Origin of the sequence: Mycobacterium sp. DBP42 (assembly GCF_005924235.1) — a bacterium.
In the GTDB taxonomy this organism is placed as follows: domain Bacteria; phylum Actinomycetota; class Actinomycetes; order Mycobacteriales; family Mycobacteriaceae; genus Mycobacterium; species Mycobacterium syngnathidarum.
On sequence record NZ_VCMY01000048.1, the window covers coordinates 1 to 41,575 of the forward strand.

Below are 41,575 nucleotides of genomic sequence, written 5' to 3' on the forward strand. Positions count from 1 at the left end.
AAACGCCTGTGGAGCCTCGGTAAGTCCTCCCAACACACGGGATGCGCGAGGCGATGAAGCAGGAAGCACCCCAACCGCGGCATAGCCGCACGGGAATCCCCGCCATTCATGGCGGGGAGCACGTCAAACCCGCAGGCGTCCATGTGCGCGCGCGCGGACATGCAATGCTGTCGCCCATGTCGAGAATCGCGATAATCGGCGGCGGAAGCATGGGCGAGGCGCTGCTGTCGGGACTGTTACGGGCTGGCAGGCAGGTCAAGGACATGGTGGTCGCGGAGAAGTTTCCGGACCGGGCCAAGTACTTGTCGGAGAAGTATTCGGTGCAGGTGGCCTCGGTGGCTGCGGCCGCCGAGAACGCCACCTACGTGGTCGTCGCGGTGAAACCGGGTGACGTCGAGAAGGTGATCGACGAGATCGCGGAGGCGGCCGCACGCGCCGACAGCGACACCGCCGAGCAGGTGTTCGTCTCCATCGCCGCGGGCGTGGCCACGTCGTACTACGAGAACAAGCTGCCGGCCGGATCGCCGGTGATCCGGGTCATGCCCAACGCGCCGATCGTGGTCGGCGGCGGCGTGAGTGCCCTGGCGCCGGGCCGGTTCGCCACCGCGGACCAGCTCAAGGAGGTCTCGTCGATCTTCGACGCGGTCGGCGGTGTGATCACGGTCGCCGAGTCACAGCTGGATGCGGTGACGGCAGTGTCCGGTTCGGGTCCGGCGTACTTCTTCCTGATGGTCGAGGCCCTGGTGGATGCGGCCGTGGAATCGGGTCTGTCGCGTGCGGTGGGGACCGATCTGGCGGTCCAGACGATGGCCGGCTCGGCGGCAATGCTGCTGGAACGTCTCGACGAGGTGAATGCGACCGGAGGCGCTGCGCTGGACACCACACCGGCCCAGTTGCGGGCGATGGTGACCTCGCCGGCCGGGACCACCGCCGCTGGGCTGCGCGAACTCGAGCGCGGGGGACTGCGGGCGGCGGTCTCCAGCGCCGTTCAGGCCGCGAAAACGCGCTCTGAGCAGCTCGGAATTACATCTGAGTAATTAGATTAATTCCAACTGATTAGCCCACACCCGTCGCAGTAACCCCACCCGCCACGCTATTCTCCCTTTGTATGCGCGGGTCGGTGCCAGCGGTGGGGAAGCCGCTGGAACTGCCTGTGCCTGATTGATTGGGTTGCGATGACGTCTATGAACGGGCCATCGGCGCGGGATGCTGGCGACGGTCAGCCTCGGGCTCAATTTCTGACGGTCGCCGAGGTGGCGAGCTTGATGAGGGTCTCGAAGATGACGGTGTACCGGTTGGTGCACAACGGCGAACTGCCTGCGGTTCGAGTGGGCCGATCGTTTCGGGTTCACGCCAAGGCGGTCCACGATCTGCTGGAGTCTTCGTACTTCGACGCCGGCTAGGCGGGCGCCGCAGCGGGCTGAGCCGCCCGAGCAGGCTGGCGTTTTCCGTTTCGGTGGTCGGCCCGGGTAAAGTAACCGGGTCAACCATCAGCTAAGTAGCGGAGACACCGGGGTTTATGGGCTCAGTCATCAAGAAGCGGCGTAAGCGTATGTCGAAGAAGAAGCACCGCAAGCTGCTTCGCCGTACTCGGGTGCAGCGTAGAAAACTCGGCAAGTAGTCGACTGCTGCGGCCGCTAGGCTGGGCCGATGGATTCTGATGGTCGGTCGGGGGGACGCCCGACGGGAGTCCCCGGGTCGTCTGGTGCGGACTCTTCGGATGGAACGCAGTCCGCAAGCGCGGCGCCCGCTCCGAAAGTGGTTCTGGTCACGGGTGCGTGCCGGTTCCTCGGTGGTTATCTGACCGCCAGGCTGGCGCAGAACCCGTCGATCGAGCATGTGATCGCGGTGGATGCGGTGGTGCCGAGCAAGGACCTCATGCGTCGGATGGGGCGGGCCGAATTCGTTCGGGCCGACATCCGCAACCCGTTCATCGCCAAGGTGATCCGAAACGGGAACGTGGACACTGTCGTGCATGCCGCGGCGGCCTCCTACGCGCCGCGGTCCGGCGGCCGGGCCACGTTGAAGGAACTCAACGTGATGGGTGCGATCCAACTGTTCGCCGCCTGCCAGAAGGCGCCGTCGGTGCGCCGGGTGGTGCTCAAGTCAACCTCTGAGGTGTACGGCTCGAGCTCACGTGACCCGGTGATGTTCAGCGAGGAGAGCAGTGCTCGCCGTCCACCGGGCGACGGGTTCGCCCGCGACAGCATCGACATCGAGGGCTATGCCCGCGGGCTGGCCCGGCGCCGTCCGGATATCGACGTGACCATCCTTCGGCTGGCCAACATGATCGGGCCGGCGATGGACACCGCGTTGTCGCGGTATCTGGCGGGGCCGGTGGTTCCGTCGGTGGTCGGTCACGACGCGCGGTTGCAGTTGTTGCACGAACAGGACGCCCTGGGTGCCCTGGAGCGCGCAACCATGGCCGGCCGGTCGGGCACGTTCAACATCGGGGCTTCGGGCATCATCATGATGAGCCAGGCGATCCGGCGGTCGGGACGGGTCCGGCTTCCGGTTCCGAGCGGGGCGTTGTCGGCGATCAATTCGCTCAGTCGCGCAACGCGTTACACCGAACTCGACCGCGACCAGATGAACTATCTGAGCTACGGCCGGGTCATGGACACTACGCGAATGCACAGGGTTCTGGGCTACAGTCCCAAGTGGACGACCGCCGAAGCATTCGACGACTACGTCCGCGGTCGCGGATTGACTCCGATACTCGATCCGCGATGGGTACGCTCAATGGAGAGTCGCGCCGTGGGGGTGGCGCAGCGTTTGGGATATTAAAGACTGGCTCTATCCGGGGTGGGAGAAGGTATCGACGTGGCGGGTGAATCCAAGGCGAAAGTTATTCCGCTACATGGGAACTCGAGCCGTTCCTCAGCTGCGCGCCGGGCTGCGGCCCGGTCTGACAGCGCCCGCAGGCATCCGTCTGTTCTGGCCGATCCGGGTAGCCGGGCCTCGGCGGAGCAGATCGCCGCGGTAGTGCGGGAGATCGATCAGCGGCGCAGCGGCGCTTCGGGTCAATCGGCGGCCGACGAAGGCCCCAGCGAACTCGTCAAGGGCATCGCGGCAGTCTCGGAATTCATTCGCACCCGCATGACCGGTGCCTACTCGGTGGACGAGTTCGGGTTCGACCCGCACATCACCAACGCAATCTTCTTGCCTTTGCTGCGAACGTTTTTCCGGTCCTGGTTCCGGGTTGAGGTGTCCGGCATCGAGAACCTGCCCGCCGAGGGCGCGGCGCTCGTGGTGGCCAACCACGCCGGGGTGCTGCCCTTCGACGGGCTGATGACTCAGGTGGCCGTGCACGATCACCACCCCGGGAATCGGGATCTGCGTCTGCTGGCCGCTGATCTGGTTTTCGACCTGCCGATGGTCGGCCAGGCCGCGCGCAAGGCCGGGCACACCATGGCCTGCACCGCCGACGCGCACCGACTGCTCGCCAACGGTGAGCTCACGGCGGTGTTCCCCGAGGGCTTCAAGGGGCTGGGCAAGAACTTCAAGGACCGCTACAAGCTGCAGCGGTTCGGCCGCGGTGGCTTCGTTTCCGCAGCTCTGCGTGCGCAGGCGCCGATCGTGCCGTGCTCGATCGTCGGGTCCGAGGAGATCTACCCGATGATGGCCGACGTCAAGTTGCTGGCCCGGTTGCTCGGTCTGCCGTACTTCCCGGTGACCCCGCTGTTCCCGTTGGCGGGCCCGCTCGGATTGGTGCCGTTGCCGTCGAAGTGGCACATCCAATTCGGCGAGCCGATCGAGACGACCGATTACGACGAGAGCGCCGCCGACGACCCGATGATCACGTTCGAGCTCACCGACCAGGTCCGCGAGACCATTCAGCACACGCTGTATCAGCTCCTGGCGGGGCGCCGAAACATGTTCTTCGGCTGACGTTTTCACCGCGAGCGCAAGGGCTCGCGGAGAGAAAAATCAGGCGCCGGACTTTTGCCCAGCAACCATCTTGGCGATCGCGGCATCACGTGCCGCGGCGATCTGTGAACTGATCTCGTCGGCCTCGTCGATGGCGGCCTCGCCCAGCATGGTCACGATGCTCGTGGCAACCGGATTGCCGTCGTCGTCGGAGACCTCGGCGCGCACCTCGGCGATCACGGTGCCGTGCGACTCGATGACCGAATCGAGGTACGAGTCGAACCACAGCTTGTCGCCGACCATGATCGGCCGGTGGAAGATCAGCTTCTGGTCGCGGTGCAGCACCCGCTCCAGATTGATCGGAATGTCGAACTTGTCGAACAGCTCCAGCTGGACACGTCGACCGGCCACCGCCAGGAACGTCACCGACGCCACCACCGAGTCATGGCCGTACTCCTTGGCGGCCTCGGCGTCATAGAGCGCCGGATGCTCGTCCTTGACCGCGCGGGCGAACTCGCGGACCTTCTCCCGGCCGACCTCGAAGTAGTCGGGGTACCGGTAGTGGGTCCCGATGATGTTTGCGGCGATGCTCATGTTCCCTGCGCTGTTCGGTATGCGTGCGCGCTGCGCACAAACGTGCATGGCTGCGGGGCCCGCTGACGTGGCCCGCCGCGGCAGCTTACCAGCGCACCTCGCCCACTCAGCGAATGTCGTGGCGGCGAGAGGCGGCGGCGGCCAGCGCGCCGCCGAGTGCGCCGAGCGCCAAGGCCGACGGGACACCGATCCGCGCCGCCTTGCGTGCGGTGCGGAAATCGCGGATCTCCCAGCCCCGCTCCCTGGCCACATCGCGCAGTGCGGCGTCGGGGTTGATCGCCACCGCGGTACCGACCAGCGACAGCATCGGCACATCGTTGAAGCTGTCCGAATAGGCGGTGCACCGGCGCAGGTTGAGGCCTTCGCGGATGGCCAGCGACCGTACCGCGTGGGCTTTCCCGGTGCCGTGCAGGATGTCGCCGACCAGTCGGCCGGTGAACACCCCGTCGACCGACTCGGCGACGGTGCCCAGCGCACCCGTCAGGCCCAGCCGCCGGGCGATGGTGGCGGCCAGCTCATATGGGGTCGCCGTGACCAGCCACACCTGCTGGCCGGCGTCCAGGTGCATCTGGGCCAGTGCCCGGGTTCCGGCCCAGATCTTGTCGGCGATGATCTCGTCGTAGATCTCCTCACCCAGTTCGACGAGTTCGGCGGTGGAGCGGCCCTCGATGAAGGCCAGGGCTTTCTGCTTGCCCTCGGCGACGTCGTCGCTGTTCTCCTTGCCGGTGAACTGGAACTTGGCCTGCGCATAGACGATGCCCAGGATGTCGCGGTAGGTGAAGTACTTGCGGGCGGCCAGGCCACGGGCGAAGTGCACCAGTGACGATCCGTGGACCAGGGTGTTGTCGACGTCGAAGAACGCGGCGGCCGTGAGATCCGGTGGCGGTGCGGGCGTCCCGACGGGGTCGATGTCGGACTCGAGCTCGGTGACAGCGAGTTCGGCGCTGGCCTCGGCGGCAAGCTCCTGTTCGAGCGCATCGGCACTACCGGATTCGGGCACGTTGTCACCCTAAGTCACACAGCCCGGATACTGGCGGTGTGGAGCGTGAGCAGGCGGGTGGCGGCAGTCGGGCCGGCGGGGGGAACACTGTGACGTTGCTGACCAGGGCGGGTTGCAGCATGTGTGAGCGGGCGGCCCGGCAGTTGGCCGTGTTGCGCGAGGAGCTCGATTTCGAGCTGGTGAACACGGACGTGGACGAGGCCGCCGCGGCCGGTGACGCCTCCCTGCGGGCTCGGTACGGCGACCTGTTGCCGGTGATTTTGCTGAACGGCACCGAACACAGCTACTGGGATGTCGACGAACAGCAGCTTCGGGCGGACCTCACCGCCAGGTGAAATTTGGTGGGCGGGCGGGAAACGATTACCTTGGTGACGTGGTGATGAAGCCGTGAGTGTGCTGCTATTCGGGGTTTCGCACCGCAGCGCGCCGGTGTCAGTTCTCGAGCAGTTGAGCACTGACGAGTCGGATCAGACCAAGATCATCGACGAGGTGCTTCGCTCCTCGCTGGTCACCGAGGCCATGGTCCTGTCCACCTGCAACCGCGTCGAGATATACGCCGTGGTAGAGGCATTCCACGGCGGTCTGTCGATCATCGGGCAGGTGCTCTCCGAGCATTCGGGCATGTCGCTCAACGACCTCACCAAATATGCCTACGTGCGTTACGCCGAGGCCGCCGTCGAGCACCTGTTCGCGGTGACCAGCGGCCTGGATTCGGCCGTCATCGGTGAGGCCCAGGTTTTGGGACAGGTGCGTCGCGCCTACGCCTCGGCCGAGGAACACCAGACCGTCGGCCGCACGCTACACGAGCTGGCCCAGCGGGCGCTGAACGTCGGCAAGCGGGTGCATTCGGAGACCGGCATCGACGCCGCGGGCGCGTCCGTCGTCTCGGTGGCCCTCGGAATGGCCGAGACCAAACTCAGCGGCGGGCTCGCCGGGCGTACCGCCGCAGTGATCGGCGCGGGCTCGATGGGCGCGCTGGCCGGCGCGCACCTGGTGCGGGCCGGGATCGACCGGGTTCACGTGGTGAACCGCTCGCTGCCGCGGGCCGAGCGCCTCGCCGAGAATCTCACCGAGCAGGGCGTGCGGGCGCAGGCCTGGTCCCTGGACCATCTGGACGAAGCCCTGGCCGATGCCGATGTCGTGGTCAGCAGCACCGGCGCGGTGCGTCCGGTGGTGTCCCTGGCCGACGTGCACCATGCCCTGGCTCAGCGCAACGCCGTCGACTGCGACCGGCAGCTGGTGATCTGTGACCTCGGGATGCCGCGCGACGTGGATCCGGCGGTGTCCGGACTGCCCGGGGTCTGGGTCGTCGACATGGACCGGATCCAGCGCGAACCGTCGGCCCGGGCGGCGGCCACCGACGCCGATGCGGCCCGCACGATCGTTGCCACCGAGGTTGCCAACTACCTGTCCGGCCAGCGGATGGCCGAGGTCACCCCGACCGTCACCGCGCTGCGGCAGCGCGCCGCCGACGTGGTCGAGGCCGAGCTGTTGCGGCTGGACAACCGGCTGCCGGGGCTGGACGCGACGCACCGCGACGAGGTGGCCAAGACGGTCCGCCGTGTCGTCGACAAGCTTTTGCACGCACCCACGGTGCGGGTGAAACAACTCGCCAGCGCGCCTGGCGGGGACAGCTACGCAGAGGCCCTGCGGGAGCTGTTCGAACTCGATCCGCAGGCCGTCGAAGCTGTGGCGGCCAGCGAATTGCCTTTCATGACAACAGATCTCGATAAGTCTGAGTAGAGCTTGGTAGACACGCGCGATACGGTAATCCGGATCGGCACCCGGGGTAGCCTGCTGGCGACCACGCAGGCCGGCACCATCAGGGACGCTTTGTTGGCGGCTGGACACGCCTGCGAGCTGGTGATCATCTCGACCGAGGGTGACCGCAACCAGGGGCCCATCGCCGAGATCGGAGTGGGCGTCTTCACCGCCGCGCTGCGCGAGGCGATCCACGACGGCCGGGTGGACATGGCCGTGCACTCCTACAAAGATTTGCCCACCGCGCGCGACGAACGGTTCGTGATCGCCGCCGTCCCGCGCCGCGAGGATCCCCGTGACGCGCTGGTGGCACGCGACGGATTGGTGCTCGGCGAGTTGCCTTCGGGGTCCGTGATCGGCACGTCGAGCCCGCGACGGGCCGCGCAGCTTAGAGCACTGGGTCTCGGTTTGGAAATCCGCCCCCTACGAGGCAACCTAGATACCAGGTTGAACAGGGTTACGAGCGGTGATCTCGACGCCATCGTGGTCGCCCGCGCGGGTCTGGCCCGTATCGGACGACTCGATGAGGTCACCGAGTCGCTCGAGCCGGTGCAGATGTTGCCAGCTCCGGCTCAGGGTGCGCTCGCGGTGGAATGCCGTGCCGGCGACACCGAGCTGATTTCGGTGCTGGCGGAGTTGGATGACACCGACACGCGCGCCGCGGTCACCGCCGAACGGATCCTGCTCGCCGAACTGGAGGCGGGCTGTTCCGCACCGGTTGGCGCGATCGCAGAAGTGGTCGAGTCGATCGATGAGGACGGCAATGTCTTCGAGGAGCTGTCGTTGCGCGGCTGCGTAGCGACGCTGGACGGATCCGACGTGATCCGTGCGTCCGGTATCGGAACTCCCGATCGGGCCGCCGACTTGGGTGTCTCGGTGGCCGCGGAGCTTTTCGAGCTGGGTGCACGCGAGCTGTTGGTAGAGCGCGGGAGTGAAGAATGACCATGCGAGGTCGCAAGGCGAAGCCCGGCCGCATCACATTTGTGGGCTCGGGCCCGGGAGATCCGGGGCTGCTGACGGCACGGGCGCAAGCCGTGCTGGCGCACGCCGAGTTGGTGTTCACCGATCCCGACGTCCCAGAAGCCGTGTTGGCGCTGATCGGCACCGAGTTGCCGCCCGCGTCCGGCCCGGCCCCGGCTACGCCGGGCAAGGCCGACGCCGCCGCTGACGCATCGGCCGCCGATGCGGCCGGAAGTCCCGACGCGGCCCAGGCCGCCGTCATCTCCGGTGGGCCCGAGGTCCGCCCGGCCCTCGGTGATCCTGCCGAGGTGGCCAAGACGCTGGTCGCCGAGGCCCGTCACGGCTACGACGTGGTGCGCCTGGTCGCCGGTGACCCGTTGTCGGTCGACGCCGTCATCACCGAAATCGGTGCGCTGGCCAAGTCCCACGTGAACTTCGAGATCGTCCCCGGACTGCCCGCCACCAGCGCGGTGCCGACCTACGCGGGCCTGCCGCTGGGTTCGGCGCACACGGTGGCCGATGTCCGCGGGGACGTCGACTGGGCGGCGCTGGCCGCCGCACCCGGGCCGCTGATCTTGCACGCGACGGCGTCGCACCTGCCGGATGCCGCCCGCACGCTGATCGAGCAGGGGCTGGTCGACAGCACCCCGGCGGTGGTGACCGCGAGCGGCACCACCTGCCAGCAGCGATCGGTGGAGACCACGCTCGGTGGGCTGACCGACAAGGCCGTGCTGGAGAAGCCGGCGGGCAGCGAGCTGGCCGGGCCGTTGGTCGGCCAGCTGGTCGTCACCATCGGCAAGACCGTGGCCAACCGGGCCAAGCTGAACTGGTGGGAGAGCCGCGCCCTGTACGGCTGGACCGTGCTGGTGCCGCGCACCAAGGATCAGGCCGGCGAGATGAGCGACAAGCTGGTGGGCCACGGTGCCCTGCCGATCGAGGTACCGACCATCGCCGTCGAGCCGCCGCGCAGCCCCGCGCAGATGGAGCGCGCGGTCAAGGGTCTGGTCGACGGCCGGTTCCAATGGGTGGTGTTCACCTCGACCAATGCCGTGCGTGCGGTGTGGGAGAAGTTCAACGAGTTCGGTCTCGACGCGCGGGCGTTCTCGGGTGTGAAGATCGCGTGCGTCGGACAGGCCACCGCCGACAAGGTGCGCGCGTTCGGTATCAACCCTGAGCTGGTGCCGTCGGGGGAGCAGTCCTCGCTGGGCCTGCTGGAGGAGTTCCCGCCGTTCGACGAGGTTTTCGACCCGGTGAACCGGGTGCTGCTGCCGCGTGCCGACATCGCCACCGAGACGCTGGCCGAGGGCCTGCGTGAGCGCGGCTGGGAGATCGAGGACGTCACCGCCTACCGCACCGTGCGGGCGGCTCCGCCGCCGGCGCAGACGCGCGAGATGATCAAGACCGGCGGGTTCGACGCGGTCTGCTTCACCTCCAGCTCGACGGTGCGCAACCTGGTCGGTATCGCCGGCAAGCCGCACGCCCGAACCATCGTGGCCTGCATCGGCCCCAAGACCGCTGAAACCGCAGCGGAATTCGGCCTGCGGGTGGATGTTCAGCCCGAGTCGGCCGCGGTGGGACCGCTGGTCGACGCGCTGGCCGAGCACGCTGCCCGGCTCCGTGCCGAGGGCGCGTTGCCTCCGCCGCGTAAGAAGAGCCGCCGCAGGTAGACACCGCCGAAACAGCATTCCGGCGGGTCCTTACTCGAACTTTTCCTGCTGGAAAGCCGATTCGAGGATGGGACAGGAGGAGGGATAGCTGTGGCCTTTCCGAGACACCGGCCCCGCCGGTTGCGGTCCACCCCGGCGATGCGCCGCCTGGTGGCCCAAACCTCTTTGGAGCCACGCCATCTGGTTCTGCCGATGTTCGTCGCCGACGGAATCGATGAACCGCGACCGATCTCCTCGATGCCCGGCGTGGTGCAGCACACCAGGGATTCGTTGCGCCGGGCGGCCGCGGACGCGGTGGCCGCCGGGGTCGGCGGGTTGATGCTGTTCGGTGTGCCCTGCGACGAGGACAAGGATCCGACCGGTGCCGTGGGCGTCGATCCGGACGGCATCCTCAATGTGGCACTGCGTGATCTGGCCAAGGACCTCGGTGATTCGACCGTGCTGATGGCCGACACCTGCCTCGATGAGTTCACCGACCACGGGCACTGCGGCGTGTTGGACGACGCCGGCCGGGTCGACAATGACGCGACCAATCTGCGCTATGTGGAACTTGCTGTGGCACAAGCGGAATCGGGTGCCCACGTGGTCGGGCCCAGCGGCATGATGGACGGCCAGGTGGCTGCCATCCGGGACGGGCTGGACGCGGCCGGGCACGCGCACGTCGCCATCCTGGCCTATGCGGCCAAGTTCGCCTCGGCGTTCTACGGCCCGTTCCGCGAGGCGGTGTCGTCCAGCCTGGTGGGGGATCGTCGTACCTACCAACAGGATCCGGGCAACATCCGCGAAGCCGTGCACGAGATCGAGCTCGATATCGACGAGGGCGCCGACATGGTGATGGTCAAGCCCGCGATGAGCTACCTGGACGTGGTGCGCGCCGCGGCCGATATTTCACCGGTACCTGTTGCCGCATACCAGATTTCGGGTGAGTACTCGATGATCTGTGCGGCCGCGGCCAACGGCTGGATCGACCTGCAGGCGGCGGCCTTGGAGTCGTTGACCGGGATCCGGCGGGCCGGCGCCGACATCGTGCTGACCTATTGGGCGGCCGATGTGGCCGGTTGGCTCGCGTGAGGGCGCCGGTGACCGAACCGCAGCAGAGCCCGAACGACCGTCCCGAGGACGTCGACACCGGCTTCTGGCTGTGGACGGCCGCGCTGGTGCTCATGGCGGTGGGGTTCTTGATCGACGCGTTCACCGGATCGGGCACCGGTGTGCAGCGGTCGATGACCGCCGTCTTCTCGGTGATGTTCGTGGTGGCGCTGTCGTCGATCGTGGTGGCGTTCCTGTGGTTGATGCGCCAGGGGTATCGCTGGGCCCGCACGCTGCTGACCAGCGGCGGGATCGTCTCGGCGCTGCATGCGGTCAGCAGCCTGCTGACCGGCGAACGCCAGGATGCGGCCGCGGTGGGCTACGCGGTCACCGCGATCGTCGGAACGGTGTTGATCGCGGGCGGGCTGTACCTGCTGCACCGCAAGGACGCCGACGGTTTCTTCACCCGGTAGTTTCGCTACGCTTTGGCGACAATGCCTTCATCACCAACGTCGCGCCGCACGACCATCGTGTTCGGTTGCTGGCTGGTCGGCGCGGTGTTGTTGATGGCCGGCGGGATGCTGGCGGTCTCGGCGAGCCCGCCCGGCGTCAATGCGATGTTGTACCGGGGGATCGGAGCGCTCGTGGCGCTCGGCGGCCTCGGGATGGCATTTCTGGCGGGTCGCAGCCGCTCCGACGATCCACGTTACCGCCGCGCGGCGGTGGCGTTGTCGCTGGCTATCGTGGTCCTGGTGCTGTTGACCGGCCTCAATGTTCTCGTGCTGGTCGCGCTGCTCCCGCTCATCGTGGGTACCGGCCTGAACGCGCTGCCACTGCGGAAGGGTGACGATGGAGAGTGAACCGGTGAACAAAGTCGGCTCCGAGGTGCTGTTCTACGAGCAGGGGGCCAGCTGGGCGTGGCTGCTGTTGGGCCCGTTCGCCGGGGCCGGCATGGCGATCCTGCAGATGACCGGTGGATACGGTCACGACCTGTGGATCCCGATCGTGTTCCTGCTACTGGTGTCGGTGTTCGTGGCCATCCAGATCAAGGCTGCGCGTATCCACACCTCGGTCGAGTTGACCGCCGAGACCCTGCGGCAGGGTGCCGAGACGCTGCGGGTCGACGAGATCGTGCTGATCTATCCCGAGGCATCGGGCTCAGAGGTGCCCAAATGGCAATCTGCCCGGGCACTCGGTGAGCTGACCGGGGTGCCGAAGGGCCGCACCGGCATCGGGCTCAAACTCACCGGCGCGCGTACCGCCCAGGCCTGGGCCCGCAAGCACCGCAAACTGCGGGAAGTGCTCACGCCGCTGGTCGAGGAGCGCACGCCGTGAGACGGCGTGCCCTGCTGGAGTTGCTGGTGGCCGCCGTTGCGGCAGTGGGTTGTGTGCTGAGCTGGCTCGCGGCGTCCTCAACGATCGAGGTGGCGCCCGTGCTCGACGGTGAGCCGCCCACCACCGCGATCAGCTATTCGGCGCCGTTGCTGGTGCTGGCGTTGGTGCTCGCCGGTTTGGCGGGTGTGCTGATCGTGTTGGGCATCGCCCGGTTGCGTCGCTGAGCGGTGATCGATTGGGAGCCCGTCACCCGCGGTGAATCCGGCACCGGGGTGTTCCGGAACGCGGAGGGGTCCAGGTACGCGAAAGTGGTCGGCGCCGCGGCCGTGGCTGATCTGGCTGCGGAGCGGGACCGGGCGTCGTGGGCGCACGGTCGCGGTCTGCCGGTGCCTGCCGTCATCGACTGGGGTACCACCGAGGACGGTGGTGCCGTCCTGATCACGAGCGCAGTCGGGGGCGTCGGTGCGGATCGGGTCGCGGAACCGGCACTGCGGACGGCCTGGCCAGCGATCGTGGCGGCGGTCCGCGCCCTGCACGCCATCCCGGCCGGCGAGTGTCCTCACCGGCGCGATCTGGACGACATGTTGACCCGGGCCCGCTCGGTGGTTGCCGCGGGCGCGGTCAACCCGGAGTTCCTGCGCGACGAGGACCGGGACGTCCCGGCCGGCGACCTGCTGGCCCGCGTCGAACGCGAGGCTAGCCTGCGTCGCCGGCAGGAGGCTGACGATCGGGTGGTGTGCCATGGAGACCTGTGTCTGCCGAACATCCTGATCGACCCCGACCGGCTCACTGTCGAGGGTTTTGTCGACCTGGGTCGTCTGGGTTCCGCGGATCGTCATGCGGATCTGGCGTTGTTGTTGGCCAACACTGCCGACACCTTCCCCGGTTTCGCCGAGGATGCCGCGGCGGGTCTGGCTACGGGCTATCCGGCCGAACTGGATCCCGGGCGTCTGCGGTTCTATCTCGCGCTCGATCCCCTCACTTGGGGGTGACGGTTCGAGGCTGCGATCAGGAATCGAGCCAGGTGAGCTCATCGGACAAGTGTGCGCGCCAGAAGTTCTCGTCATGGCCGCCGGGGTAGAAGCCGACCGCCGGGGTCCTTGGCAGTTGGTTGACGAACATTCGGGTCGCCGCGTAGAAGCGGTCTGCGGTGCCGCAGTCGACGCGGAGCGGGATCGACCCCAGCGCAGGCAGCAGCCTCATCGCTGAGTTCTGCTGCCAGTCGTCGAGGCTGTCGAAGGCGTCGGGCGGCGCGCCCCAGTACGTCAGGTACAGCGCCGGGCTGATTGCGCAGACCGCAGCGGTACGTGCGGCGCCCAGTCTGGCGCCCAACAGCATGGCGCCGTAGCCGCCCATCGACCAGCCCATGAAGGCCACGCGGGAGGTGTCGATGCCCTTGGTGGCCAGCATCGGGATCAGCTCGTCGAGCACCATCGCCCCGGCATCCTCCCCGGAGGCGCGACGGCGCCAGAACGAGTTGCCGCCGTCGACACTGACCACCGCGAACGGTGGCCGGCCGGCCGCGGTCAGCTGGGCCAGCGCCTCCGGGATGCCCAGGTCCATCACCCCGGCGGCGTCGTTGTCCATCCCGTGCAGGGCGATCACCGGGCGCAGGGGGCCGTGCTGGCCTGGCGGACGGGCGATGATCCAGTTGGTTTCGACGCCGCCGCGGGCCGCGGAGGTGAACGACCCCGATTCGCGGGTCGGTAGAACAGCACCCCCGGAGGCGGTTTGGTTGGGGCTCGCCGAGGCGCGGGGAATCGGCCTACCGAGCAGGCTGCCCAGTGTCATCAGTCCTGCGGCGCCCGCTCCGGTGACGCCCAAACGCAGCGCATCTCGGCGGGTCAGCGGGGGCACTTGCGCATCATTCCAACCATGGGTCTCAGCCCGCGACACGGTCCGGCAACAGCCCGATAACGCCGCCCATCCACCTCGGTGAACCTGATCACACCCATCTTGGTACAAAGTGCGAAATCTGTAACACTGTGTCCATGACCGAACTGGCCGAGCAGCCTCAGCAGACCGACGCCCTGCCTCTCGGGCCCCAATCGCTGGTCTGGAAGTACTTCGGCGACAACCGGATGTTCCTGATCGGCCCGCGGCCCGCCGTCCTGCAGAACATGCTGGCCGAGCTCGGCCAGGGGGTGCTCGATCACTCGACGTTCTTCTCCGACACCGCCGAGCGGCTCAAGCGGACCATCCCGCCGATCTTCCGGACCGTCTACGGCACCGAGGCCGACAACGCCGGCACCCAGGTGCGCGACTTCCACCACCACGTCAAGGGCGACATGCCCGACGGTTCGCGCTACCACGCGCTGGACCCCGAGACCTACTTCTGGGCGCATGCAACGTTCGTCGAGCAGGTGCTCTACTTCGCCGACACCTTCGTCAAACGGCTCAGCGATGCCGAGAAGGAACAGATCTACCTGGAATCCAAGACGTGGTACCGGCGCTACGGGGTCAGCGACCGGCCGATGCCGGCCACCTACGCCGAGTTCGAGCAGTACTGGGACCGGATGATGAACGAGGTGGCGGTCCCGCACAAGTCCGCCCGCTACGGCGTCGGCTACGTCACCAAGGGTTTCCCATGCCCCAAGGCGGTACACCCGGCGGTGTGGCGCGTCGTCGCCGCGGTGTTCAACCCGGTGGCGGCCTTCCTGACCGCAGGCGGTCTGCCGCCGCGCGCCCGCTACCTGCTCGACCTGCCGTGGAGTGACCGTCAGGAGCGCAACTACCAGCGGTTCGCGGCGTTCTGCCGGTCCCGTCCGGTGAATTGGGTGTGGGATCATCTACCGATGAGCGTGCGCTACAGCAAGTTTGCGCAAAAGGGCTATGCCCAAAGCTGATCCGACGCTGCCTGATTCGTCGCCCGCGACGGTGGCGATCCTGGACGCGGCGCTCCTCGAGTTCGAGCGGCACGGCCTGCGCCGGGTCGCGCTCGATGACGTCGCGCGTCGGGCCGGGGTCAGTCGCACCACGATCTACCGCCGGTTCGCCAACCGCGACGAGTTGGTCGCGGCGGTCATCGAGCGGGAGAACGTCGCGCTGTTCTCCGATATCGCCAATGAGCTGAAAAATGCTGGGCCGCAATCGAATTACTACGTCGAAGCGTTCACGCTGTCGATCCTGGAGTTCCGGCGCCGCCACGTCCTCAACCAGTTGATCGCCGATGAGCCGGCGCTGGTGATGGAGCTGCTGCACACCCACTACGGCGCGGCGATCGAACGGATGGCCGCGGCGCTCAAGGTGATCCTTCCGGCCGGGTTTGCCGAGCGGATTGGAGAGCAGGCCGTCAACGACCTGGCCGACACCATTCTGCGCTACGCCGGAATGGTGCTGTTGCTGCCCAGCGTCGAGCCCCTGGACACTCCCGAGGACCTACGGGCATTCGCCACCCGGCATTTCCTGCCCAGCCTGCCGGCCTCGCTTCGTACCGTGTCGGCCTGATCTTGTCCGGCCCGCCGAAGTGTTTGGCAGCTCACACTTTCGGGCAGCCCGATAGGTATGACCACCGAACAACCGCCACCAGTCAGCGAAGAGAACCGCAAAGAAGCCGAGCGCATCATGCAGTCATATGACGACTCCCGTCCCACCGTCACCTTGCCGGGCAGCAATGGCACGGTATCCGGCACGGCGGTCAACGATTGGGTCGATGACGACGGCAAGCCGATCTACGGCGACACCGACAGCCCGCAGTAACCCCGAACCCACGCCGTTGCAGGCCAGTCCTTGCCTACTGTGGCTGGTGTGACTGCGATCCCGCTCGAACGTATTGCCCCCGCTTTCGTGACGATGGCTCACGAGATCGTCTGGGCCTCGGTGGCCACCGTCGACGCCGACGGCCAACCCCGCAGCCGGATCCTGCACCCCATCTGGGAGTGGGACGGTACCGATCTGTTCGGCTGGGTTGCCACGGTGCCCAGCCCGGTCAAGCGCGCACATCTGGCGGTACATCCGCACGTCTCGGTCAGCTACTGGACCACCAACCACGACACCTGCGCGGCCGACTGCCTGGTGGAGTGGTACACCGACGACGAGACCTGCACTCAGGTGTGGGACCGGTTCGCCAACGGACCTGCGCCGGTGGGCTACGACCCGCGCATCATCCCGCAGTGGAGCGACGGACCGACCTCGGACCAGTTCGCGGCCCTGCGGTTGACCCCGTACCGGCTACGGGTGATGCCGGGCACCGTCATGACCGCGGGATCCGGTGAGGTGTTGAGCTGGCGGGCCGATTGACGGCTACGCCGGCCGGTGCCTGACCTTCGGGGCGCGATGATCGTGGCCGGGGTGTAGTCCTGGGGCCAGCATCGCGACCCGATGCCGGTAGTTGCGGTACTCATCACCCAGGCTGTCCACCAGGTCGCGTTCCTCGAGCTGGATCGCCACCAGGATGTAGGCGGTGCTGACGGCTGCGAACAGCAGATGGCCGGCAGTCATCGTCGGGATGGCCCAGAACGCCACGATGAATCCGGCCATGATGGGATGCCGGATCACCCGGTAGAGCATCACCGTCTGGAAACCCAGTTCGCGGTACGGCTGCCCGCGCCAGTTGAGCCACACCTGCCGCAACCCGAACAGGTCGAAGTGGTTGATCATGAACGTCGAGGCGAATACCGTGGCCCAGCCCAGCCAGAACAACGCCCACAGAATTGCCCGTCCCGCAGTGGATTCCACGTTCCACACGATCGCGGGCATGGTGCGCCACTGCCAGTACAAGAGCAACAGCGCCAGGCTGGACAGCAGCACGTAGGTGCTGCGTTCGATGACTTGCGGGACGATCCGTGTCCACCGTGCTTTGAACCACGGGCGCGCCATCACGCTGTGCTGGATGGCGAACACCGACAGCAGCAGCAGGTTGACGAGCACCGCCTCGGCCACGGGTGCGGTGATGCCGTGGTCGACCGTGCGAGGCACCACGAAGTTGCCGACGAAGGCGATGGCGTAGAGGAAGGCCACAACGAACAACAGATAGCTCGCGGTGCCGTAGCCGATGACGAGTAGGCGCTTCATGGTGACCTCCTGCCACCGATTGGACAGATACCGCGCCCTGCTGCCGACTGCAGTAGTGACTTATCTACTGTAGACGCTGAATTCCCAGGTGAACAGGGGTTTGCCGGTTTGCTGAATCTGCCGGTCCGCTGACGGTTCAGCGTCATGTGCCTGCGGGTCGAGGCGCGGTCACGGATCCGTAAGGATTCGAGCGGCCGCCGTCAAGAAACCGTTGAGATGGTCGCCGAGTGCCCCGCGGCCCGGGTAGACCGGCAGGTATGCGAGACGAAACGCCGATTCTGCCCGGGTGCCACGATGAGTGAGATGGTCCAGATCATCGTGCTGATGGCGGTGCCCGCCGCGGTATTGCTCGGTCTACGCCGCGTGGTGATCCGTCAGAACCGTCGACTGGATGCGGCCGGCGCCAGAGCAACTTCGCCGTGAGGCTCATCCCCCGTCCTTGGGGCCTCTTTGCGCGGCGATGGCGATGTTGTTGAGCATGCCGGTGAAGATGATGCCGTGGAAGGGCAGGAGTGCGTTCCAATAGATCCTTCCGGCAAGACCTTTCGGGAAGAAGATGGCACGCTGGTGCAGCCGGGTCTGGTCTGTGCCGCGCGATTCGAGCCGCCACTCGAGCCAGGCGTCGCCGGGGGTGCGCATCTCGGCCCGCAGCCTCAGCAGGAGCGGTCGCCGGATTCTCTCGACTCGCCAGAAGTCCAGGGCGTCTCCGGTGTGCAGGACGTGGGGGTGGCGGCGGCCACGCGTCAGGCCAACCCCGCCAGTAAGGCGGTCCAGCCAGCCGCGGATTGTCCAGGCAAGCGGAAACGAGTACCACCCGTTCTCGCCGCCGACACCTTCGACCACCTGCCACACCTGCTCAACCGATACCGCGCAGTCGATGCTGCGGTCGTCGGTGTAGATGGCGTCGCCGGCCCAACTGGGATCAGAGGGCAGCGGATCGGACGGTGCACCAGTGGAAGATGCATTGGCCCAGGTGGTTTCGACTTCACCGTTCTTGATGCGCCGTAGTGCGAGTGCGACGGCCTCCCGATATCGGGTCGTGCCTCCGGGCGGCCTCGCGATGATCGAGTCGATGTCGTACTCGGCGGCGACAGCGTCGATGCTCAGGGATTCGATCAGGGCGCGACCGATCCGCGGCGGGACGGGGGTCACCAATCCGATCCACAGCCCGGCGAGTTTTGGTGTGAGAACAGGGAGTACGAGAATCCGGCGACGAGCCAAGCCGGCGACGTCGGCGTAGATCTGCATCATCTCGCCGTAGCGCAAGATATCGGGGCCACCGATGTCGTAGGTGCGGCTGTGCGGGATCTCAGCGGTGGCGGCCTCGAGTAGATAGTGGAGCACGTCGCGTACCGCGATCGGCTGGATTCGATTGTTGACCCAGCGCGGTGTGGTCATCACCGGCAGCCGATTGGTCAGGTGCCGGATCATCTCGAACGACGCTGACCCGGAACCGATCACAACCCCGGCTTGCAGGACGAGAGTCGGGACACCGGATTTCACCAGGATCTCTCCGACCTGGCTGCGGGATCGCAAATGCGTCGAGAGCCGGTCCGATTCCGGATGCAGGCCGCCGAGGTAGACGATGCGTCGCACGCCGGCTCGCCGTGCGGCGCCAACAAGGTTTTCTGCGCTGCGGCGCTCGGATTCGATGAAGTCTTTGCGGGCGGTCATCGAGTGCACGAGGTAGTAGACGACGTCGATGTCGCGACAGGCGGCAGTCAGCGTTTCCGGGTCGGTGAGGTCGCCGCGAACGACTTCCACATCTTGTGCCCACGGCACATCGCTGATCTTGTCGGGATTGCGGGCCATCGCCCGTACCCGGTGCCCGGCTTCGACCAGCCGAGGGGCCAGGCGGCCGCCGATGTATCCGGTGGCGCCGGTGACCAGCACCCGCAACGACGTACCGGCAGGTGGGAGCTCGGTCATGGGGTCTCCTCAGTCAGGCGTCCAAGCTGATGGCGCCTCGGCCCCGGTGCGCCCGTGCCAGGCGAGTACCCGTTTGCCGTAACGCTGGAACGCGGCCTGACGCGATACGCCGAGCACCTCGCCGACGCCACCGTGGGTCAGACCCGCCGCAACAGCACCGCCTGTTCGACCGGCACCCGCTCGAAGACACGACGCACCCGACCCTTCACATGAACGGCCGCCTCGGCTTTGGACACCACCCGCGGGTCGGTGAGCTGGATGGTTCTGCCGCGCCTGCGCATCTGGGCCCCGCCGGCTGCGGTGATGTTCTTGAGCCAGTCCCGGTTCGGGCCGTAGGTGAGCAGAATCGCGACGCCCTCGTCGGTGCTGAACACCGACAGCGGCGTGCGGTAGCGGCCGCCGGACTTGCGGCCGACGTGTTCGAGGATGCCGTACAGGGGCGCCCATCCGGCCCAGAGTTTCTGGATGGGGTTGGTGACATACCTGTTGAGCCGAGCCAGCCATTGTGGGAGTTGCATGCCCAATGATGCGACGTTGGGCTGGCGCGGTGGGTGATATGTGCCGAGACTGGGGCCATGGCCTACCTCAAGCCCCCGTGGTTCGTTCAGAAGGTGTTCAACCGGATCGCGATGGCCACGGGCATCGGGCACAGCCAGACGCTGACCGTCACCACGCGGGTCAGCAAACAGCCCCAGCAGATTCCTGTCGTGGTCCCCGAGGTCGACGGGGTCAAGTACCTGGTGTCCACCCGGGGCGAATCGGAATGGGTGCGCAACATCCGGGCCAACCCGAGGGTCACGTTGGGCAAATCGAGCTACCTGGCGGCCGAGGTTCCGGTGGCGCAACGGGCACCGATCATCGCCGCCTACCGTCCGCTGGCCGGCAAGGTGGTGGAGGGTTACTTCCGTGACCTGCCCGACGACGCCGACCATCCGGTGTTCGAGCTGACGCCCGCTGAGTGACCGCGCCCACTACACCCTGTAGTTGATTGATTTGCACCGGCTGGGACACTGGTGGCCATGCCTGTGGACAAAACGCAGACTCCGCGATCGGCCGAACTGTTCGCCGACGCCTGCGCAGTCATCCCCGGTGGGGTGAACTCTCCGGTGCGTGCCTTCAACTCTGTCGGCGGCACCCCCAGGTTCATCACCTCGGCCAACGGTTACTGGCTCACCGACGCTGATGGCAACCGGTATGTCGACCTGGTCTGCTCGTGGGGTCCGATGCTGCTGGGTCACGCGCACCCGGCGGTGGTGGAGGCCGTGCAGAAGGTGGCAGCCGACGGGCTGAGCTTCGGCGCCCCGACCCCCTCGGAGACCGAGTTGGCCGCCGAGATCATCGACCGCGTCGCCCCCGTCGAGCGGCTGCGTCTGGTGAACTCCGGCACCGAGGCCACCATGAGCGCCATCCGGCTGGCCCGCGGTTACACCGGCCGCGCCAAGATCATCAAGTTCTCCGGCTGCTACCACGGGCACAGCGACGCGCTGTTGGCCGACGCCGGTTCGGGGGTGGCCACACTGGGTCTGCCGTCCTCGCCCGGTGTCACCGGCGCCGCCGCGGCCGACACCATCGTGCTGCCGTACAACAACGCCGAAGCACTCGAAGAGGTCTTCGGCCGGTTCGGTGACGAGATTGCTTGTGTCATCAGCGAAGCCAGCCCGGGAAACATGGGCACGGTGGCGCCGCTGCCCGGTTTCAACGCGGCGCTGCGCCGGATCACCGCGGCCCACGGCGCGCTGCTGATTCTCGACGAGGTGATGACGGGCTTCCGGGTGAGCCGGGCCGGTTGGTACGGCCTGGATCCCGTCGACGCCGACATCTTCACGTTCGGCAAGGTGATGAGCGGTGGCCTGCCCGCCGCGGCGTTCGGCGGCAGTGCCGAGGTGATGGGGCGGCTGGCCCCGTTGGGGCCCGTCTACCAGGCCGGCACCTTGTCGGGTAATCCGGTGGCGATGGCCGCCGGGCTGGCCACGTTGCGCCACGCCGACGACGCCGCGTACGCCCGGTTGGATGCCAACGCCGACCGCTTGGCGGGCCTGCTCACCGGCGCGCTCACCGACGCCGGGGTGGCCCACCGCGTGCAGCGCGCGGGCAACATGCTCAGCGTGTTCTTCACCGACGAGCAGGTCGACGATTTCGCCGCGGCCAAGGCGACCGAAACCTGGCGATTCCCGCCGTTTTTCCATGCGCTGTTGGAGGCGGGGGTTTATCCGCCGTGCAGCGCCTTCGAAACCTGGTTTGTCTCAGCGGCTTTGGATGACGAGGCGTTCTCCCGTATCGCCGATGCGCTGCCCGGCGCGGCCCGGGCGGCCGCGGAGGCCCGGCCATGACCGAACGCGGGTCGACCGTCCGGACAACGGTCCACGTGATGCGCCACGGCGAGGTCCACAATCCCGAAAAGGTGCTCTACGGCCGGTTGCCCGGTTATCACCTGTCCGAGCGTGGCCAGGCTCAGGCGCGGGCCGCCGCCGATTGGCTGGCCGACCGTGACGTCGTCCACGTGGTGGCCTCACCGTTGGAGCGGGCGCAGGAAACCGCCGCGCCGATCGCCGAAAGCCATGGGCTGCCGATCTTTACCGATGACGGTCTCATCGAGTCGTGGAACATGTTCGAGGGGGAGCGGGTGGCACCCGGCGACGGTGCCCTGCGCGACCCGAGGAACTGGTCGCGGCTGCGCAACCCCGCCAAGCCGTCTTGGGGTGAGCCCTACGACGAGATCGCTCCCCGGATGATGGCGGCCATGCACCGGGCCCGGGAGAAGGCGGCCGGGCACGAGGCGGTGTGCGTCAGCCACCAGCTTCCGGTCGAGACGCTGCGCCGGGCGATGACGGGGCGCAAGCTCGCCCATCTGCCGTTGCCGCACAGCCGGTTGTGCAATCTGTCCTCGATCACGTCGTTCACCTTCGAAGGCGACAACCTGATCCGATGGGGCTACACGGAGCCCTGGGGAATCTGAATGAGGTCGTCCCTCGCCCGGGTGAGCGCGGCGGTGCTGGCAGGGCTGGTACTGCTCACCGCATGCTCAACGGGTGACGACGCGGTCGCCCAGGGGGGCACCTTCGAGTTCGTCGCTCCCGGCGGCAAGACCGACATCTTCTATGATCCACCCGAAAAGCGCAGCACCCCAGGCGAACTGAGCGGACCTGAACTCACCGACCCGAACAAGACGCTCTCGCTGGAGGATTTCGCCGGCAAGGTCGTGGTGATCAATGTGTGGGGCCAGTGGTGCGGGCCGTGCCGGGCCGAGATCGGTCAGCTGCAGCAGGTGTACGACGCGACGCGTGACAAGGGCGTGGCGTTTCTGGGTATCGATGTGCGGGACAACAATCGTGATGCCGCAGTCGATTTCGTCACCGACCGCAAGGTGTCGTTCCCGTCCATCTACGACCCGGCGATGCGGACCATGATCGCGTTCGGCGGCAAGTACCCGACCACGGTGATCCCGTCGACGGTGGTGCTGGACCGGCAGCACCGGGTGGCCGCGGTGTTCCTGCGGGAGCTGCTGGCCGAGGATCTGCAGCCGGTGGTGGAGCGCCTGGCGGCCGAGTCGGGTGTCGTGCCGGGGGCACCCAAACCATGACCGGGTTTTCTGAGATCGCCGCTGCCGGGCCGGTGCTGCTGGCGCTGGGGGTCAGCGTGCTGGCCGGTTTGGTGTCGTTCGCCTCGCCGTGCGTGGTGCCGCTGGTGCCCGGTTACCTGTCCTATCTGGCCGCGGTGGTCGGGGTCGATGAGTCCGACGCCGCCTCGGGGGTGATCGGCGTCAAGACCGCGCGCCTGCGCGTGGCCGGGGCGGCCGCGTTGTTCGTCGCAGGGTTCACCGTGGTGTTCCTGCTCGGCGCGGTGGCAGTGCTGGGGATGACCACCACGCTGATCGTCAATCAGGTTCTGCTGCAACGCATCGGCGGTGTGGTCACGATCGTGATGGGCCTGGTGTTCGTGGGCTTCATCCCGGCGCTGCAACGTCAGGCCCGGTTCGCGCCGCGGCAGTGGTCGACGATGGCGGGGGCGCCGCTGCTGGGCGGGGTGTTCGCGCTGGGCTGGACGCCGTGCCTGGGCCCGACGCTGACCGGGGTGATCGCCGTGGCCTCGGCCACCGACGGTGCCACCGTGGCGCGCGGGGTGGTGCTGGTGCTGGCGTACTGCTTCGGTCTGGGCATCCCGTTCGTGCTGCTGGCCCTGGGGTCGGCGCGGGCGGTGACGGGTCTGGGCTGGTTGCGCAGGCACACCCGGACCATCCAGATCTTCGGCGGGGTGCTGCTGATCCTGGTGGGTGCCGCACTCGTCACCGGGCTGTGGAACGACTTCGTGTCGTGGGTGCGCGACGCGTTCGTCAGTGATGTGAGGCTGCCGATCTGATGGTCACTTCCGACTCGCGAGCAGACCCAAAACTGCCCAAAAAGCGGCGTTTTGGGGCAGTTTTGGGTCTGCTCGCGGTAATGCGCAACACCTGGCGCACCCTGACATCGATGGGCACCGCGCTGGTGCTGCTGTTCCTGCTCGCGCTCGGTGCGATCCCGGGCGCGTTGTTGCCGCAGCGCAGCCTCAACGAATCCAAGGTCGACGAGTACCTGGCGGCCCATCCCACGCTGGGACCGTGGCTGGACCGGGTGCAGGCGTTCGACGTGTTCTCCAGCTTCTGGTTCACCGCGATCTACGTGCTGCTGTTCATTTCCCTGGTGGGCTGCCTGACACCGCGGATGATCGAGCATTTCCGCAGCCTGCGGGCGGTACCCGTGCCGGCGCCGCGCAACCTGGGCCGGCTGCCGAAACAACATGCCGAGCGGGTGAGTGCCGACGCCGGCGAGATCGCCGAGACCGTGGCCCGTCGGCTCAAGGGCTGGCGCACGGTCACCAGGCAGACCGACGCCGGCACCGAGATCTCGGCGGAGAAGGGCTATCTGCGGGAGTTCGGCAACATCGTTTTCCACTTCTCGCTGCTGGGCCTGCTGGTGGCGGTGGCCGCCGGCAAGTTGTTCGGCTACGAGGGCAACGTCATCGTCATCGCCGACGGCGGCCCCGGGTTCTGTACCGCGTCCCCGGCCGCCTTCGACTCGTTCCGGGCCGGCAACACGGTCGACGGCACCTCGCTGAGTCCGATCTGTCTGCGCGTCAACGACTTCGATGCGCACTATCTGCCCACCGGGCAGGCGTTGTCGTTCGCCGCCGACATCGACTACCAGTCCGGCGAAGATCTGGCCGCCAACACCTGGCGGTCCTACCGCCTGGAGGTCAACCATCCGCTGCGGATCGGCGGGGACCGGGTGTATCTGCAGGGACACGGCTATGCGCCGTCGTTCACCGTGACATTCCCCGATGGCCAGCAGCGCAGTCAGACCATCCAATGGCGCCCCGAGGAGCAGATGACCTTGCTGTCCTCCGGTGTCGTGCGCATTGACCCGCCGGCGGGCACGTATCCCGACGCCGACGAGCGTCGCAAGCACCAGATCGCGATCCAGGGCCTGTTCGCGCCGACGAAGGAGCTCGAGGGCACGCTGTTGTCGTCGAGGTTCCCGGCGCTCGACGACCCGGCTGTGGCGGTCGACATCTACCGCGGTGACACCGGCCTGGACACCGGCCGACCGCAGTCGCTGTTCTCTCTCGATCCCCGGTTGATCGATCGCAAGCAGCTGAACAAGGTGGCCCGGGTGAACCTGGTGGCCGGTGAAGAGACGAGGCTCGACCCCGGTCCTGGGCCTGGCACCAAAGTCCGGTTCGACGGTGCCGTCCCGTTCGTCAACCTGCAGGTCTCGCACGACCCGGCCCAGGTGTGGGTGCTGGTGTTCGCGATGTCGATGATGGCCGGGTTGCTGGTGTCGCTGGTGGTGCGCAGGCGCCGGATCTGGGTTCGGATCCAGCCTGGGGCTGCAGGTACGGTGAACGTCGAGCTGGGCGGGCTGGCCCGTACCGACAACTCCGGTTGGGGCGATGAGTTCGAGAAGCTGACCGCGCGGGTGTTGCAGGGGTACGACAACGCGCCGGCGGTAGAAGAGAAGGCGGAGCAGTGAATACCGAGCACATCGACATCGGACTGGCCAGGTACTCCGACTGGGCGTTCACGTCGTCGGTGGTCGTCCTGGTCGGGGCGCTGATCCTGCTGGCCGTCGAACTGGCGTACAGCCGCGGCCGACGGGTCGATGAGCGCTCGCGCGAAGAGCAAATGGCTGGAGCATCCGTCCTCATCGGCGCCACCGTCGGCGCCGACAGCGCCACCCCCGGCGTCGTCGCCGAGGCGCCCCGACGGTCGTTCGACGAGCGCGTCGGCAAGACCGGCCTGGCGCTGACCTATGTCGGTATCGGCATGTTGTTGCTGTGCATCGTGCTGCGCGGTTTGGCCACCTCGCGGGTGCCGTGGGGCAACATGTACGAGTTCATCAACCTGACCAGCTTCTGCGGCCTGGTCGCGGCGGCGGTGGTGCTGCGCAAGCCGCAGTACCGCGCGCTGTGGGTGTTCGTCCTGGTTCCGGTGTTGATCCTGCTGACCGTGTCCGGACGCTGGCTGTACTCCAACGCCGCCCCGGTGATGCCCGCGCTGCAGTCCTACTGGCTGCCCATCCACGTGTCGGTGGTGAGCCTCGGTTCCGGGGTGTTCCTGGTGGCCGGGGTGGCCAGCATCCTGTTCCTGCTCAAGATGTCGCCGCTGGCCGAGCGTGACAACGGCTTCGGACGCGTCCTTCAGCGCCTGCCCGACGCGCAGACGCTGGACCGGATCGCGTACCGCACCACGATCTTCGCGTTCCCGATCTTCGGTTTCGGCGTGATCTTCGGCGCGATCTGGGCCGAGGAGGCCTGGGGCCGGTACTGGGGCTGGGACCCCAAGGAGACGGTGTCGTTCATCGCGTGGGTGGTGTATGCGGCGTATCTGCATGCTCGCTCGACCGCGGGTTGGCGGGACCGCAAGTCGGCTTGGATCAACGTCGTGGGTTTTGTCGCGATGGTCTTCAACTTGTTCTTCATCAACCTGGTGACGGTTGGCCTGCACTCGTACGCGGGGGTTGGCTAGGTACCGTCAGCTTGGTGAGATAGCCGTGTGTCGCGAGGTGGCGGCGCGGTGGTGGTCCGGCCGGAAGTGTGTGGAAAAGAGGGGATTTCGTGTCCGAGCCAGTATCTGAGCCAATGTCTGAGCCGTCCGGCACGCAGGAGGCTGTCTCGCCGGACAGTGGTGAGCCGTCGACGGACGCTCCCGTCGCCGAGCCGACGGTGACCCATCAGGCTGCCCCGCCCGCGGTCGATCTGCCTCCCGTGCCGTCGGTTTTCGCCCCGGTGCCCGGGTTCCGCAGTCAGCAGCGGTTCAGCAATCCCGCCGAGCCGGGGGTCTCCACACCGCTGCCTGCGGAATGGACCGCTCCGACGCCGCCGCAAGGTGTCCCGGTGATCACCGCCCCGTCGGTGCCGGGGAACTTCCCGGCACCGGTCGCCGCGAACTTTCCCGGGCCGGTCGCGGGATCCTTCGCCCCGCCCGCTCCTGGGGTTCATGCCGAGGCCTACCGCGACCTGTCCACCGACGCGCTGCTCGGCCAACGCAAGAACCCGCCCACCTCGGGCTGGCGCAAGGCGCTGTATGTGGCGTCTTTCAAACAGGTCAACGTGGGTGAGAGCCCCAAGATCACGCATCGCAACAACTTGATCGCCGAGGTCAGCCAGCCCTTGCAGGGCTGTTACCGGATCGCGTTGATGTCGCTCAAGGGCGGCGTGGGCAAGACCACGATCACCGCGACACTGGGAGCCACGTTCGCCTCGATCCGTGGTGACCGGGTGGTTGCGGTGGACGCCAACCCCGATCGGGGCACGCTGAGCCAGAAGGTGCCACTGGAGACGGCTGCGACGGTGCGCCACCTGTTGCGCGACGCCGAAGGCATCGAGCGCTACAGCGACGTGCGGGCGTACACCTCCCAGGGGCCGAGCCGGCTGGAGGTGCTGGCTTCCGAGAGCGACCCGGCGGTGTCGGAGGCGTTCAGCTCGGACGACTATCTGCGCGCACTCGAGGTGCTCGAGCGGTTCTACAGCCTGGTCCTCACCGACTGCGGGACGGGGTTGATGCACTCGGCGATGTCGGCGGTGCTGTCCAAGGCCGATGTGCTGGTCGTGATCAGCTCGGGTTCGGTGGACGGGGCGCGGAGTGCGTCGGCCACGCTGGACTGGCTGGACGCGCACGGGCATCAGGATCTGGTGCGTAATTCCATCGCCGTGATCAACGCGGTACGGCCACGGTCGGGCAAGGTGGATCTGTCCAAAGTGGTGGATCACTTCTCCCGGCGCTGCCGGGCGGTGCGGCTGGTGCCGTTCGATCCGCATCTGGAGGAGGGGGCAGAGATCAGCCTGGATCGCCTCAAGCCGGGCACCCGCGAGGCTCTGATCGAGCTGGCCGCGGTGGTGGCGTCAGACTTCGCCGGAGCGCGCCGGTCTACCGACTCGCGCACCTGAGCCAGGCTAGCCGCGCGGGTTGTCGCCGTGCCCGAGCCGACGCAGGAATTCGGGATCGTCGTCAGGACCGATCACACGGGTCTTGGGTCGACCGCCAGAAACCCGCGCCAGCCGCCAGCCGATATACACCAGGCTTGCTGCGGCAATGAGCAGGAGTAGATACGCCACTCGAAACCTCCTTGACCCGAATATACGCGCCGTCGGTAGGCTCGGAGCGTGTCAGGAAGTGGTTCGACCTCCCGGATGGTCGTCGATGTCGTGGTCTATCTCATCGCCCGGCTCGTGCTGGTCGCTGTGCTGACTGCGGCGATCTACGGCGTGGGGAGTCTGGTCGTGGCGGATTTCCCGGTCGTGGTGGCGTTGTTGTTCGCCATCGTGATCGCGCTGCCGGTGGGTATCTGGTTGTTCCGTCCGCTGCGTGAGCGGGCGACGGCCTCGATTGCCGTGGTCGACGAGCGGCGACGCAAGGACCGCGAGCAACTGCAGGCGCGGTTGCGCGGCGACCAGCCCCCGGCCGAGCACTGACGGGAAAATCCTTAGAGCGCAGCGAATTTCACGGTTGTGCTACCGGACGAAGGCTGAGCCCTTCTCCTGGTCCAGGTAGGTTTCGGCCTTGTTCCTGAGGAAGAACACGTACACCGCGAGTGACAGTGCGATGCACACTGTGACGTAGACGATGAACCACGGCACGAGGTCGCGGTCTTTGAGGGCCTGGTAGATCACCGGAGCGGTGCCACCGAACATCGAATTTGCCATTGCGTAGCCGACTCCTACGCCGAGGGCGCGCACGTGCGAGGGGAACAACTCGGATTTCACCAGGGCGTTGATCGAGGTGTATCCGGTCAGGATCACGTATGCGACGGCAACCAGCAGGAACGACAAGATCGGTGAATGTGTCTGGGGCAGATAGGTGAACAGGAAAAAGGTGTAGATCACCCCGCCGATGCCGAACCACACCAGCAGCGGTTTACGGCCCACCTTGTCACTGATCATCCCGCCCACGGGCTGGATCGCCATCAAGAAGATCAGCCCGATCAGGTTGACCCAGGTGGCCGTCATCGCCTGGTCTTTGTAGGTGGTCTTGACGATGGCCGGGGCGTTGACGCTGTAGGCGTAGAACGCCAGGGTGCCGCCCATCGTGATCAGGAAGCACAGCAGCAGCGGCCGCCAATAGCGGGTGAGCAGTTCGGCCACCGACCCCGAGCTGGTGTCCTTGCCCAGCTTGATCGCTTCGAGTTGTTCGGGGGACAGCGATTCGTCCATGGTGCGGCGCAACCAGAACACCACGATCGCGGCCACACCGCCGATGGCGAAGCCGATGCGCCAACCGAATTCATGTACCTGCTCGGTGCTGAACGTGGTGAGGATGATCAACAGGGTGAACTGCGCGAGTACGTGACCACCGACGAGCGTCACGTACTGGAATGAGGAGAAGAAGCCGCGCCGTTCCCGGGTGGCGGCCTCGGACATGTAGGTGGCCGAGGTGCCGTACTCGCCGCCGGTCGCGAAGCCCTGCACCAGCCGGCACAGGATCAGGATGACCGGCGCTGCGACACCGATGGTTTCGCGCGAGGGCACCACCGCGATCACCAGGGAGCACAGCGCCATCAGCGAGACGCTGACGGTCAGCGCGGCGCGGCGTCCGCGCCGGTCGGCGAAGCGGCCGAAGAACCACGAGCCGATCGGGCGGGTGAGGAAGGTGACCGCGAAGATCGCGTACACGTAGACAGTGGCGTTCTTGTCGGCCTTGTCGAAGAACTGCGCTTCGAAGTAGGTGGCGAACACCGTGTAGACGTAGACGTCGTACCACTCGACGAGATTGCCCGACGACCCCCTGATGGTGTTCCAGATGGCGCGGCGGGTTTGGGCGCGGCCCGACGGCGCGGGCTGATGCGCCTCGGCGGTGGTCGTCATGCGCATCCCCCAGGTGGTCGGCGTTGCAGGCCGACGGCCACGTTAATGCAATACCCCGGATGCCGGGGGCGGGATGAGAGGCGTGGTCGCCGTGGGATGTCAACTCTCCTTGACAGCTCTCGGCTGTCAACTTACCTTGACAACATGAGCGATCTCGATGTGCTGATCACCGATGGGGTCACCAGCTCGGACCCCGCCGCCGGCCTGCGGGCGGTGCGGGCGTTGCAGCGGTTGCAGGAGCGGCTGGAGGCGATTCACGTGGCCAATGCTCGCGAGCAGGGCTGGAGCTGGCAGGCGATCGCCGATGCCCTGGAGGTCAGCCGTCAGGCCGTGCATCAGAAGCACAATCGAAGGGGATGACATGTTCGAACGGTTCAGTCGTCACGCGCGTGTTGCGGTGGTTCTGGCCCAGGAGGAGGCACGCGAACTGGCGGCCAACGACATCCGGCCCGAACACATCTTGGTCGGGGTGTTGCAGAGTTCCGGCCGCGAATTGTCGGCCCTGCTGGCGGGTTTCGGCCTGACATCTGATGCGGTGCGGGCCGAGTTGGTGTCTGCCGACGCCCCCGTGGACGAAGCGTTCGACGACGACGCGGAGGCCTTGCAGTCGATCGGAATCGACCTGCGGGCCGTCCGGGCCAACATCGACCGCACCTTCGGCGCAGGCGCATTCGACAACGCGCTGCGCAGCACCGGCCGGCGCCGCCGGCGCCGCGGGCACCTCCCGTTCACCAAACCCGCCAAGAAGGTGTTGGAGTTGGCGCTGCGGGAGTCTGTGGCGCACAAGGACGGTTACATCGGATGCGAGCACATCCTGCTGGGAATCCTGCGCGGTGCCGACGAGCGGGCAGTCGGCCTGATCACCGAGCACGTCGGTGCCGGTGAGTTGCGCAACGGCGTCGTCGGACTCCTCGACAACGCCGCGTAGGCGCAAGCCCGACGCGGCGATTTCTGCGTCCGGGTCGTGGATGTCGAACGGCGGCGACCCAGCGGCAAGTCAGGCCAGGAACAACGCCAGCGAGACCGTAACCGCCCACACCAGCATGGTCAGGCCGGTGTCGCGCAGCACCGGGATCAGCTGGGCGCCGGTGCTGCCGTTGCGCACCGGTCGCAGCGCCCGCACCGCCGGTGCGACTGCGAGCAGGCCGACCGCACACCACGGGGTGGCCGCCATCAGTACCAGGGGCAGCACCAGGGCCACGCCGACCAGCAGTTGATACAGCCGCCGGGTGCGGGCGTCACCGAGGCGCACCGCGAGGGTGATCTTCCCGGATTCGGTGTCGGTGGGGATGTCGCGCAGGTTGTTGGCCACCAGCACGGCCGAGGACAGCGAGCCCATCGCCACCGCGGCGACCAGCCCGACCCAGTCGATGCGCAGGGCCTGGGTGTATTGCGTGCCCAACACCGCGACGAGGCCGAAGAAAATGAAGACGGCGACTTCTCCCAGGCCCAGGTAGCCGTAGGGCTTCTTGCCGCCGGTGTACAGCCAGGCCCCGGCGATGCACACGGCACCGACTGCGATCAGCCACGGCGCGCTCACCGCCGCCAACGCCAGCCCGGCCACCGCGCCCACCGCCAGGCTCACCACTGCCGCGGTCAGCACCGCCCGCGGCGAGGCCAGTTTGGAACCCACCAGGCGCAATGGGCCGGATCGCACGTCGTCGGTGCCGCGGATGCCGTCGGAGTAGTCGTTGGCGTAGTTCACCCCGATGATCAATGCGAGCGATACGGCCAGCGCCAGCAACGCTTTCCACCACACGGCCGAGCCCAGCCAGGCCGCGGCGCCGGTACCGGCGAGCACCGGGGCGACGGCATTGGGCAGGGTGCGGGGACGGGCGCCCTCGATCCATTGCGCGAAACTGGCCACGATCGTCATCGTATGAGCTGACCCGGTGCCGCCTCGCGCGGACTCTTACACTGAGCCTCATGAAGGAGCAGCTCAGCAAGACCGAGATCGGCAAGGACGTGCTGCAGGAATCCGTCGAGGCCGTGGCCTCCACGGTCGGGCAGGTCACCTCGATCATCACCACGGCCGTCAAGGAGGTCGCGACCGCGATCGGTGGCCTGGCCACCGATGTCTTCGAGATCGCCGACGGCGCTCGCAAGGCCAACGAGGATTTCGAGGACTTCGACGACGACCTCGACGTAGCCGCGGACAAGGTGCCTGCGGATCCCGTCAAGCCCCACGACGAGGACGAATAGCACTGCATGCTCGGCGTCATCGGCGGTAGTGGTTTCTATTCGTTCTTCGGGCCGGAGGCCCGCACCGTCGCCGTGGACACCCCTTATGGTGCGCCCAGCGCACCGGTGACGGTGGGCACGGTGGGCGGGCATGAGGTGGCCTTCCTGCCCCGCCACGGGGCGGGCCACGAGTACTCGCCGCACACGGTCCCGTACCGGGCCAACCTGTGGGCGCTGCGCACGCTGGGGGTGCGACGGATCTTCGCCCCGTGTGCGGTCGGCAGTCTGACCACCGACCTGGGGCCGGGTTCGATCGTGGTGCCGGATCAGTTGGTGGACCGCACCCGTGGTCGCGCCGACACCTACTTCGATTCGGGCGGCATCCACGTCAGCTTCGCCGATCCGTACTGTCCGGCACTGCGGTCGGTGGCCGCCGGGCTGCCCGGTGTGGTCGACGGGGCCACCATGGTGGTGATCCAGGGTCCGCGGTTTTCCACCCGCGCGGAGAGCCGGTGGTTCGCCGAGCAGGGTTTCACACTGGTGAACATGACCGGCTATCCCGAGGCCGTGTTGGCACGTGAGCTTGAGATGTGTTACGCGGCAATCGCTTTGGTCACCGATCTGGATGCCGGGATCGAGGCCGGTTCCGGGGTGACGACGGTGGACGTCTTCGCCGAGTTCGAGCGGAACCTGGTGCCGTTCAAGAAGCTCGTGCATGAGGCCGTGGAAGCGGTCGATGCCGAGCGCGCCTGCACGCACTGCCTGGCCCACGACGGTGTGAAGTTGCCGTTCGAGCTGCCGTGAGGGTTCTGCTCACCGGTGCGGCCGGTTTCATCGGCACCCGGGTCGCCACCGCGCTGCGGCAAGCCGGCCACGACGTCGTGGGTGTCGACACCATGTTGGCCGCCGCGCACGGCGAAGGTGCTCAACCGCCGTCCGACTGCCGTCGCGTCGACATCCGTGACCGTGACGCCCTGGCACCCCTGCTCAGGGGTGTCGACGTGGTGTGCCATCAGGCCGCAGTGGTCGGGGCCGGTGTCGACGCCGCCGACGCGCCTGCCTACGGCAGCCACAACGATTACGGCACCACGGTGCTGCTGGCCGAGATGTTCGCGGCAGGCTGTTCGCGGCTGGTGTTGGCCTCGTCGATGGTCGTCTACGGGCAGGGCTCCTACCGGTGCCCGCAGCACGGCCCAGTCGATCCGCTGCCGCGCTCGCGTGCCGATCTGGACGTGGGAGTGTTCGATCACCGGTGCCCGCTCGGTGGCGGGCCGCTGCAATGGGCCTTGGTGGACGAGGCCGCGCCGCTGCGCCCGCGCAGCCTGTACGCGGCGAGCAAGACCGCGCAGGAGCACTACGCCCTGGCTTGGAGCGACGCGGCCGCGGCCTCCGTCGTCGCACTGCGCTACCACAACGTGTACGGGCCGCACATGCCCCGCGACACGCCCTATTCCGGGGTGGCCGCGATTTTCCGGTCCCAGTTGGAATCCGGCAGTGTGCCAAAGGTTTACGAGGATGGTGCGCAGATGCGCGATTTCGTCCACGTCGACGATGTGGCCGCGGCCAACGTCGCGGCGGTGGAGGCCGAGGCTGGGGGTTTCGACGCCTTCAACGTGTGCTCGGGCCGGCCCGTCTCGATCCGCGAGGTGGCCGCGCTGCTCTGTGCGGCCCGGGGCGCCGAGGGCCCGGCCGTCACCGGGCGGTACCGCAGCGGCGATGTCCGCCACATCGTGGCATCTCCCGCGCGGGCTGCCGAGGTGCTGGGTTTCGAGGCCGCGATCGCGCCACGCGAGGGGCTGGCCGAGTTCGCGTTCGCGCCGTTGCGGGACTGATCGGCCGGGGACTGTTGACACCCGTCAAGTTGGCATGCCAATACTGACGGGGTGAAACCCGCCATCTGTGAACAGTTCGGTATCGACTTCCCGCTCTTCGCGTTCAGCCACTGCCGCGACGTGGTCGCCGCCGTCACCAATGCCGGGGGATTCGGCGTGCTCGGTGCCACCGCCTACACCCCTGAACAACTGGACCGGGAGATGTCCTGGATCGACGAGCAGGTCGGCGGAAAACCCTACGGCGCCGACATCATCGTGCCGGCGAAGTTCGAGGGCAAGGGAGAGAACCTGTCCCGCGGTCAACTCACCGACCGCATCCCGGCCGAATACCGTGAGTTCGTTTCGCAGCTGCTCAAAGACCACGGCATCGAGCCGGAGCCCGAACAACGCCTGGGTGGGTCCTCGTTGTCGGGAGACACCGGCCGCGACCTGCTCGACGTGGCCCTGAGCCACCCGATCAAGCTGATCGCCAACGCGCTCGGGGTGCCGCCGGACTACATGATCGACGCGGGCCGCGAACGCGGTGTTCCCGTCGCGGCGTTGGTGGGCGCCCGCGAGCATGCCCTCAAACAGGTGCAGGCCGGAGTGGACCTCATCGTCGCGCAGGGCACCGAGGCCGGCGGACACTGCGGCGAGGTGACGACCATGGTGCTCATTCCCGAGGTTCTCGACGCGCTCCATGACGCAGGCAGCCGGGTTCCGGTGCTGGCCGCGGGCGGCATCGTCACCGGGCGGCAGATGGCGGCCTCGGTGGCGTTGGGCGCCGACGGAGCCTGGACCGGCTCGGTGTGGCTGACCACCGAGGAAGCCGAGACCGCACCGCACACCGTGCAGAAGATGCTCGCGGCGACCTCCAGAGACACCGTGCGCTCCACCGGGCGCACCGGGAAACCGGCGCGCCAGTTGGTCTCCGAGTGGACCGACGCGTGGCAGCCCAACGCCGCGGGACACCAGACCCTGCCGCTGCCGCTGCAGAACATGCTCGCCGAACCGGTCATCCGGCGTATCGATGTGCTTGCCGCGCAGGGGCATCCGGGAGCACAGGCGCTGGCCACCTACTTCGTCGGTCAGGGTGTCGGATTGATGAACAAGGTCAAGCCGGCCCGCGAGGTGGTGCGCGAATTCATCGAGGACTACCTGGCTGCCACCGAACGGCTGAGCACCTCGCTGCCTGACTGAATCGTCGCGCCGCACTAGTCCGCGAGCGGCAACCGCACCTCGAATCGGGCCCCGGTCTCCAGGTTGTGCGCGAAAAGCGATCCGCCGTGGGCGGCCACCAGGCCCGCGGCGATCGCCAGACCCAGGCCCGACCCGCTGGGCAGAGATGAATCCGACCGCGGCACACGGCCATTGGATCCGCGGTAGGCCACGTCGAACACCCGGGGAAGGTCGGCCTGGTCGATGCCGACCCCGGTGTCGTCGACCCGCGCCCACGCGCCGGTGCCGTCGGATCCGACGGTGAGAGTGACGACACCGTCGACGGGTGTGTGCGCGATGGCGTTGGCCACCAGGTTCGACAACACCCGGACCAGGGCGCGATCGCTGCCGACGACCGGTACCGGATTCTCGGGCAGGGTGGCGGTCAGCGTCACACCGGAGCGCTCGGCGGTGATCCGGTGCGCCGCGAGCACGTCGTCGACCACCTCGTCCAGCGCCACCTGTTCCTGCGCGGGCTGCACCGCCCCGGCGTTGATCTTCGACATCTCGAACAGGTCGTCGACCATCTCGGACAGCCGGACCGATTCTTGTTCGATGTGTTTGGCGTGCAACCGGACTTCGTCGTCGGCCACCACGCCGTCGGCGATCGCCTCGGAGACCGCGCGAATTCCGGCCAGCGGGGTGCGCAGGTCGTGGCTGACAAAGGCCACCAACTGTCTGCGTGAACGCTCGGCGGCGCGTTCGGAGTCGCGGATCTCCTGTTCCCACACCATTCGTCGGGCCTGGTAGCGCGCCAGCATCACCGCGGCGGGCAGCGTCACGATCGCCACGATCACCAGCACCACGGCCGTGCGCTCGAACGTCTCGGTGATCATGAAGCCGCTCGCGCCGAGCACTCCGGTGAAGGTGGCCAGTGTCGGGATCAGGATCAGGGCCACCATGCTCACCGCCAGCGACCACGACCGGGCCATCCGGATGACGAGAGCCCCGGCCAGCACCACCGGGATGGAACACGCCAGTGCCCAGCCGATGATCTCCCACAGGTCATGACTCGGCATGAGGCCTTCCGTCCCACAGATAGCCACGGCCCCAGACGGTTTGGACCCGGTGCTGGTCCCCGAGCTTGGCGCGCAGTCGCTTGACGTGCACGGTGACAGTCGACAGGTCACCGAAGTCCCAGCGCCACACCAGCTTCAGCAGGTCCTGGCGGGAGTGGACGGTGTCGGTGTGGGTCAGGAAGAACACCAGCAGGTCGAACTCGCGGTTGGTCAGGCTCACCGGCTGGTCGTGCACCATGACCGAGCGGGACGCGGTAGACACGGTCAGCGCACCGGAGGTGATGGTGGCCGGAGCGGTCGGGTGCGTGCTGTGCGTGCGTCGCAGGATGGAGCGGACCCGCAGGGCGAGTTCGCGGGGGCTGAACGGTTTGGTCAGGTAGTCGTCGGCGCCGGCTTCCAGCCCGGTGATCCGATCGTCTTCCTCGCCGAGGGCGGTCAGCAGGATCACCGGCAGGCGGTAGTCACCGTCGCTGCGCAGATCGCGGCACAGCGACAAGCCGTCGGTGCCGGGCATCATCACGTCGAGCACCGCGGCGTCGATCTGCTCGGTGCGCAGCATTCGCATGGCTTCCGCGCCGTCCCGGGCCACCGACACCTTCATTCCGTCGCGCTCCAGGTAACGGCGCACCACATCGCGCACGACGATGTCGTCGTCGGCGACCAGCACCCGCGTCACAATGCTCGAGGTTAGCCCCGAACGGTCAGCACCAGCGCCTATGTCATGGTTTCGTCACGATTGCCCCATGGCCACCGGCGCCGCGGCGGCCTACCGTCAAGTGGCATGGCTATCGATACCGCTCAGGTCACGGTGGTGCTGCCGTGCCTGAACGAGGCCGAATCGCTGCCGGCGGTGTTGGCCGCGATCCCGGCCGGGTATCAGACCCTGGTGGTCGACAACAACAGCACCGACGGCACCGCCGAGGTGGCGCGCAGGCACGGAGCCGACGTGGTGACCCAAACCCGGCGGGGTTACGGCGCGGCAGTGCACGCCGGCGTCCTGGCGGCCGGCACACCCGTGGTGGCGGTGCTCGATGCCGACGGATCACTGGATCCCGGTGAGCTGCCCGCACTGGTCGGCGAGTTGGACCGGGGCGCCGACATGGCGACCGGTCGGCGCAGGCCGGCGCGGGGCCTACGGTGGCCATGGCACGCCCGGCTCGGTACCGCGGCGGTCTGCTGGCGACTGCGCCGACGCCACGGTCTGCCGGTGCATGACATCGCGCCGATGCGCGTGGCCCGCCGTGACGCGTTGCTTGCCCTCGAGGTCGCCGACCGGCGGTCAGGGTATCCGCTGGAGCTGCTGCTACGTGCGGCTCAGTCGAATTGGCGGGTGGTCGAGCGCGACGTGGCGTACGGACCGCGTACCGGTGGCAAGTCCAAGGTGAGCGGGTCGTTGCGCGGCAGTGTCATTGCGGCGCTGGACTTTTGGAAGGCCATCTCATGACGATCCCGGTCTCGGTCCTGGTGGTGGCCAAGGCGCCGGTGCCGGGGCTGGCCAAGACCAGGCTCGCCGCGGCGATCGGAGTCGAGGCGGCAGCGTCGATCGCGGCGGCCGCCCTGCTGGATACTCTCGATGCTGTCGCCGCGGCACCCGTGCAGGCCAGGGTGGTCGCTCTCACCGGTGACCTCGGGTGCGCCCATGCCGGGGACGAGATACGGGAGGCATTGCGGGTTTTCACCGTCATCGGGCAGCGCGGCCGTGACTTCGCCGAGCGGCTGGCCAACGCGCACGTCGATGCCGCGGCCGAGACCGGTCTACCGGTGCTGCAGATCGGCATGGACACCCCCGAGGTCACCGGCCGGCTCATCGAGGATTGTGCGGCCGCGTTGGTCGGTTCCGATGCCGTCCTCGGCATGGCTGCTGACGGTGGCTGGTGGCTTCTGGGCGTGCGGGATCCGGCAACAGCGCGCTGCTTGGTGGACGTGCCGATGTCGCGACCCGATACCGGCGCGATCACTCTGGCGGCGTTGCGCGACACCGGTGTGGCGGTCCGGCAGGTGTGCGTGATGCCCGACGTCGACACGATCGACGATGTCGAGACCGTGCGGCGGATGTGCGCGCCCGACAGCAGGTTCACCGAGGCGACTTTGGCGGCGGGGGTTTGAGGTGCTCGGACATCTCTACGACCGGGCCCTCGGTGGTGAGCGCTGCTGGCTGCGGCACGACGACGGCCGGGTGCATCCCCTGCCGGTCGGCACCTGGCTCGGGGACAGCGACGCGGACCGCGAATTCGACCGGGCGATCGTGATGCTGTGCAACGGACCGACGATCGATCTGGGCTGTGGCCCTGGACGTTTGGTTGCCGATCTGATGCGGCGCGGAGTGCCCGCCCTCGGCATCGATCAGTCTGCCGCTGCGGTCGCACTGGCACGCCGCACCGGAGCGCCCGTGTTGCGCCGCGATGTCTTCGGGCCGCTGCCGGGCACCGGGCGTTGGCAGACGGTGTTGTTGGCCGACGGCAACGTGGGACTGGGCGGTGATCCGTGGCGGGTGCTGCAGCGCGCGGGGGAACTCCTTCGGCGCGGTGGCCATTGCGTTGCCGAATTCGACGCCACTGCACGGGGCGTCAAGGCCTGCTGGGTACGGCTGGAGTCGTCGGGCTCGGTGGGTCCGTGGTTCCGCTGGGCGATCGTCGGCATCGACCATGTCGCGCGGTTGGCCGGCGACGTCGGTCTGATCGTCACCGACATTCATCTGATCGGAGGCCGTGTGGTGGCCACTCTGGTGACGCGGTGAACACGTCCGAGTCGAACGGGCTACGCAGCACGGGGGTTACGGCGCGCGTGGGCTCGGTGCTCGGTCTCGCGGTCGCGACCTGCTTTGTCAGCGGCTTGTGCAGCCATTTCATCCAGCATCCGCAGCCATGGTTTTTCTGGCCGGCCGATCCGGTGTGGCTGTACCGGTTCACTCAAGGCCTGCATGTCATTTCGGGTATCGCGGCGATCCCGTTGGTGGTGGTCAAGCTCTGGTCGGTCTGGCCGAAACTTTTCGAACGACCGCTACTCGGCGGCCCGGTGCGCGCAATGGAACGGTTGTCGATCCTGGTGTTGGTCGGTGCGGTGCTGTTCGAATTGTCCACCGGGTTGTTGAACATTGCCCAGTGGTACGCGTTCCGGTTCTTCTTCACCACCGCGCATTATGCGGTGGCCTATCTGGCGGCCGGCGCGGTACTGGTGCACCTCGCGGTGAAATTGCCGGTGATCCGTCGGGCGCTCGGTGAGCCGATCGACGAGCCGACCGGTGACGTCGCGGTGGGCCAGAGTCGGCGCACGGTGCTGCGCGGCACCTGGCTCGCAGTCGCGGTGGCAACCGTCGCGACCGCCGGCCAGACGGTTCCGCTGTTGCGAGGGGTTTCGGTGTTGGCACCGCGTTCCGGGCGAGGCCCGCAGGGCGTCCCCGTCAATCGGTCGGCCGTCGCGGCTGGGGTGCTGCGCAGTGCTCGCGCACCGGACTACCGGTTGACCGTGACCAACGGCCCGGCGGTCCGCCATTACAGCCTGGCTGAACTTCAGGCGTTGCCGCAGACCACATGTCGCCTGCCGATCGCCTGCGTGGAGGGCTGGAGCGTCGATGCGGAATGGACCGGTGTGATGCTCTCGGAGTTGACCTCCGCGGTCGGTGGTGGACCGGACTCCGACGTGCGGATGGTCTCGCTGGAACCGCCGGGACCGTATTCCCGCACGGTGCTGCCCGCCCGGCATGCCCGCGACAGCGCGACCCTGATCGCGTTGCGGCTCAACGGTGAAACGCTCGACCTCGACCATGGCTATCCATGCCGACTGATCGCCCCGTCGAGACCCGGGGTATTGCAGACGAAGTGGTTGTCGCGAATCGAGGTGGCCGGATGAGCTTGCTGCGGTGGGGAATCGGTCTGGCCGGGCTGACCCTGGTGGGCTACGGTGCGCTGTTGCTTGCCGACAATCCTCCGGTGATCATCGTGCGCATTGCGACCTGGGCGGTGGTCGCGGTCATCGTGCACGACTTCGTCTTCGCCCCGCTCTGCGCTGCTGCGGGTGTCGGCGGCCGCCGGCTGATACCTGCGACGTACCGCGCACCGATCAGTGTGGGAGCCCTGTGCAGCGTGGTGCTGGCATTGCTGGCCGTCCCGGTCTACGACAGACCGGGTATGCGACCCGACAACATGACGGTGCTGGACCGCGACTACCCGCTGGGGCTGGCGATTTCGTTGGGCGCGGTGTGGTTGAGCGTGCTGGTGTACAGTCTGGCGGTGCGGCTGCTACCAGTTCGTCAGGATCGCATGGTTGAGCGCCAGCGCGCCGATCACGTTGAGCGCCAACCACCAGCGGTGCGAGCGTGCCGGCAGCAGTGCCCCTGCCGCTGTCAGCCATACTGTGAACGGCAGCCAGATGCGTTCTGTTTCAGCCTTGCTGAGCATGCTGAGGTCGGCGAAGACGATGGCCAGCAGCGCCGCTGCCAGTAGCAGGTGGACACCGGAACGCTGCCTGAAGGCCTGGCGGTCGAAGACCCGGCCGATGCCCGCTACGCTGCCGATCCCGATGGCACACACCACCGATGCCAGATTCGCCCATGACCAGTATTGGAACGGGCGGTTGTTGGCGATGCCCTGCCAGTAGCGTTCCTGGACCAGGGTGTAGCCGTCGAACCACCAGAACCCGGTGGACCAGAACACCGCGACGACCGCGAGCGCGGCGACCACCGCGCAGGACAGGGCCCGCAGCGCGGTCCGGCGGTCGGCGGCACCGAGCAATACCGCCAGGGCCGGCAACGCCATGAGCGCCAGGCCGTAATTGAGGAAGATGCCCCAGCCCAAGAGCAATCCCGCGGCGGCCGCGACCAACTCAGGCCGGCGCACGCCACCGCGTACGGACAATGCCAGCAGTGCGACACCCCAGGCGGCGACACCTGCGTAGTACCCGTCAGCCGACACCGCGATCCAGATGGCTGTCGGGGCGACCGCGACGAATGGGGCCGCGGACCGGGCAGTGGATTCGTCGGCCAGGGCACGCACCGCCACGATGATTGCGGCGGCCGCGCTCGAACCGACCAGCAGACACAACAGGCCGGCCCAGGCGCCGCCGCCCAGTCCGATTCGGTCCAGCCACACAAACGTCAACAGCGCGCCGGGCGGGTGCCCCGACACGTGGGTGATCCACGAATCGGGCTGGTAGTCGAGGATTCTCGACGAGAAGGTGCGCAGCGCCTCGGGAATGTCGGTGATCGTCGGTACTTGACGTAGGTATTCGTGGCGCGCAGTCAGCCGGCCGGCGAAACCGCGCTGCCAGCCGTCGATCATGGCCAGCGAGAACCCCCACAGACCCGCGGTGGCCCAGGTGAGCAGGGTCAACGCCCGCCACCCGAGTCGCTGCGCCGCCGCCGGGCCCCACCACACCGCGCCGGCGCCGATGAGGATCGCCGGAACGGTGCCCCAGCCGACATGGGCGTTCCACCAGCCGAATATCGGTGCGGTGTCGGCGAAGCTGTGAATCTGCTCCGATGTGCTGTTGATCAGTGGCGTGACGATGCCGAGGTGCAGGTGCGGCACGACGAAGGCCGCCACCACCAGAACGAGGCCGATGGTGACCGCGACAATCTCCCGGCGCCCGATCTGCATGGACCCAAGCCTAGGCGGACCGCATGCCGGCATCGCTGACGTTTCGGTGACGGCGGGCGGTGGACCGCCGAACTTGCGCGGTCCGCGCGGCGCCGTTGGGTCCAACGGCTATCCGTGGACAGAGGCTCCGGCTCGGACTAGTGCCAGTTCCAGACGGACATGTCGTTGGGCGGGTAGTTCTGGCAGACGTCGGTGGTGTTGGCCGCGACGCCTTTGTTGTTGAAGAACAGCTTGGCCCAGTTCGGCCAGCGCCAGGACA

Annotated in this window: 52 protein-coding genes; 39 read left to right on the plus strand and 13 right to left on the minus strand. The window is 67.5% G+C overall.

Features of this window, described 5'->3' with window-relative positions:
- Positions 1–176 precede the first annotated feature (176 nt).
- The 5 genes from proC (at position 177) to E0T84_RS27425 (ending at position 3,891) form a co-directional block, all read left to right on the plus strand.
- Positions 177–1,037 (plus strand): pyrroline-5-carboxylate reductase, encoded by an 861-nt coding sequence (proC, locus tag E0T84_RS27405; protein WP_138746054.1) that lies wholly within the window; start codon positions 177–179, stop codon positions 1,035–1,037.
- A gap of 138 nt (positions 1,038–1,175) precedes the next feature.
- Complete coding sequence (locus E0T84_RS27410; protein ID WP_003882954.1) at positions 1,176–1,403, plus strand: cell division/environmental response transcriptional regulator; 228 nt, start codon at positions 1,176–1,178, stop codon at positions 1,401–1,403.
- A gap of 116 nt (positions 1,404–1,519) precedes the next feature.
- Positions 1,520–1,621, plus strand: a complete 102-nt coding sequence (locus tag E0T84_RS27415; protein WP_003402602.1) for a 30S ribosomal protein bS22 — start codon at positions 1,520–1,522, stop codon at positions 1,619–1,621.
- 29 nt (positions 1,622–1,650) lie between these two features.
- Positions 1,651–2,787, plus strand: coding sequence for an SDR family oxidoreductase (locus tag E0T84_RS27420; RefSeq protein WP_075910289.1), 1,137 nt, complete (start codon positions 1,651–1,653; stop codon positions 2,785–2,787).
- Positions 2,788–2,817: 30 nt separating this feature from the next.
- Positions 2,818–3,891 (plus strand): lysophospholipid acyltransferase family protein, encoded by a 1,074-nt coding sequence (locus E0T84_RS27425; RefSeq protein ID WP_371726382.1) that lies wholly within the window; start codon positions 2,818–2,820, stop codon positions 3,889–3,891.
- A gap of 39 nt (positions 3,892–3,930) precedes the next feature.
- Here E0T84_RS27425 and E0T84_RS27430 read toward each other — a convergent pair whose 3' ends face one another.
- Positions 3,931–4,464: a MaoC family dehydratase N-terminal domain-containing protein gene (locus E0T84_RS27430; protein ID WP_019343970.1), complete on the minus strand. Its 534-nt coding sequence runs from the start codon at positions 4,462–4,464 to the stop codon at positions 3,931–3,933.
- A gap of 106 nt (positions 4,465–4,570) precedes the next feature.
- Positions 4,571–5,464 carry an HAD family phosphatase gene (locus E0T84_RS27435; RefSeq protein WP_070185193.1) on the minus strand — a complete coding sequence of 298 codons (894 nt, stop codon included), beginning with the start codon at positions 5,462–5,464 and terminating at the stop codon, positions 4,571–4,573.
- 38 nt (positions 5,465–5,502) lie between these two features.
- On the opposite strand from E0T84_RS27435, the gene E0T84_RS27440 reads away from it, so the two are divergent.
- The 10 genes from E0T84_RS27440 (at position 5,503) to E0T84_RS27485 (ending at position 13,208) form a co-directional block, all read left to right on the plus strand.
- Positions 5,503–5,799, plus strand: a complete 297-nt coding sequence (locus E0T84_RS27440) for a glutaredoxin family protein (RefSeq protein WP_256366566.1) — start codon at positions 5,503–5,505, stop codon at positions 5,797–5,799.
- A 52-nt stretch (positions 5,800–5,851) separates the two neighbouring features.
- The gene (locus E0T84_RS27445) at positions 5,852–7,207 is read left to right on the plus strand and encodes a glutamyl-tRNA reductase (RefSeq protein WP_070945898.1); all 1,356 of its coding nucleotides are present in this window, start codon (positions 5,852–5,854) and stop codon (positions 7,205–7,207) included.
- Positions 7,208–7,210: 3 nt separating this feature from the next.
- Positions 7,211–8,167, plus strand: coding sequence for a hydroxymethylbilane synthase (gene hemC / locus E0T84_RS27450; RefSeq protein WP_070945899.1), 957 nt, complete (start codon positions 7,211–7,213; stop codon positions 8,165–8,167).
- Complete coding sequence (locus tag E0T84_RS27455) at positions 8,164–9,852, plus strand: bifunctional uroporphyrinogen-III C-methyltransferase/uroporphyrinogen-III synthase (protein WP_070186766.1); 1,689 nt, start codon at positions 8,164–8,166, stop codon at positions 9,850–9,852. Before hemC ends, E0T84_RS27455 begins: the two co-directional genes overlap by 4 nt.
- 138 nt (positions 9,853–9,990) lie before the next feature.
- Positions 9,991–10,923, plus strand: a complete 933-nt coding sequence (gene hemB, locus E0T84_RS27460; protein WP_070945901.1) for a porphobilinogen synthase — start codon at positions 9,991–9,993, stop codon at positions 10,921–10,923.
- A gap of 8 nt (positions 10,924–10,931) precedes the next feature.
- Complete coding sequence (locus E0T84_RS27465) at positions 10,932–11,354, plus strand: hypothetical protein (protein WP_070186768.1); 423 nt, start codon at positions 10,932–10,934, stop codon at positions 11,352–11,354.
- A 21-nt stretch (positions 11,355–11,375) separates the two neighbouring features.
- Entirely contained in the window at positions 11,376–11,741 is a 366-nt protein-coding gene (locus E0T84_RS27470; RefSeq protein ID WP_070186769.1) for a hypothetical protein, read from the plus strand.
- Complete coding sequence (locus E0T84_RS27475) at positions 11,731–12,216, plus strand: DUF3093 domain-containing protein (protein WP_070186770.1); 486 nt, start codon at positions 11,731–11,733, stop codon at positions 12,214–12,216. Before E0T84_RS27470 ends, E0T84_RS27475 begins: the two co-directional genes overlap by 11 nt.
- A complete protein-coding gene (locus E0T84_RS27480; protein WP_138746055.1) occupies positions 12,213–12,440 on the plus strand; it encodes a hypothetical protein in 228 nt (75 codons plus the stop codon). Before E0T84_RS27475 ends, E0T84_RS27480 begins: the two co-directional genes overlap by 4 nt.
- A 3-nt stretch (positions 12,441–12,443) precedes the next feature.
- A complete protein-coding gene (locus E0T84_RS27485) occupies positions 12,444–13,208 on the plus strand; it encodes an APH(3'') family aminoglycoside O-phosphotransferase (protein ID WP_138746056.1) in 765 nt (254 codons plus the stop codon).
- Between the two features lie 16 nt (positions 13,209–13,224).
- On the opposite strand, the gene E0T84_RS27490 is transcribed toward E0T84_RS27485, so the two are convergent.
- The gene (locus E0T84_RS27490; RefSeq protein ID WP_138746057.1) at positions 13,225–14,073 is read right to left on the minus strand and encodes an alpha/beta hydrolase family protein; all 849 of its coding nucleotides are present in this window, start codon (positions 14,071–14,073) and stop codon (positions 13,225–13,227) included.
- Between the two features lie 134 nt (positions 14,074–14,207).
- Between E0T84_RS27490 and E0T84_RS27495 the strand changes: the two genes are divergently transcribed.
- From E0T84_RS27495 to E0T84_RS27510, 4 genes are all read left to right on the plus strand, one after another.
- Positions 14,208–15,062 (plus strand): oxygenase MpaB family protein, encoded by an 855-nt coding sequence (locus E0T84_RS27495; protein ID WP_138746058.1) that lies wholly within the window; start codon positions 14,208–14,210, stop codon positions 15,060–15,062.
- Positions 15,049–15,663: a TetR/AcrR family transcriptional regulator gene (locus tag E0T84_RS27500; RefSeq protein ID WP_138746059.1), complete on the plus strand. Its 615-nt coding sequence runs from the start codon at positions 15,049–15,051 to the stop codon at positions 15,661–15,663. The genes E0T84_RS27495 and E0T84_RS27500 overlap by 14 nt, the downstream gene beginning before the upstream one ends.
- A 57-nt stretch (positions 15,664–15,720) precedes the next feature.
- Positions 15,721–15,915, plus strand: coding sequence for a hypothetical protein (locus tag E0T84_RS27505; RefSeq protein ID WP_075910279.1), 195 nt, complete (start codon positions 15,721–15,723; stop codon positions 15,913–15,915).
- A gap of 93 nt (positions 15,916–16,008) precedes the next feature.
- Complete coding sequence (locus E0T84_RS27510) at positions 16,009–16,455, plus strand: pyridoxamine 5'-phosphate oxidase family protein (RefSeq protein WP_070186799.1); 447 nt, start codon at positions 16,009–16,011, stop codon at positions 16,453–16,455.
- Positions 16,456–16,458: 3 nt separating this feature from the next.
- On the opposite strand, the gene mddA is transcribed toward E0T84_RS27510, so the two are convergent.
- Positions 16,459–17,229 (minus strand): methanethiol S-methyltransferase, encoded by a 771-nt coding sequence (mddA, locus tag E0T84_RS27515; protein ID WP_070186776.1) that lies wholly within the window; start codon positions 17,227–17,229, stop codon positions 16,459–16,461.
- A 294-nt stretch (positions 17,230–17,523) separates the two neighbouring features.
- On the opposite strand from mddA, the gene E0T84_RS32605 reads away from it, so the two are divergent.
- Positions 17,524–17,652, plus strand: coding sequence for a hypothetical protein (locus E0T84_RS32605; protein WP_255740568.1), 129 nt, complete (start codon positions 17,524–17,526; stop codon positions 17,650–17,652).
- Between the two features lie 3 nt (positions 17,653–17,655).
- On the opposite strand, the gene E0T84_RS27520 is transcribed toward E0T84_RS32605, so the two are convergent.
- Positions 17,656–19,158, minus strand: coding sequence for an SDR family oxidoreductase (locus E0T84_RS27520; protein ID WP_138746060.1), 1,503 nt, complete (start codon positions 19,156–19,158; stop codon positions 17,656–17,658).
- A gap of 137 nt (positions 19,159–19,295) precedes the next feature.
- Positions 19,296–19,676: a nitroreductase family deazaflavin-dependent oxidoreductase gene (locus tag E0T84_RS27525; protein WP_070945911.1), complete on the minus strand. Its 381-nt coding sequence runs from the start codon at positions 19,674–19,676 to the stop codon at positions 19,296–19,298.
- A gap of 57 nt (positions 19,677–19,733) precedes the next feature.
- Between E0T84_RS27525 and E0T84_RS27530 the strand changes: the two genes are divergently transcribed.
- From E0T84_RS27530 to E0T84_RS27565, 8 genes are all read left to right on the plus strand, one after another.
- A complete protein-coding gene (locus E0T84_RS27530; RefSeq protein WP_138746061.1) occupies positions 19,734–20,120 on the plus strand; it encodes a nitroreductase/quinone reductase family protein in 387 nt (128 codons plus the stop codon).
- A 57-nt stretch (positions 20,121–20,177) separates the two neighbouring features.
- The gene (hemL, locus tag E0T84_RS27535; RefSeq protein ID WP_138746062.1) at positions 20,178–21,488 is read left to right on the plus strand and encodes a glutamate-1-semialdehyde 2,1-aminomutase; all 1,311 of its coding nucleotides are present in this window, start codon (positions 20,178–20,180) and stop codon (positions 21,486–21,488) included.
- The gene (locus E0T84_RS27540; protein WP_070186781.1) at positions 21,485–22,114 is read left to right on the plus strand and encodes a histidine phosphatase family protein; all 630 of its coding nucleotides are present in this window, start codon (positions 21,485–21,487) and stop codon (positions 22,112–22,114) included. Before hemL ends, E0T84_RS27540 begins: the two co-directional genes overlap by 4 nt.
- On the plus strand, positions 22,115–22,738 hold the full coding sequence (locus E0T84_RS27545; RefSeq protein ID WP_075910275.1) for a TlpA disulfide reductase family protein: 624 nt from the start codon (positions 22,115–22,117) through the stop codon (positions 22,736–22,738).
- The gene (locus E0T84_RS27550) at positions 22,735–23,514 is read left to right on the plus strand and encodes a cytochrome c biogenesis CcdA family protein (RefSeq protein WP_070945915.1); all 780 of its coding nucleotides are present in this window, start codon (positions 22,735–22,737) and stop codon (positions 23,512–23,514) included. The genes E0T84_RS27545 and E0T84_RS27550 overlap by 4 nt, the downstream gene beginning before the upstream one ends.
- A gap of 80 nt (positions 23,515–23,594) precedes the next feature.
- Positions 23,595–25,163: a cytochrome c biogenesis protein ResB gene (locus E0T84_RS27555; protein ID WP_171055202.1), complete on the plus strand. Its 1,569-nt coding sequence runs from the start codon at positions 23,595–23,597 to the stop codon at positions 25,161–25,163.
- Complete coding sequence (gene ccsB, locus E0T84_RS27560) at positions 25,160–26,158, plus strand: c-type cytochrome biogenesis protein CcsB (protein WP_070186784.1); 999 nt, start codon at positions 25,160–25,162, stop codon at positions 26,156–26,158. The genes E0T84_RS27555 and ccsB overlap by 4 nt, the downstream gene beginning before the upstream one ends.
- 113 nt (positions 26,159–26,271) lie before the next feature.
- On the plus strand, positions 26,272–27,579 hold the full coding sequence (locus E0T84_RS27565; protein WP_138746064.1) for a MinD/ParA family protein: 1,308 nt from the start codon (positions 26,272–26,274) through the stop codon (positions 27,577–27,579).
- A 6-nt stretch (positions 27,580–27,585) separates the two neighbouring features.
- Here the strand turns inward: E0T84_RS27565 and E0T84_RS31990 are convergent, their stop codons facing one another.
- Entirely contained in the window at positions 27,586–27,747 is a 162-nt protein-coding gene (locus tag E0T84_RS31990; RefSeq protein ID WP_165617812.1) for a hypothetical protein, read from the minus strand.
- Positions 27,748–27,822: 75 nt separating this feature from the next.
- On the opposite strand from E0T84_RS31990, the gene E0T84_RS27570 reads away from it, so the two are divergent.
- Positions 27,823–28,104 (plus strand): DUF4229 domain-containing protein, encoded by a 282-nt coding sequence (locus tag E0T84_RS27570; protein WP_070945919.1) that lies wholly within the window; start codon positions 27,823–27,825, stop codon positions 28,102–28,104.
- Positions 28,105–28,143: 39 nt separating this feature from the next.
- Here E0T84_RS27570 and E0T84_RS27575 read toward each other — a convergent pair whose 3' ends face one another.
- Entirely contained in the window at positions 28,144–29,493 is a 1,350-nt protein-coding gene (locus tag E0T84_RS27575; protein ID WP_138746065.1) for an MFS transporter, read from the minus strand.
- A 144-nt stretch (positions 29,494–29,637) separates the two neighbouring features.
- On the opposite strand from E0T84_RS27575, the gene E0T84_RS27580 reads away from it, so the two are divergent.
- Entirely contained in the window at positions 29,638–29,853 is a 216-nt protein-coding gene (locus tag E0T84_RS27580; protein WP_138746066.1) for a helix-turn-helix domain-containing protein, read from the plus strand.
- A 1-nt stretch (position 29,854) separates the two neighbouring features.
- A complete protein-coding gene (locus E0T84_RS27585; RefSeq protein WP_138746067.1) occupies positions 29,855–30,421 on the plus strand; it encodes a Clp protease N-terminal domain-containing protein in 567 nt (188 codons plus the stop codon).
- Between the two features lie 69 nt (positions 30,422–30,490).
- Here the strand turns inward: E0T84_RS27585 and E0T84_RS27590 are convergent, their stop codons facing one another.
- Positions 30,491–31,360 (minus strand): 1,4-dihydroxy-2-naphthoate polyprenyltransferase, encoded by an 870-nt coding sequence (locus E0T84_RS27590; RefSeq protein WP_138746068.1) that lies wholly within the window; start codon positions 31,358–31,360, stop codon positions 30,491–30,493.
- A 59-nt stretch (positions 31,361–31,419) separates the two neighbouring features.
- On the opposite strand from E0T84_RS27590, the gene E0T84_RS27595 reads away from it, so the two are divergent.
- Genes E0T84_RS27595 through E0T84_RS27610 form a run of 4 tightly spaced genes read left to right on the plus strand, consistent with a single transcriptional unit; the run spans position 31,420 to position 34,685 of the window.
- On the plus strand, positions 31,420–31,695 hold the full coding sequence (locus E0T84_RS27595) for a hypothetical protein (protein ID WP_075910273.1): 276 nt from the start codon (positions 31,420–31,422) through the stop codon (positions 31,693–31,695).
- A 6-nt stretch (positions 31,696–31,701) separates the two neighbouring features.
- Positions 31,702–32,478 carry an S-methyl-5'-thioadenosine phosphorylase gene (locus E0T84_RS27600; protein ID WP_138746069.1) on the plus strand — a complete coding sequence of 259 codons (777 nt, stop codon included), beginning with the start codon at positions 31,702–31,704 and terminating at the stop codon, positions 32,476–32,478.
- Positions 32,475–33,506: an NAD(P)-dependent oxidoreductase gene (locus E0T84_RS27605; protein WP_138746070.1), complete on the plus strand. Its 1,032-nt coding sequence runs from the start codon at positions 32,475–32,477 to the stop codon at positions 33,504–33,506. Before E0T84_RS27600 ends, E0T84_RS27605 begins: the two co-directional genes overlap by 4 nt.
- Positions 33,507–33,557: 51 nt before the next feature.
- Positions 33,558–34,685 (plus strand): nitronate monooxygenase family protein, encoded by a 1,128-nt coding sequence (locus E0T84_RS27610; RefSeq protein WP_138746071.1) that lies wholly within the window; start codon positions 33,558–33,560, stop codon positions 34,683–34,685.
- A gap of 14 nt (positions 34,686–34,699) precedes the next feature.
- On the opposite strand, the gene E0T84_RS27615 is transcribed toward E0T84_RS27610, so the two are convergent.
- Positions 34,700–35,722, minus strand: a complete 1,023-nt coding sequence (locus tag E0T84_RS27615; protein WP_138746072.1) for a cell wall metabolism sensor histidine kinase WalK — start codon at positions 35,720–35,722, stop codon at positions 34,700–34,702.
- Positions 35,709–36,398 (minus strand): response regulator transcription factor, encoded by a 690-nt coding sequence (locus tag E0T84_RS27620; protein WP_075910270.1) that lies wholly within the window; start codon positions 36,396–36,398, stop codon positions 35,709–35,711. Before E0T84_RS27620 ends, E0T84_RS27615 begins: the two co-directional genes overlap by 14 nt.
- Positions 36,399–36,503: 105 nt before the next feature.
- Between E0T84_RS27620 and E0T84_RS27625 the strand changes: the two genes are divergently transcribed.
- From E0T84_RS27625 to E0T84_RS27640, 4 genes are read left to right on the plus strand one after another with little or no spacing between them, the layout of a single operon-like run.
- On the plus strand, positions 36,504–37,166 hold the full coding sequence (locus tag E0T84_RS27625) for a glycosyltransferase family 2 protein (protein ID WP_138746073.1): 663 nt from the start codon (positions 36,504–36,506) through the stop codon (positions 37,164–37,166).
- A complete protein-coding gene (locus E0T84_RS27630; protein WP_138746074.1) occupies positions 37,163–37,828 on the plus strand; it encodes a DUF2064 domain-containing protein in 666 nt (221 codons plus the stop codon). Before E0T84_RS27625 ends, E0T84_RS27630 begins: the two co-directional genes overlap by 4 nt.
- A gap of 1 nt (position 37,829) precedes the next feature.
- A complete protein-coding gene (locus tag E0T84_RS27635) occupies positions 37,830–38,459 on the plus strand; it encodes a methyltransferase domain-containing protein (protein ID WP_070186794.1) in 630 nt (209 codons plus the stop codon).
- Entirely contained in the window at positions 38,456–39,571 is a 1,116-nt protein-coding gene (locus E0T84_RS27640) for a molybdopterin-dependent oxidoreductase (RefSeq protein ID WP_070186795.1), read from the plus strand. Before E0T84_RS27635 ends, E0T84_RS27640 begins: the two co-directional genes overlap by 4 nt.
- 389 nt (positions 39,572–39,960) lie before the next feature.
- Here the strand turns inward: E0T84_RS27640 and E0T84_RS27650 are convergent, their stop codons facing one another.
- Both E0T84_RS27650 and E0T84_RS27655 read right to left on the minus strand, forming a co-directional pair.
- Positions 39,961–41,316 carry a hypothetical protein gene (locus E0T84_RS27650; RefSeq protein ID WP_138746075.1) on the minus strand — a complete coding sequence of 452 codons (1,356 nt, stop codon included), beginning with the start codon at positions 41,314–41,316 and terminating at the stop codon, positions 39,961–39,963.
- 137 nt (positions 41,317–41,453) lie between these two features.
- Positions 41,454–41,575, minus strand: a 122-nt coding sequence (locus E0T84_RS27655) for a DUF5078 domain-containing protein (protein ID WP_138746076.1), incomplete at its 5' end; no start/stop codon positions are given.

Excerpts from the sequence above, each read along its gene's own strand:
- proC (WP_138746054.1), top strand. The coding sequence starts at position 177 with ATGTCGAGAATCGCGATAATCGGCGGCGGAAGCATGGGCGAGGCGCTG.
- E0T84_RS27410 (WP_003882954.1), top strand. The coding sequence starts at position 1,176 with ATGACGTCTATGAACGGGCCATCGGCGCGGGATGCTGGCGACGGTCAG.
- E0T84_RS27415 (WP_003402602.1), top strand. The coding sequence starts at position 1,520 with ATGGGCTCAGTCATCAAGAAGCGGCGTAAGCGTATGTCGAAGAAGAAG.
- E0T84_RS27420 (WP_075910289.1), top strand. The coding sequence starts at position 1,651 with ATGGATTCTGATGGTCGGTCGGGGGGACGCCCGACGGGAGTCCCCGGG.
- E0T84_RS27430 (WP_019343970.1), bottom strand. The coding sequence starts at position 4,464 with ATGAGCATCGCCGCAAACATCATCGGGACCCACTACCGGTACCCCGAC.
- E0T84_RS27455 (WP_070186766.1), top strand. The coding sequence starts at position 8,164 with ATGACCATGCGAGGTCGCAAGGCGAAGCCCGGCCGCATCACATTTGTG.
- hemB (WP_070945901.1), top strand. The coding sequence starts at position 9,991 with ATGCGCCGCCTGGTGGCCCAAACCTCTTTGGAGCCACGCCATCTGGTT.
- E0T84_RS27470 (WP_070186769.1), top strand. The coding sequence starts at position 11,376 with ATGCCTTCATCACCAACGTCGCGCCGCACGACCATCGTGTTCGGTTGC.
- E0T84_RS27475 (WP_070186770.1), top strand. The coding sequence starts at position 11,731 with ATGGAGAGTGAACCGGTGAACAAAGTCGGCTCCGAGGTGCTGTTCTAC.
- E0T84_RS27495 (WP_138746058.1), top strand. The coding sequence starts at position 14,208 with ATGACCGAACTGGCCGAGCAGCCTCAGCAGACCGACGCCCTGCCTCTC.
- E0T84_RS27500 (WP_138746059.1), top strand. The coding sequence starts at position 15,049 with ATGCCCAAAGCTGATCCGACGCTGCCTGATTCGTCGCCCGCGACGGTG.
- E0T84_RS27505 (WP_075910279.1), top strand. The coding sequence starts at position 15,721 with ATGACCACCGAACAACCGCCACCAGTCAGCGAAGAGAACCGCAAAGAA.
- E0T84_RS27510 (WP_070186799.1), top strand. The coding sequence starts at position 16,009 with ATGGCTCACGAGATCGTCTGGGCCTCGGTGGCCACCGTCGACGCCGAC.
- mddA (WP_070186776.1), bottom strand. The coding sequence starts at position 17,229 with ATGAAGCGCCTACTCGTCATCGGCTACGGCACCGCGAGCTATCTGTTG.
- E0T84_RS32605 (WP_255740568.1), top strand. The coding sequence starts at position 17,524 with ATGAGTGAGATGGTCCAGATCATCGTGCTGATGGCGGTGCCCGCCGCG.
- E0T84_RS27520 (WP_138746060.1), bottom strand. The coding sequence starts at position 19,158 with ATGACCGAGCTCCCACCTGCCGGTACGTCGTTGCGGGTGCTGGTCACC.
- E0T84_RS27525 (WP_070945911.1), bottom strand. The coding sequence starts at position 19,676 with ATGCAACTCCCACAATGGCTGGCTCGGCTCAACAGGTATGTCACCAAC.
- E0T84_RS27530 (WP_138746061.1), top strand. The coding sequence starts at position 19,734 with ATGGCCTACCTCAAGCCCCCGTGGTTCGTTCAGAAGGTGTTCAACCGG.
- hemL (WP_138746062.1), top strand. The coding sequence starts at position 20,178 with ATGCCTGTGGACAAAACGCAGACTCCGCGATCGGCCGAACTGTTCGCC.
- E0T84_RS27540 (WP_070186781.1), top strand. The coding sequence starts at position 21,485 with ATGACCGAACGCGGGTCGACCGTCCGGACAACGGTCCACGTGATGCGC.
- E0T84_RS27545 (WP_075910275.1), top strand. The coding sequence starts at position 22,115 with ATGAGGTCGTCCCTCGCCCGGGTGAGCGCGGCGGTGCTGGCAGGGCTG.
- E0T84_RS27550 (WP_070945915.1), top strand. The coding sequence starts at position 22,735 with ATGACCGGGTTTTCTGAGATCGCCGCTGCCGGGCCGGTGCTGCTGGCG.
- E0T84_RS27555 (WP_171055202.1), top strand. The coding sequence starts at position 23,595 with ATGCGCAACACCTGGCGCACCCTGACATCGATGGGCACCGCGCTGGTG.
- E0T84_RS27565 (WP_138746064.1), top strand. The coding sequence starts at position 26,272 with ATGTCTGAGCCGTCCGGCACGCAGGAGGCTGTCTCGCCGGACAGTGGT.
- E0T84_RS27570 (WP_070945919.1), top strand. The coding sequence starts at position 27,823 with ATGGTCGTCGATGTCGTGGTCTATCTCATCGCCCGGCTCGTGCTGGTC.
- E0T84_RS27575 (WP_138746065.1), bottom strand. The coding sequence starts at position 29,493 with ATGACGACCACCGCCGAGGCGCATCAGCCCGCGCCGTCGGGCCGCGCC.
- E0T84_RS27580 (WP_138746066.1), top strand. The coding sequence starts at position 29,638 with ATGAGCGATCTCGATGTGCTGATCACCGATGGGGTCACCAGCTCGGAC.
- E0T84_RS27585 (WP_138746067.1), top strand. The coding sequence starts at position 29,855 with ATGTTCGAACGGTTCAGTCGTCACGCGCGTGTTGCGGTGGTTCTGGCC.
- E0T84_RS27595 (WP_075910273.1), top strand. The coding sequence starts at position 31,420 with ATGAAGGAGCAGCTCAGCAAGACCGAGATCGGCAAGGACGTGCTGCAG.
- E0T84_RS27600 (WP_138746069.1), top strand. The coding sequence starts at position 31,702 with ATGCTCGGCGTCATCGGCGGTAGTGGTTTCTATTCGTTCTTCGGGCCG.
- E0T84_RS27615 (WP_138746072.1), bottom strand. The coding sequence starts at position 35,722 with ATGCCGAGTCATGACCTGTGGGAGATCATCGGCTGGGCACTGGCGTGT.
- E0T84_RS27625 (WP_138746073.1), top strand. The coding sequence starts at position 36,504 with ATGGCTATCGATACCGCTCAGGTCACGGTGGTGCTGCCGTGCCTGAAC.
- E0T84_RS27630 (WP_138746074.1), top strand. The coding sequence starts at position 37,163 with ATGACGATCCCGGTCTCGGTCCTGGTGGTGGCCAAGGCGCCGGTGCCG.
- E0T84_RS27650 (WP_138746075.1), bottom strand. The coding sequence starts at position 41,316 with ATGCAGATCGGGCGCCGGGAGATTGTCGCGGTCACCATCGGCCTCGTT.